The organism is Brevibacillus borstelensis, from assembly GCF_037834415.1.
Lineage (GTDB): Bacteria > Bacillota > Bacilli > Brevibacillales > Brevibacillaceae > Brevibacillus > Brevibacillus borstelensis_A.
The window spans coordinates 57672-115342 of record NZ_JAUMSJ010000009.1; the positions used below are offsets into that span (position 1 = coordinate 57672).

The 57671-nt window shown below is 53.1% G+C and carries 58 protein-coding genes and 1 other annotated feature (2 of these 59 cut by a window edge); of the genes, 7 read left to right on the forward strand and 51 right to left on the reverse strand.

Features of this window, described 5'->3' with window-relative positions; translation table 11 throughout:
• A protein-coding gene (locus Q3F21_RS10350; RefSeq protein ID WP_340252116.1) for an SH3 domain-containing protein crosses the window boundary here: on the forward strand, positions 1–1041 show its 3' portion. It extends 873 nt beyond the left edge of the window; 1041 of the gene's 1914 nt are visible here — the last part of the coding sequence; the start codon falls outside the window, past its left edge; its stop codon occupies positions 1039–1041.
• Positions 1042–1177: 136 nt separating this feature from the next.
• Here the strand turns inward: Q3F21_RS10350 and dtd are convergent, their stop codons facing one another.
• The 8 genes from dtd to Q3F21_RS10390 form a co-directional block, all read right to left on the reverse strand.
• The gene (gene dtd, locus Q3F21_RS10355) at positions 1178–1615 is read right to left on the reverse strand and encodes a D-aminoacyl-tRNA deacylase (protein WP_340252118.1); all 438 of its coding nucleotides are present in this window, start codon (positions 1613–1615) and stop codon (positions 1178–1180) included.
• 136 nt (positions 1616–1751) lie between these two features.
• Positions 1752–3923: a RelA/SpoT family protein gene (locus Q3F21_RS10360; RefSeq protein ID WP_340252120.1), complete on the reverse strand. Its 2172-nt coding sequence runs from the start codon at positions 3921–3923 to the stop codon at positions 1752–1754.
• 339 nt (positions 3924–4262) lie between these two features.
• On the reverse strand, positions 4263–4775 hold the full coding sequence (locus Q3F21_RS10365; RefSeq protein ID WP_340252122.1) for an adenine phosphoribosyltransferase: 513 nt from the start codon (positions 4773–4775) through the stop codon (positions 4263–4265).
• 13 nt (positions 4776–4788) lie between these two features.
• Complete coding sequence (gene recJ / locus Q3F21_RS10370) at positions 4789–7146, reverse strand: single-stranded-DNA-specific exonuclease RecJ (RefSeq protein ID WP_340252124.1); 2358 nt, start codon at positions 7144–7146, stop codon at positions 4789–4791.
• 67 nt (positions 7147–7213) lie between these two features.
• Positions 7214–8134: a cation diffusion facilitator family transporter gene (locus Q3F21_RS10375; RefSeq protein WP_340252126.1), complete on the reverse strand. Its 921-nt coding sequence runs from the start codon at positions 8132–8134 to the stop codon at positions 7214–7216.
• A gap of 76 nt (positions 8135–8210) precedes the next feature.
• Entirely contained in the window at positions 8211–9152 is a 942-nt protein-coding gene (gene secF / locus Q3F21_RS10380) for a protein translocase subunit SecF (protein ID WP_340252129.1), read from the reverse strand.
• A complete protein-coding gene (gene secD / locus Q3F21_RS10385) occupies positions 9142–10380 on the reverse strand; it encodes a protein translocase subunit SecD (RefSeq protein WP_340252131.1) in 1239 nt (412 codons plus the stop codon). Before secD ends, secF begins: the two co-directional genes overlap by 11 nt.
• 246 nt (positions 10381–10626) lie before the next feature.
• On the reverse strand, positions 10627–10854 hold the full coding sequence (locus Q3F21_RS10390) for a post-transcriptional regulator (RefSeq protein WP_425341240.1): 228 nt from the start codon (positions 10852–10854) through the stop codon (positions 10627–10629).
• Between the two features lie 97 nt (positions 10855–10951).
• Between Q3F21_RS10390 and spoVB the strand changes: the two genes are divergently transcribed.
• Complete coding sequence (gene spoVB / locus Q3F21_RS10395; RefSeq protein ID WP_340252133.1) at positions 10952–12538, forward strand: stage V sporulation protein B; 1587 nt, start codon at positions 10952–10954, stop codon at positions 12536–12538.
• Between the two features lie 16 nt (positions 12539–12554).
• On the opposite strand, the gene Q3F21_RS10400 is transcribed toward spoVB, so the two are convergent.
• On the reverse strand, positions 12555–13271 hold the full coding sequence (locus Q3F21_RS10400) for a DUF421 domain-containing protein (RefSeq protein WP_340252135.1): 717 nt from the start codon (positions 13269–13271) through the stop codon (positions 12555–12557).
• An 84-nt stretch (positions 13272–13355) separates the two neighbouring features.
• Positions 13356–14333, reverse strand: a complete 978-nt coding sequence (gene corA / locus Q3F21_RS10405; RefSeq protein ID WP_340252138.1) for a magnesium/cobalt transporter CorA — start codon at positions 14331–14333, stop codon at positions 13356–13358.
• A 130-nt stretch (positions 14334–14463) separates the two neighbouring features.
• Between corA and Q3F21_RS10410 the strand changes: the two genes are divergently transcribed.
• Positions 14464–14835 carry a TIGR04086 family membrane protein gene (locus Q3F21_RS10410; RefSeq protein ID WP_340252139.1) on the forward strand — a complete coding sequence of 124 codons (372 nt, stop codon included), beginning with the start codon at positions 14464–14466 and terminating at the stop codon, positions 14833–14835.
• A gap of 93 nt (positions 14836–14928) precedes the next feature.
• Here Q3F21_RS10410 and yajC read toward each other — a convergent pair whose 3' ends face one another.
• The 9 genes from yajC to Q3F21_RS10455 form a co-directional block, all read right to left on the reverse strand.
• Positions 14929–15243 (reverse strand): preprotein translocase subunit YajC, encoded by a 315-nt coding sequence (yajC, locus tag Q3F21_RS10415; protein WP_340252141.1) that lies wholly within the window; start codon positions 15241–15243, stop codon positions 14929–14931.
• Between the two features lie 11 nt (positions 15244–15254).
• The gene (gene tgt, locus Q3F21_RS10420) at positions 15255–16385 is read right to left on the reverse strand and encodes a tRNA guanosine(34) transglycosylase Tgt (RefSeq protein ID WP_340252143.1); all 1131 of its coding nucleotides are present in this window, start codon (positions 16383–16385) and stop codon (positions 15255–15257) included.
• Positions 16386–16472: 87 nt separating this feature from the next.
• Positions 16473–17501, reverse strand: coding sequence for a tRNA preQ1(34) S-adenosylmethionine ribosyltransferase-isomerase QueA (gene queA, locus Q3F21_RS10425; RefSeq protein WP_340252146.1), 1029 nt, complete (start codon positions 17499–17501; stop codon positions 16473–16475).
• Positions 17502–17539: 38 nt separating this feature from the next.
• A complete protein-coding gene (locus Q3F21_RS10430) occupies positions 17540–19621 on the reverse strand; it encodes a SpoIID/LytB domain-containing protein (protein ID WP_340252148.1) in 2082 nt (693 codons plus the stop codon).
• Between the two features lie 252 nt (positions 19622–19873).
• Positions 19874–20092 (reverse strand): DUF2905 domain-containing protein, encoded by a 219-nt coding sequence (locus tag Q3F21_RS10435; RefSeq protein WP_251871222.1) that lies wholly within the window; start codon positions 20090–20092, stop codon positions 19874–19876.
• On the reverse strand, positions 20089–21090 hold the full coding sequence (gene ruvB / locus Q3F21_RS10440) for a Holliday junction branch migration DNA helicase RuvB (protein ID WP_340252157.1): 1002 nt from the start codon (positions 21088–21090) through the stop codon (positions 20089–20091). Before ruvB ends, Q3F21_RS10435 begins: the two co-directional genes overlap by 4 nt.
• A 4-nt stretch (positions 21091–21094) precedes the next feature.
• Positions 21095–21712 (reverse strand): Holliday junction branch migration protein RuvA, encoded by a 618-nt coding sequence (ruvA, locus tag Q3F21_RS10445; protein ID WP_340252159.1) that lies wholly within the window; start codon positions 21710–21712, stop codon positions 21095–21097.
• Entirely contained in the window at positions 21709–22209 is a 501-nt protein-coding gene (gene ruvC / locus Q3F21_RS10450; protein ID WP_340252161.1) for a crossover junction endodeoxyribonuclease RuvC, read from the reverse strand. Before ruvC ends, ruvA begins: the two co-directional genes overlap by 4 nt.
• A 142-nt stretch (positions 22210–22351) precedes the next feature.
• Positions 22352–22543 (reverse strand): hypothetical protein, encoded by a 192-nt coding sequence (locus Q3F21_RS10455; protein WP_003387589.1) that lies wholly within the window; start codon positions 22541–22543, stop codon positions 22352–22354.
• A gap of 162 nt (positions 22544–22705) precedes the next feature.
• On the opposite strand from Q3F21_RS10455, the gene Q3F21_RS10460 reads away from it, so the two are divergent.
• Complete coding sequence (locus Q3F21_RS10460; RefSeq protein WP_340252310.1) at positions 22706–23800, forward strand: hypothetical protein; 1095 nt, start codon at positions 22706–22708, stop codon at positions 23798–23800.
• Positions 23801–23854: 54 nt separating this feature from the next.
• On the opposite strand, the gene Q3F21_RS10465 is transcribed toward Q3F21_RS10460, so the two are convergent.
• Positions 23855–24424 carry a BofC C-terminal domain-containing protein gene (locus tag Q3F21_RS10465; protein WP_340252164.1) on the reverse strand — a complete coding sequence of 190 codons (570 nt, stop codon included), beginning with the start codon at positions 24422–24424 and terminating at the stop codon, positions 23855–23857.
• 189 nt (positions 24425–24613) lie between these two features.
• Between Q3F21_RS10465 and Q3F21_RS10470 the strand changes: the two genes are divergently transcribed.
• Positions 24614–26602: a bifunctional 2',3'-cyclic-nucleotide 2'-phosphodiesterase/3'-nucleotidase gene (locus tag Q3F21_RS10470; protein WP_340252166.1), complete on the forward strand. Its 1989-nt coding sequence runs from the start codon at positions 24614–24616 to the stop codon at positions 26600–26602.
• A gap of 73 nt (positions 26603–26675) precedes the next feature.
• On the opposite strand, the gene Q3F21_RS10475 is transcribed toward Q3F21_RS10470, so the two are convergent.
• The 7 genes from Q3F21_RS10475 to Q3F21_RS10505 all read right to left on the reverse strand — a co-directional run bounded on the left by Q3F21_RS10475 (position 26676) and on the right by Q3F21_RS10505 (position 34360).
• The gene (locus tag Q3F21_RS10475) at positions 26676–27734 is read right to left on the reverse strand and encodes a phosphotransferase (RefSeq protein WP_340252168.1); all 1059 of its coding nucleotides are present in this window, start codon (positions 27732–27734) and stop codon (positions 26676–26678) included.
• Entirely contained in the window at positions 27715–29547 is a 1833-nt protein-coding gene (gene safA, locus Q3F21_RS10480; protein ID WP_340252171.1) for a SafA/ExsA family spore coat assembly protein, read from the reverse strand. The genes Q3F21_RS10475 and safA overlap by 20 nt, the downstream gene beginning before the upstream one ends.
• A gap of 128 nt (positions 29548–29675) precedes the next feature.
• Positions 29676–30536, reverse strand: coding sequence for a prephenate dehydratase (gene pheA, locus Q3F21_RS10485; RefSeq protein ID WP_340252174.1), 861 nt, complete (start codon positions 30534–30536; stop codon positions 29676–29678).
• 23 nt (positions 30537–30559) lie between these two features.
• Entirely contained in the window at positions 30560–31495 is a 936-nt protein-coding gene (gene thrB, locus Q3F21_RS10490; RefSeq protein ID WP_340252177.1) for a homoserine kinase, read from the reverse strand.
• On the reverse strand, positions 31492–32589 hold the full coding sequence (thrC, locus tag Q3F21_RS10495) for a threonine synthase (RefSeq protein WP_340252180.1): 1098 nt from the start codon (positions 32587–32589) through the stop codon (positions 31492–31494). Before thrC ends, thrB begins: the two co-directional genes overlap by 4 nt.
• A 3-nt stretch (positions 32590–32592) precedes the next feature.
• Positions 32593–33891, reverse strand: a complete 1299-nt coding sequence (locus Q3F21_RS10500; protein ID WP_340252183.1) for a homoserine dehydrogenase — start codon at positions 33889–33891, stop codon at positions 32593–32595.
• Between the two features lie 25 nt (positions 33892–33916).
• On the reverse strand, positions 33917–34360 hold the full coding sequence (locus Q3F21_RS10505; RefSeq protein ID WP_340252186.1) for an ACT domain-containing protein: 444 nt from the start codon (positions 34358–34360) through the stop codon (positions 33917–33919).
• Positions 34361–34550: 190 nt separating this feature from the next.
• Here Q3F21_RS10505 and Q3F21_RS10510 point away from each other — a divergent pair, with 190 nt between their 5' ends.
• Positions 34551–34703: a hypothetical protein gene (locus tag Q3F21_RS10510; RefSeq protein WP_340252189.1), complete on the forward strand. Its 153-nt coding sequence runs from the start codon at positions 34551–34553 to the stop codon at positions 34701–34703.
• A 140-nt stretch (positions 34704–34843) separates the two neighbouring features.
• Here Q3F21_RS10510 and Q3F21_RS10515 read toward each other — a convergent pair whose 3' ends face one another.
• From Q3F21_RS10515 to Q3F21_RS10545, 7 genes are all read right to left on the reverse strand, one after another.
• Positions 34844–35503, reverse strand: a complete 660-nt coding sequence (locus Q3F21_RS10515) for a PilZ domain-containing protein (protein ID WP_340252191.1) — start codon at positions 35501–35503, stop codon at positions 34844–34846.
• A gap of 8 nt (positions 35504–35511) precedes the next feature.
• On the reverse strand, positions 35512–36789 hold the full coding sequence (gene obgE, locus Q3F21_RS10520) for a GTPase ObgE (RefSeq protein ID WP_340252195.1): 1278 nt from the start codon (positions 36787–36789) through the stop codon (positions 35512–35514).
• Positions 36790–36799: 10 nt separating this feature from the next.
• Positions 36800–37387 (reverse strand): Spo0B domain-containing protein, encoded by a 588-nt coding sequence (locus Q3F21_RS10525; RefSeq protein WP_340252200.1) that lies wholly within the window; start codon positions 37385–37387, stop codon positions 36800–36802.
• A 107-nt stretch (positions 37388–37494) separates the two neighbouring features.
• A complete protein-coding gene (rpmA, locus tag Q3F21_RS10530; RefSeq protein ID WP_003387603.1) occupies positions 37495–37788 on the reverse strand; it encodes a 50S ribosomal protein L27 in 294 nt (97 codons plus the stop codon).
• A gap of 2 nt (positions 37789–37790) precedes the next feature.
• Complete coding sequence (locus Q3F21_RS10535; RefSeq protein ID WP_340252202.1) at positions 37791–38147, reverse strand: ribosomal-processing cysteine protease Prp; 357 nt, start codon at positions 38145–38147, stop codon at positions 37791–37793.
• Between the two features lie 10 nt (positions 38148–38157).
• Positions 38158–38469, reverse strand: coding sequence for a 50S ribosomal protein L21 (rplU, locus tag Q3F21_RS10540; protein WP_340252205.1), 312 nt, complete (start codon positions 38467–38469; stop codon positions 38158–38160).
• 10 nt (positions 38470–38479) lie between these two features.
• Positions 38480–38558, reverse strand: a sequence feature (ribosomal protein L21 leader region).
• Positions 38559–38615: 57 nt separating this feature from the next.
• The gene (locus tag Q3F21_RS10545) at positions 38616–40118 is read right to left on the reverse strand and encodes an Rne/Rng family ribonuclease (protein ID WP_340252210.1); all 1503 of its coding nucleotides are present in this window, start codon (positions 40116–40118) and stop codon (positions 38616–38618) included.
• A 203-nt stretch (positions 40119–40321) separates the two neighbouring features.
• Here Q3F21_RS10545 and Q3F21_RS10550 point away from each other — a divergent pair, with 203 nt between their 5' ends.
• Positions 40322–40894, forward strand: coding sequence for a GNAT family N-acetyltransferase (locus Q3F21_RS10550; protein ID WP_340252216.1), 573 nt, complete (start codon positions 40322–40324; stop codon positions 40892–40894).
• Between the two features lie 25 nt (positions 40895–40919).
• Here the strand turns inward: Q3F21_RS10550 and Q3F21_RS10555 are convergent, their stop codons facing one another.
• From Q3F21_RS10555 to Q3F21_RS10635, 17 genes are all read right to left on the reverse strand, one after another.
• Positions 40920–41756: a M50 family metallopeptidase gene (locus Q3F21_RS10555; protein ID WP_340252220.1), complete on the reverse strand. Its 837-nt coding sequence runs from the start codon at positions 41754–41756 to the stop codon at positions 40920–40922.
• Positions 41749–42540, reverse strand: coding sequence for a peptidoglycan DD-metalloendopeptidase family protein (locus Q3F21_RS10560; protein ID WP_340252225.1), 792 nt, complete (start codon positions 42538–42540; stop codon positions 41749–41751). Before Q3F21_RS10560 ends, Q3F21_RS10555 begins: the two co-directional genes overlap by 8 nt.
• Positions 42541–42676: 136 nt before the next feature.
• A complete protein-coding gene (locus Q3F21_RS10565; RefSeq protein WP_003387612.1) occupies positions 42677–42877 on the reverse strand; it encodes a cold-shock protein in 201 nt (66 codons plus the stop codon).
• 262 nt (positions 42878–43139) lie between these two features.
• The gene (rodA, locus tag Q3F21_RS10570; RefSeq protein WP_340252229.1) at positions 43140–44270 is read right to left on the reverse strand and encodes a rod shape-determining protein RodA; all 1131 of its coding nucleotides are present in this window, start codon (positions 44268–44270) and stop codon (positions 43140–43142) included.
• A 125-nt stretch (positions 44271–44395) separates the two neighbouring features.
• Positions 44396–45190 carry a septum site-determining protein MinD gene (gene minD, locus Q3F21_RS10575; RefSeq protein WP_340252232.1) on the reverse strand — a complete coding sequence of 265 codons (795 nt, stop codon included), beginning with the start codon at positions 45188–45190 and terminating at the stop codon, positions 44396–44398.
• 107 nt (positions 45191–45297) lie between these two features.
• Positions 45298–45993 carry a septum site-determining protein MinC gene (minC, locus tag Q3F21_RS10580; RefSeq protein ID WP_340252312.1) on the reverse strand — a complete coding sequence of 232 codons (696 nt, stop codon included), beginning with the start codon at positions 45991–45993 and terminating at the stop codon, positions 45298–45300.
• Between the two features lie 73 nt (positions 45994–46066).
• Entirely contained in the window at positions 46067–48577 is a 2511-nt protein-coding gene (locus Q3F21_RS10585) for a peptidoglycan D,D-transpeptidase FtsI family protein (RefSeq protein WP_340252236.1), read from the reverse strand.
• Between the two features lie 42 nt (positions 48578–48619).
• The gene (mreD, locus tag Q3F21_RS10590; RefSeq protein ID WP_340252314.1) at positions 48620–49144 is read right to left on the reverse strand and encodes a rod shape-determining protein MreD; all 525 of its coding nucleotides are present in this window, start codon (positions 49142–49144) and stop codon (positions 48620–48622) included.
• On the reverse strand, positions 49144–50088 hold the full coding sequence (gene mreC, locus Q3F21_RS10595) for a rod shape-determining protein MreC (protein ID WP_340252239.1): 945 nt from the start codon (positions 50086–50088) through the stop codon (positions 49144–49146). Before mreC ends, mreD begins: the two co-directional genes overlap by 1 nt.
• 14 nt (positions 50089–50102) lie before the next feature.
• Positions 50103–51146 (reverse strand): rod shape-determining protein MreB, encoded by a 1044-nt coding sequence (locus Q3F21_RS10600; RefSeq protein WP_340252243.1) that lies wholly within the window; start codon positions 51144–51146, stop codon positions 50103–50105.
• Between the two features lie 67 nt (positions 51147–51213).
• The gene (radC, locus tag Q3F21_RS10605) at positions 51214–51912 is read right to left on the reverse strand and encodes a RadC family protein (RefSeq protein ID WP_340252246.1); all 699 of its coding nucleotides are present in this window, start codon (positions 51910–51912) and stop codon (positions 51214–51216) included.
• A gap of 99 nt (positions 51913–52011) precedes the next feature.
• Positions 52012–52596: a Maf family protein gene (locus Q3F21_RS10610; protein WP_340252249.1), complete on the reverse strand. Its 585-nt coding sequence runs from the start codon at positions 52594–52596 to the stop codon at positions 52012–52014.
• A gap of 11 nt (positions 52597–52607) precedes the next feature.
• The gene (locus Q3F21_RS27425; protein WP_425341241.1) at positions 52608–53006 is read right to left on the reverse strand and encodes a DUF4321 domain-containing protein; all 399 of its coding nucleotides are present in this window, start codon (positions 53004–53006) and stop codon (positions 52608–52610) included.
• Between the two features lie 90 nt (positions 53007–53096).
• Complete coding sequence (locus Q3F21_RS10620; RefSeq protein ID WP_340252251.1) at positions 53097–54305, reverse strand: hypothetical protein; 1209 nt, start codon at positions 54303–54305, stop codon at positions 53097–53099.
• A gap of 84 nt (positions 54306–54389) precedes the next feature.
• Positions 54390–55382 carry a beta-ketoacyl-ACP synthase 3 gene (locus Q3F21_RS10625; RefSeq protein ID WP_340252253.1) on the reverse strand — a complete coding sequence of 331 codons (993 nt, stop codon included), beginning with the start codon at positions 55380–55382 and terminating at the stop codon, positions 54390–54392.
• A 136-nt stretch (positions 55383–55518) separates the two neighbouring features.
• On the reverse strand, positions 55519–56904 hold the full coding sequence (gene murC / locus Q3F21_RS10630) for a UDP-N-acetylmuramate--L-alanine ligase (protein WP_340252255.1): 1386 nt from the start codon (positions 56902–56904) through the stop codon (positions 55519–55521).
• 1 nt (position 56905) lies between these two features.
• On the reverse strand, positions 56906–57671 hold the 3' portion of the coding sequence (locus tag Q3F21_RS10635) for a bifunctional folylpolyglutamate synthase/dihydrofolate synthase (protein WP_340252257.1). Its footprint extends 605 nt past the window's final position; 766 of the gene's 1371 nt are visible here — the last part of the coding sequence; the start codon falls outside the window, past its right edge; the stop codon is at positions 56906–56908.

The window sequence follows — 57671 nt, forward strand, 5'->3', positions numbered from 1 at the left end:
ACCAACGGCGGTTCCACTGCCACACCTCCTGCGGATCAACAGCCTGCCAAGCAGACAGCAACCGTACAGACCGACGGGTTGAATCTCCGTGCGGAGTCGAACACGGCCAGCGCTGTCCTGGGAACGCTGAAGGCTGGCAGTACCCTGACGGTGCTGGAGAAAAAAGAAGACTGGTACCGGGTGCAAACGCCGGACGGCAAAACAGGATGGGTCGCAGGCTGGCTCGTCACTGTCCAGCAGCCTGTCATGCCCGCTCCCCCCGGGCCGCATATCACTGTCATCAACCCGGATACCAATGTCCGTTCCGGTCCAGGGACCAATCACCAGATCGTCAAACAGATACAGCCGGGTGAGAAGTACTCGATCGTCAAACGCGAGGGCGACTGGTTCCAGGTCCAATTCAGCGATGACTCGACAGGCTATGTAGCAGGATGGCTGGTCTCCGCAACGGGAACGCCGGCGGTTGTGAAGGCAAACGCGCTGGTCGGCAAAGTGATCGTGGTTGATCCGGGACACGGCGGCGGTGACAACGGAGCTACCGGCTCAAGCTTCTCCACTTTGGAAAAGACCGTGAACCTCCAGGTAGCCCTGCTCTTGCACCATAAATTAGAGGCTGCCGGAGCCAAAGTGATCATGACCCGCAGCGACGATCGCAAGCTAACGCTCCAGCAGCGGGTAGATGTGGCGGCTCAGAACAACGCGGATATTTTTGTCAGCATCCACCACAACACCCATCCGAATTCGACGACGAACGGAACGATCATTTTCCACTACAACAAAGGGAACTCCAGCAAGCTTGCCTCCCTGGTGCAAACGGAAGTCGTGAAAGCAACGACCTACAAAGACTTGCAAGCTCGCTTTGGAGACTACTACGTTCTCCGAGAAAATCCTGTAACCTCGATTTTGGCGGAGATCGGCTTCCTCTCCAACTACAACGAAGAGCTGCGGCTCCGCTCTGAAAAACAGCAGGATTTGGCTGCAGAAGGTCTCTTTAAGGGGATTTTGCAATACTTCTCCTCCCAGAGCGTACAGGAAGGGTAACCGTCACCCCCTTGTCTTTCAGCGTAAAGACAAGGGGTTTTTTTATTGCAAAGGACGAGAAAAGGAGCCGAGATGTCTCGACTCCTTTTTCCCCTGTCAAATCAATTGTACTTCTTATTAAAAAGCGGCCTGCCGCTTATGTTTCAACGATCAGCGTAACGGGACCGTCGTTTACGAGACGCACGTCCATCATCGCTCCGAATCGGCCTGTTTCTACTTGCAAGCCTTTTTCCCGCAGCTTGGCATTGAACAGATCGTACATAGGCTCGGCCTTTTCGGGACGGGCGGCAGCCATGAAATTGGGGCGTCTGCCCTTGCGGCAATCGCCGTACAGAGTGAACTGAGAGACGGACAGGATTTGACCGCCTGTATCCAGCACCGAATGGTTCATTTTCTCTTCGCTGTCTTCAAAAATGCGCAGGTTGGCAATCTTGTCGGCAATAAACTCCACGTCTTTCTCCGTATCCTCATGGGTAATCCCGACCAATAGAACAAGGCCGTGGTCAATCCGGCCGACAACTTCGCCCGCCACGGTGACACTTGCCTCGCGGGAACGTTGGACTACTACTCGCACAGCTGCAAAAACTCCTTCCAGATCATACACCTCGCGCTTTTGCAAAGGCTAGCGTCAATGGTGCCTTTTTCGGTTGCTCGAATCGCGTACAGGGAACATCCCTCTGCTCAAGCAACAACACCCGATCTTGCGGCGATCAGGTGCTGAGAATCCGTCGTACGGAATAAATGTCTTTGATGCGCTTGATGCGCTCGACCACTTTATGCAAATGGCCGATATTGCTAATAGAGATCGTCATGTGTATGGTGGCGACCCGATTCTTGTCTGCCTTGCCGCTGACTGCAGAGATATTCGTTTTCGTCTCTGCCACAACCTGCAGGACATCGTTCAACAAGCCGCTCCGATCCTGACCCGTAATTTCGATATCGACATGGTAATTATGCTTGAAGTCCGTATCCCATTCCACGTCGATCAAACGCTCCATGCTCTCATCCGTCAACACATTGGGACAGTCCCTGCGGTGAACGGAAACTCCTCTGCCCCTGGTGATAAACCCGATGATTTGATCCCCAGGGACCGGCGTACAGCAGCGGGAAATCCGTACCAGCAAATTGTCGACTCCCTTCACCTTCACACCGGACTCGCTGCGCCCTGTAGGCTGTGCGGGAGCAGGCTTGTATTCCGGTACAGGAGGATTTTGTTCCTCCCGCTCTTTGCGAAGCTTGTCGATTAGTCTGGTGACGATCTGGGATGCCGTGATCCCTCCATAGCCGACAGCGGCAAACATGTCCTCGTGACCCTGGAAGTTGAAGCGGGCCGCGGCTTCCTTCAGATTTACGTCGGTCATCGCATCCTTGAGATCGTAGCCCCTGGACTTGATTTCAGCCTCCACCATCTGCTGGCCTTTGGCGACATTCTCTTCCCGCTTTTCCTTCTTGAACCACTGCTTGATTTTGTTGCGCGCGTGCGCCGATTTGGCGATCTTCAGCCAGTCCTGGCTCGGACCGTACGAATGCTTGGACGTCAAAATTTCCACGATGTCGCCCGTTTTCAACGAATAATCGAGAGGCACGATTTTGCCGTTTACCTTTGCGCCGATCGTCCGGTTGCCGACGGCAGAGTGGATGCGGTAGGCGAAGTCAAGCGGCACTGAGCCTTTCGGAAGCTCCACCACGTCCCCTTTTGGCGTAAAGACAAACACCGTGTCGGAGAACAGATCCTGTTTCAAGGACTCCATAAACTCCTGTGCGTTTGGCGCCTCCTCAGAGCCCCCTTCAATAATCTCCCGGAGGTTCCCCAGCTTTTCGGCAAACGAGCCTTGCACGACGCTTCTGCCTTCCTTGTAGGCCCAGTGCGCTGCGATCCCGATTTCCGCCGTCTGGTGCATATCCCACGTGCGTATCTGCACTTCCAGCGGCTCGCCTTTCGGACCGATGACAGTCGTGTGCAGCGATTGATACATGTTGGCTTTCGGCATTGCGATATAATCCTTGAAACGGCCTGGCATCGGCTTCCACAGCGTGTGGACGATCCCCAGAACCGCGTAGCAGTCGCGAATATCATTGACGATGATGCGAAGCGCGAGAAGGTCGTAAATCTCGTTGAACTGCTTGTTTTGCTTCGTCATCTTCTTGTAAATGCTGTAAATGTGTTTGGGCCTGCCGGATATTTCGGCTTCGATGTTCAGTTCCTTCAGCTTTTCCTTGATCGTGTCGGCGGCTTCGTTGATGTAGGCTTCCCGTTCGGTCCGCTTTTTCTGCATCAAATTGACAATGCGGTAGTATTGCTGCGGATTAAGATAACGGAGCGATGTGTCTTCCAGCTCCCATTTTACGGAGGCGATCCCCAGGCGGTGAGCCAGAGGGGCGAAAATTTCCAGCGTTTCATCTGAAATTTCCCGCTGCTTCTCCTCCGACATGTGACGGAGGGTGCGCATGTTGTGCAGGCGGTCAGCCAGCTTGATCATAATCACACGGATGTCCTGGGCCATCGCGACCAGCATCTTCCGGTGATTCTCAGCGAGCTGCTCCTCCTTTGACTTGTATTTGATTTTATCGAGCTTGGTCACGCCGTCGACCAACAGAGCGACTTCCTGGCCAAACTCGCTCTGCAGTTGGTCGAGCGAAACCTCGGTGTCTTCCACTACATCGTGCAAAAAGCCGGCAGCAATCGTTACCGCATCCATGTGCAGCTCGGCCAAAATGCCAGCGACAGCGATCGGATGCATGATGTAAGGAACGCCCGATTTGCGCACCTGGCCTTCATGGGCTTTCTCAGCCAGCTGGTACGCGCGCGTAATCAGATCCAGGTCCGCTTTGGACAAGTAACTGCCTGCTTTTGTGAGTACTTCATTAATGCCGGTGCTCATAGTTCCTTCCCTTATCCTCTCATTAGAAAACCTGGCTGAGCCAAGCTTTTTTTGCGAAGCCTTAGCCTTATAAGCACGGGACGTGCGGGTGTCGGCATTCGACAGAAGTTTGTGTGTAGCCAACCACTCATGCCTGTGATCGTATAAAAAAAGCTTCATGGGAAGCTCTCGGAGAAGCTGACGTTATTTCGAGGTTGCTCGTTCTCCTTTCATCCAAACGCAAAGGAGGAAAATGAAAACTGTCTATTTATCCTATTATCTTGTATGTCCATTGTAATGTAAAGGTGATTCTTGCAGGACGCGGGAAAAACAAAAAAACGGGCATGAGCCCGTCTTTCTTTAGTACTGCACGAGTGATTTTACTGGAATGTCACCCAGTTTTTGACGCCCCTCCAAATAGGAGAGTTCAATAAAAAATGCCGCGCCCACGACAATTCCTCCCAGCTGCTCAATCAGCTGGATCGTCGAAGTGATCGTTCCCCCGGTTGCCAGCAAATCATCGGCAATCAGCACACGCTGACCGGGCTGGATCGCATCCACGTGAACGGCAAGCGCATCCTTTCCGTACTCCAGATTGTACTCGGCCTTGATCGATTCGTACGGCAATTTGCCCGATTTGCGGATCGGCACAAAGCCGACACCGAGTGCGTACGATAGCGGAGCCCCGACGACAAAACCGCGCGCTTCCGGGCCTGCGATCACCTCCGCGTTTACTTCGCGGGCAAAAGTGGTCAATTCCTCAATCGCCGCTTTATAGGCAGGGCCATCCTTTAACAATGTCGTAATATCCTTGAAGCGAATACCCGGTTGTGGAAAATCAGGAATCACGCGAATGTACGATTTAAAATCCATGAAAAAATTCCCCCTACGCGGTGGTCGCTGCCACCTGCTGTTGAAAATGTGTGACCAGAGAATCGTACGAAGAAAGCAGCAGTTCCGTTACCAATTCGCTTTCTTCTTTCCATTCCGTATACAAGCGGGAACTGTCAAGCGGACGCTTCGCAGCTTCGGGGTTGAGCCTGATGGACTCCGCATCCATTTGAATAAAGCCCAACTCCGCGAATACGGCAAGCATTCCTTCCAGAACATCCCGCTTCAGCTTCAACCTGCGTGCCATCGCATCCAGATGAATCCGTTGCACCAGGGGAACCTGCAGGAAAAATTGATACACCAGTTTAAATTGTTCCCGGCCCGGGCAAGAGATTCGCTCCAGTCCAAGGTCCGGATCTCCAAACAGACAGTAAATGCGTTCCGCCCGCTCCAGATACGCAACCGCCCTGGCGAGATCGCTTCGCGTCCTGGGCAGATCGTAGAGAATCACACTCGATCTGGCTACGGCATCGGCCATCTGGCCTGGCGAGAGGTACAACAAGCTGTCCGTGCTGCCCCCGAGCGCGGCTGCGGGAAACAGCTCCTCGTGGCTCTCCTGCCGAAACAGGATCGTCAAGCTTGACGTACTGTCCTGCAGCTTCCGCCATTTCGCAAGCTTATCCCTGCAGCCTCGCCAATCAAATATTTGCCGGTGAGGCACGGCGATGTCGCGAATCGTGATTTGCGGCTTTCGATTTCCGTTCCATTCATTTACCGACATCTCGCCAAGGACCTCGTAACGAGCTTTGGATGTCACCTCCGAGACGATGTGCGCCCAATGAAAGCCGATCGCGTCGATCTGGCAGGAGTCCTTTACCAGCGAGCATTTCAAGTGGGTATCGTCGCGACCGATCGTCCGCATACCCGACGCTTCTACGTCGTTTACCAGCACGAGCGGCGTCGGATTGCCCATCCCGAAAGGAGCGAGCTGCTCCAGCTGCTCGGCAGTCTCCAGCGTGATTTCCGTCATTTCCAAGGCCACGTCAGCCTTCGTCAGCGGAATAAAATCCTCGTCGTCCAGCCATTCGAACGCCAGTTTATTTAGCTGTTTGCGAAAAGGCTCCAGGTTATCCACAGGCATCGTCATCCCCGCAGCCATGGTGTGCCCGCCAAAATGAGGGAGCCATTCCTTGCAGGCGGTGAGGGCCTCATACATGTCGAACCCGGCAATGCTTCTTGCAGAGCCCTTTGCCGTCCCCTTTTCAGGATCGATCCCGAGAACGATGGTCGGCCGGTAAAATTTTTCTACCAGGCGCGACGCCACAATTCCCACTACGCCCACATTCCAGCCTTCCTTGGCGACGACGAGGACCCTGTTTTCGTCCAAAGGGTATTGTTCCAGCACCATGCTGACGGCTTCGTCGGTCATTTTCTGGACAAGCTCCTGCCGCTCTCGATTCAGTTCATCCAACTGCTGGGCAGCTTCCTCCGCTTCCTGTCCATCCTCGGTTGTCAAAAGCTTGACGGCTGCTGCTGCTGTCTCCAAGCGCCCTCCCGCATTCAGCCTAGGTCCGAGGGCAAATCCGACGTGGCCGGCAGTCAGCTTTTCGGCATCCGCCAAACCGCTTACTTTGATCAGCGCCTGCAAGCCCGGATTGCGGGTATGATTCAGGCGCTGCAGTCCGAGCTTCGCCAAAATCCGGTTCTCGTCGACCAGCGGCACCAGGTCGGCGATCGTGCCGAGCGCAGCCAGATCGGCCAGATCGAGCGGCGGCTCCTCCAGCAGCGCATGGGCCAGCTTGAAAGCGACGCCCACGCCTGCGAGCATGTCAAACGGATAGGAGCACGCGGGCTGCTTGGGATTGATCACGGCAAATGCCTCCGGGATAACCTCCGGAGGTTCATGGTGGTCCGTCACAATGACGTCCAGACCCAGTTGTTTGGCAAAGTCGACTTGCTCCACGGCGCTGATACCCGTATCGACGGTAACAACCAGCTTGAAGCCCCTCTCATGAATCTGAGATAAAGCATCCTTATGTAAGCCGTAGCCTTCCGTGAAGCGGTTGGGAATATAGTAATCAAACACGGCGCCCATCCGTCTCATCAAGTGAACCATGAGCGATGTCGAGCTCACCCCGTCGGCATCGTAATCCCCGTAAATACAGATCGGCTCTTTGCGCTCGATGGCCTGACGGATTCGATACACGCTGCTCTCCATTCCGTGCAGGGCAAACGGATCATGGAAGAGCTCCGGGCCCGCATGCAGAAATTCTTTTGCGCGCTGGGGAGAATCAATCCCGCGGATCGCGAGAAGCTTGGCTACCAACGGAGCCAAACCGCACTCACGGGCTATCGACTCTGCCAGCTCATTATCGTACGCAGCCAGTTGCCAGCGTGTTTTCGCTCTCAGCATAGGGCTTCCTCCAATCCTCATTCATTATAGAGGAAAGTAAGGGAGGCTGACAACAGGAGAAAGCGCTTTATTGGTCCAACCGGGCGGAGCGGTCGGCAGGCCCGGGATCGTACGGATTGACATGAACAAACACATCGCGCACATCGGGAAACTGGGACAGCAAAGCTTGCTTTACTTCTTTTCCGATTCTGTGCCCCTCTTCCACTGTCATGTGCGGGTCGACACCGATCTTCACATCGACAATCTGATAATGGCCGTGCTCTCTGGCACGCAGCGAGTCGATTCTGATCACGCCTGCGACTGCTTCGATGGCCTGGCGCAGCCCGACTGTCTGATCTTCGTGCAGAACGTGGTCCAACGCGTTGTGAATGGACTCGCGCATGATCTCGTAGGCCATTTTTAAAACGAGAATGGAAACGAAAATACCGGCAATCGGATCGAGGTACAGCAACCACGGAAGCTCGTAGCGCCCGCCCAGAATGGCCCCGCCAATCCCGAGCAATGCGGCAAAAGATGAAAACACATCGGACCTGTGTTCAAACGCATTGGCGATCAGGGAGGGACTGTTCAGTTCTTTTCCCAGCTTGTATTTGTAGCGAAACATCCATTCCTTGATCAGCATCGAGCCTACAGCTGCCCAGACAGCAATGAAGCCGGGGGGCTCCAGCGGTGTAAACAGCGACTTCACCGATGCAGACCCGATTTCGAAGCCGACGACCGCGAGCAGCACCGAGACGATAATCGCTGCAATCGATTCCGCTTTCCCGTGTCCGTATGGATGATCCTCGTCAGGCGGACGCTCTGCGGCCTTTAGGCCAATCAAAACAGCCACGGAACCGACGACATCGGAAGCGGAGTGCACCGCATCGGCAATGAGTGCTTGCGACTTGGCCGCCATGCCGATGATCAGTTTGGCAACAGCCAATGCGATATTTCCGATAATGCCGACCCATGCGCCAAACTGCGCTTTCGCCAAACGATTGTCCATTCACTGCTGCCTCCCTTCTGGGGATTTTGTGCTATAGAGTAAAAAACCGCGGGGGATTCCCCGCGGTATCGTTCAATCAGCTCTCAGTTGGAGCCGGAGAAAGACGTTTTTTTGCCAGTTCCCGTTTTTTCAAGGTAACCCATACCTGCGCAGCTACGAAGATCGAAGAGTACGTACCGCTCACCAGACCGAAGATCAAGGCCAGGGAGAAGTTGCGGATGCTCTCGCTGCCCAATACGGCAATCGCGACCGCAGTCAGGAAGACTGTCCCTACGGTAAATACGGAGCGGCGCATCGTCTGCCACAAGGAGACGTTGACCAGATGCTCCAGATCTTCGACCGTTTTGGACTTCATCGTTCTTAGGTTTTCCCGAATCCGGTCAAAAATTACGATCGTATCGTTAATCGAGTAACCGACGATCGTCAAAATCGCCGCGATAAACGTCAAGTCCACTTCCAGGCGGAAGACGGAAAACAGAGCGATCGGTATGAATACGTCGTGGATCAGACCGATGATGCAGGCAATCCCAAAGAGGAACTGGAACCGGATCGCGATGTAAATAATAATCCCGATCCCCGCGACGGCAACGGCAATCGCCGCTTTTTGCACCAGTTCTCTTGCGATGCTCGGGTCAACCGTAGCCTCTTGCTTGGATACTTGCTCGCCGTATTTCGCTTTCAAAGCGCCCTCCAGCTTCTGCAATTGATCGGCCGGAATCGTGTGGTCAAAACGCGTTTGCGCCTGATCCTGTTTGTCGCCGTATTTCGTTACTGGAGTGAATACCGTATCCGGAACGTTTTCTTTAATGATGTTTTCGATGTCAGCTGTCTGGAATTCCTTTCCTACGTAAATATCCAGGCGAGTACCGGATTTGAAATCAACGCCGAGGTTCAATCCCATAACCAGCATGCAAATCAAGCCGACGATCAAAATCGTTGCGGAAAGCATGTAAAATTTTCGTCTATTCTTTACGATGTCAAACTTGATGACATCCTCGTGTTGTCTTTTAGAGCTCACCGATTTCACTCTCCTTTACACCGAACCAGACAGGCTTTTTAATCAAGTTGGCTCGGACGAGCAGCCCCAGAAGCAAACGGGAGCCAAATACGTTGGTCAGCAAGCTGACGATGATCGTCATCGCAAGCACGACCGCGAAGCCCTGAATGGAGCTTGTCCCAAAGTAGAAAAGAACACCGGTAGCGATCAGCGTAGTGACGTGTCCATCCACAATCGTAATCAGCGAGCGGCGTTCACCCGCACGGAACGCGGACAAAATCGTCTTGCCGGAGCGAATTTCCTCTTGAATCCGCTCGTAGGTAATAATGTTGGCGTCGACCGCCATCCCCACGGACAAAATAAAGCCGGCAATACCAGGCAAGGTAAGCGTGGCATCCATCCAGTCGAGCACTACGATACTCAAATAGGTAAACGTCGCCAGCATGATATTGGCTACCAGGCCGGGAAGGCGATACACCACAAGCATAAAGACAAAGATCAAAGCCGCACCTACATAGCCGGCGTTAATAGTTTTTTGCAATGCAAGCTTACCGAGAGACGCGCCGACAGAGGTAACCTGCTTTTCAACCAGTTTGGCTGGCATCGCGCCGGAATTCAGCAGGTCTGCCATTTCTTGCGCCGATTCAACTGTATAGTCACCGGAGATTTGCGCATTTCCGCCTGTAATGACGTTTTGAATAACCGGATTGGTCATCATCGTTTCATCCAGGAAGATCGCCATATGTTTATGCAAATTCTCCCTTGTGATTTGTTCCAGCTTTTTCGGATCGGAGATTTTCAGGGTAACGACCGGCCGCTTCAGGTCGTCATAGCCAACCCCCGCACCGCCGGGCGCCAGGTCGCTCCCTTTCAAGATAATCTGGCCCTGCTCATCGCGGAACGTCAGCACTGCCGGTTTTCCGATCAATTCACGAAGCTTGTCCTGATCGGCAGCCTGTGACGCGATCTTTACGCGAAGGCGGTTGGGTAGCTCGGTTTCAATGACGGGTTCCGCCACTCCCCCGATGTTGATCCGCTTCTCGACCATGCGCGCGGTCGCTTTCAACAGCTCGATATCCACCTTCTGGTTAGCCTCCATCGGCTCTACCACGTAGAGGATCTCAAAGCCGCCCTGCAAGTCCAAGCCAAGTGTGATCTTGCCTGCCACCTGTGTAGTTGTCGTGGTCATCAATGTTGCCAGGACCCCCACGATAACCAGGAACAGGAGGAATCTTCCCCATTTAATCATCTAGTAATACCCCTCTTTCCTTCCAGGGTTCCGTCGGTTGACGCGAAACCAATAGACCCATTATAGCGAAGTAAGAAAAAACGTGTCAATTTTTGCAGGAAGGCGGAACCATGGTAACCAACTCCTCGTTTAGCAAATAGGTTCCTATTTGCACATCTGCAATGAAAGGCCCGCTGAAGGAAAAGCTGCTGCGAGCCTGTTACCCATTGCTTCCTCCCTTTACGAATAGACAGCAAAAAAGTTTCATTAGGAATTTTTGTACATTTGCAGCATCAAGTAATTCATGTATTTATTCGGCTTTAACGACAAGATATCGTTGACCAGCTGATGCAGCGGCGGCTCCTGCTTGTAGCTGCTGGCCACGCATTCCCAGATATCCTTCGGCCCTACGTTGTCATACCCCAAGAGGCAGAATTCCTCTGCCTTGCTCTCGCATAAGCCGGCTACCTGCGCATACCACTGATCCATCTCCATCTGTAATCCCCCTTTAAAATAGTCATGCTGTCGGCGGCACGTCCATATTCTTATAGTGCACACTGTTCTTGAAATTTCGGCGGTAAAGGAGCCTGCCATGAGACAGTCTTTCTTCTACGGAACCATAATTTTGATCATTGCCGGTGGCGTCACGAAATTGCTCGGTTTCGCCAACAGAATCGTGCTCTCCCGTATCATTGGCGCGGAAGGAATGGGACTTTACCAGATGGTCGTCCCGCTGCTTTACTTCCTGATAACGTTGACCACCTTTGGCATGCCGGTAGCAATCGCAAAGCATGTGGCGGAAACGGAAGCGGCCAGCGATACGCGCCAATCCAGACGCTTTCTGATGCTGGCGCTGGGCGTAACCGGGGCGATCAGCGTGGTGCTTTGTACCGTTTTGTTCGCCTTTTCCGGTCCGATTGCCCGTCTCTTTTTTGCCGACCCGCGAGCACATGTAGTCTTGCTGGCAGCCATACCGGTCATTCCCATCTCAAGTATCTCCATGGTTTTGCGCGGCTACTTTCAAGGAAAGCACAACATGACGCCTACAGCTGTCTCTCAACTGGTCGAACAAATTTGCCGGATAGCTCTGGTCGTCGTCATGACCATTTCGTTTATGCCGTTTGGGATTCAGTACGCAGCGGCTGGTGCGGTCGGAAGCATCATCGTTGGCGAAGCGGCAGGCTTTTTGTACATCCTGTGGCAGTATCGCCTGGCTACGCAGAAAACAGCCGCACAGGTATGGGACCGCCCGCTCCTGGCATCCATGATCAACAGCCGAAACAGTTTACGTCAATTGTTTCACGTTTCGCTTCCGGTAACGATGAGCAAGCTGATCGGCTCGATCGCCTATGTGATGGAACCGATGATCGTTCCTTTTGGGCTGACATTGGCCGGGCTGTCTACCGCAGCCGCGACGGGCTTGTACGGACAGTTTGCGGGCATGGCTGTGCCGCTATTGCTGTTCCCCACTTTTCTTACCTATTCCTTGTCCGTGTCGCTCGTTCCTGCTGTAGCCGAAGCCGCTTATCAAAAAAATGCTCCGCTCGTGCATCGGCGCATCTATCAAGCGATGCGGATAACACTCGTGATCGGAGCACCTTGTACCGTCCTGTTGTTTATTTTTGCCGAACCTCTTTCTGGACTGCTTTACGGCGATGGTCAATCGGAGGTCGGCATCCTGCTTAGGGAATTGGCCCCGTTCTCCGTCTTTCTCTTCTTCCAGGCGCCTCTGGCAGCCGCTCTGCAAGGACTTGATTTTGCTCATGTGGTGTTTCGCAATACGCTGATCGGAGCTGTGGTCAAAACAGTGGCGATGTTTGTCTTTACAGCCAGACCGGAGTTTGGCATTCACGGCGCTGTCATTGCGACTAACATCGGCATTACACTGGTGACATTCCTGCACATTGCCAGTCTGGTAAAGAAAATCGGGTTTACGGTAGATATTGTAGAAATGGGGAAAATCGTCGCGGCTATGTTTGCGATGGGCTATTCCGGTTCCTACATGGCTTCGCACTGGTTTGCTGACGTTTCGGTTGGCCGCTTGCTATTGATCTGTTCGTTGGCCAGCATGCTTTTGTATCTCTTGCTGCTCGTCGCTTTCCGTATTTTGGGGAAGCAGGACGTACGCCGCATTCCGTGGATCGGAGAACAGCTGGCCGTCTTTTTTCCACGCCGCTGATACTTGCGTTGGCGGCTTATTGCTTTTTCTTCCTGTCTTTTTTATCCAGGTAGATGATGCCGCGTTCGTCGATACTGCAAAATGAAACGTCACGAATATCCTTGATCCCGTATTTGCGAATCTCCCGCTTCAGCCATAGCTCGTTTTGTCCGATTTTGCGCAAAGCTTGAACCCGGACTTTGCCGTCCAATATCAGCGGGATCGGCAAGCCAGTGAAGGTTACCGGACCTTTCGGCGGCGGGTCCGGCATGTTCAGATCCTCGCGGGTCAACGGGGTTTTTGACTGCTTGGGGAAAACGCTCATCTGGCCGGTCGGCTCCATCACAGCAAACTCTACATCCGCCAGATTCTTTATATTTTTTTGCCGCAGATGAACCATCAGATCGTCATAGTTGAGCCGATTTCGCCGCATGGCGTCCTCGCGAATCTCTCCGTTCTCGATAATCAGATCGGCAGAGCCATCTATGACATCCCGTACTTTTTTACTCTTCAGTGAAAGCCAGGAGATTACGATCTCCATTAAGCAAATCAACAGCATCGGTATATAAAACAGGCTTGCTTGTTTGTCGATCTGCTCGATAGACAAGACGGCCATCTCCGCCAGCATGATGGAGATGACCACATCGAATACGGAGAGCTTCCCCAGTTCCCGTTTTCCCATCAAACGAAGCAGGACCAAAATGAAGAAATACGAGAACACCGTGCGCATGAGCGCCGTTGGCAAATCTTCCATGGAAGTCGACCCCCTCACGCAGAGATTTGTTTATAGTCTCCACGTGAGGTTCATCAACTATAAGCTCCAAATTTGGCTAAATTGTCACAGCCACTTCCGCTTTCGGAAAATGTGCAGCATGACAAAGGTCATCGTAATCATGACGGTCAAGGCCACGATCAGCATGTACGGCTCCGCTGCTTCGCCAAGCCAGCTGAAGGTGTTCATTCCGAACAGACCGGTAATAAAGGTCAAGGGCAGAATGATTGTCGAGATAATGGTCAACACCCGCATCGTTTCGGTCGTTTTGGCGCTGATGATCGTATAGTACGTATCGAGCGCACCGTTTACCAAATCGCGAAATGTCTCGGTGGAGTCTGCGATACGCTCCAGGTGGTCGGTCAGGTCAGTGTAGAACGGAACGTTTTCCTCGGAAATGTCAAAGGAATAGCGCCCATTGACATTTGCAAAAATTCGTTTCTGCGGCAGGATCACGCGGCGGATCAAAATAATCGTCCTTTTCAACGCCAGAAATTCTTCCGTGATCTCTTCCATCTGGTGATCAAAAATTTCGTCCTCCAGCTCGTCAATCCGCACGCTGATGCGATCCATGATCGGGAAATATTCATCGGTAATACCGTCGACGATGGCATAAAGCAGATAATCAGGTCCACGATTCAAATAGGAGATATTGCGGTGACAAATGGAGGCGATGCGTCCGATCGTATTCATCGGCGATTTGTGAATCGTGACGATATAGTTGGGCCCGAGAAACACGTTCAGTTCTACCGTAGTAATTTCGTCGTCGCTTTCTTCATTGTATCGCAAAGCGTGAAACACGAAGAAATAGTAATCATCGTATTTATCCACCTTTGCACGTGGGCTTACGTGCAAGCAATCCTCGATAGCCAGCGGGTGAAACTCAAAAATCTTGGCGATGTACTGCAGCTCGTTGTTTCCCACATCGTACAGATCAATCCAGAGAAGATCCTCCGGTGACTTCAGGAATTCGTCTTTCTTGCTGAGGTCCACATCATGAAACATTTTCTGTTCCGAGTGGTTGTAGAAATAAGTTTTGATCATGCTTTCTCACCCCCGTCTGGTTCCTCATCCATTCTACGAAAATTCTTCATGATGTTCAACGCGAAGATGAATACCGAGGTCAAGCCTCTCATATAGATGGTACAAACTTGACGTGTAAGGAGGGTTATCCTTGCGAAGTGCTTCCACCTCAGTCTTTGCCGGGCTTTTGTACACGCTTGGCCTTGTCCTTTTGGGCGCCTTGATGGCTGCCTTGCTTCTCTCTTTCACATCCATACGCGAGAGCTCCCTGCCCTATTTCACTTATGTGATCAATGTGATTGGACTGTTGGTTGGCGGATACGTCACCGGGCGGCGGTGCGGCGGCAAAGGCTGGTACTACGGCGGTCTGACAGGACTTTTCTACTTCCTGCTGGTCAGTCTGATCGGCTTTCTCGGTTTTGACGCACCGATGCAGTGGGTGACGTTTCTTTACCTGATCGGCGCTTTTCTGTTGGCATCCATCGGGGGAATCATGGGAGTAAACGCCGCCTCCAAACGGTAAGCTGTTATTTCCCGAAGGCGGAATCAAGCGACATAAAAAAAGGGGGAGCCGCAAAGTCTCGACACGACTTCGGGGTCCCCTTTTTTCTGGCATCTATGATTTAGACTCTTCCTTTGTTTCCTTGGAATCGGATGCGGCAGGCTCATTGCTGCTGGACACCACGTTGTTGATGGCGCCACGGTCAAAGGTGACGTGTACGTTGTGAGCGATACGCAGTGTGACCGTGTCATCGGAAAGATCCTGAATCGTCCCGTGTACACCGCCGATTGTTACAACCTTGTCCCCTTTTTTAATGGAAGACAGCATCGCGTTGCGCTGCTTTTGCCGCTTTTGCTGCGGGCGAATCAGCAGGAAATAAAAAATCACAAACATGATAATGATGGGTAGAAATTGTTGGTAACCTTCCATGGGAGTCCTCCTTAAAAAGATCTATCTTCACTCAATCCATATTGAGCGAAAAACTGGTCTCGAAAATCGCCGAGGCGGTCTTCGGCAATCGCCTGCCGCACTTCTTTCATCAGGTTGACCAGGAAGTGCAGATTGTGATACGTAGTCAATCTGATGCCAAATGTCTCTTCTGCCTTCACCAGGTGGCGAATATAGGCACGGGTGTAGTTCTTGCAGGTGTAACAGCTGCAGTTCGGGTCCAGCGGCCCGAAGTCCCGCGCATACTTGGCATTGCGGATGACCAGCCGTCCCTGGCTTGTCATGCATGTCCCATTTCGCGCAATTCGGGTAGGCAAAACGCAGTCAAACATGTCGATTCCCCGCATGGCCCCTTCAATCAGGGCGTCAGGAGAGCCTACGCCCATCAGATAGCGAGGCTTGCCGGACGGCAACAGCGGTACCGTATGTTCGAGAATTTCATACATCAGCGGGAACGGTTCACCGACGCTAAGCCCCCCGATCGCGTATCCGGGGAAGTCCATCGCGACGAGATCGCGCGCGCTTATTTCCCTCAGGTCCTTGTACATCCCGCCCTGCACAATTCCGAAAAGCGCCTGCTCATTTGGACGCGTATGCGCTTTCAGGCAGCGCTCGGCCCAGCGGCTCGTTCGTTCCATTGACTGTTTGACGTAATCGTACTCGGCTGGATACGGGGCACACTCGTCAAACGCCATAAAAATGTCTGCACCCAGCGCATTCTGAATCTGCGTAGCCTCCTCCGGTCCGATAAACAGCTTTTCCCCGTTCAAATGGGAGCGGAAGGAGACGCCTTCTTCTGTGATCTTGCGCAAATTGCTCAGACTAAAGACCTGAAAACCGCCAGAATCGGTCAAAATGGCGCGATCCCAGTTCATGAATCCGTGCAATCCTCCTGCTTCCCTGACGATTTCATGTCCGGGACGCAAAAAAAGATGGTATGTATTGCTGAGAATAATACCGGCCCCAAGCTCTTTCAATTCCTCGGGACTCATGGTTTTTACGGTCGCTTGTGTTCCCACCGGCATAAACACAGGAGTGTCGATGGTCCCATGCGGCGTATGCAGCTTCCCGAGGCGGGCCCCCGTTTGCTTGCAAGTTTTGATTAGTTCATAGCGGACAGCCAAATTATGTACACTCCTCAAGAATGTAATTCCTTCCTATTATATAGAAACTGGCTCCAGAGCACAAGAAAAACCGGGCTCTCCCCGGCTTTAAATCAACAGCATGGCATCGCCGAAGCTAAAGAAGCGATACTCTTCCTTGACAGCGACCCGGTAGGCGTTCATGATGTGTTCCCGTCCTGCCAGAGCGCTCACCAGCATGACCAGGCTTGACTTGGGCAAATGGAAGTTGGTCAACAGGCCGTCGATGATCCGGAAACGGTACCCGGGGTAGATAAAAATATCCGTCCATCCCGATTCCGCCGCAAGCCTGCCGTCATGAGCCTTGCCAACCGTCTCGAGTGTCCGGCAGGACGTGGTTCCAACCGCGACTACGCGTCTCCCCTCTGTTTTGGCGGCATTGACGATGTCAGCGGTCTTTTGAGGAATTTCATAGTACTCGCTGTGCATGACGTGCTCTTCCACCACATCGGCAGTCACTGGGCGAAATGTGCCTAAACCGACGTGCAGCGTAATGTATGCGATTTGTACCCCTTTTTCTTCGAGCCGCTTCAGGTACGCTTCCGTAAAATGCAGCCCGGCTGTCGGCGCTGCGGCCGATCCCCGCTCTTTTGCATAAACGGTCTGGTACCGCTCCTGGTCATCCAGCTGGGCGTGGATGTAAGGCGGGAGCGGCATCGAGCCGAGCTGATCCAAAATCTCGTAAAAGATTCCTTCGTAATGGAAACGGACAATTCTCCCGCCACTCTCTGTTACCTCTTCACATATGCAGCGCAATTGCCCATTCCCGAAGACCACCTCCGTGCCGGGTTTTACCCGCTTGCCGGGCTTGACCAAGGTTTCCCAGCGGTCTTCTCCCAATGCCTTCAACAGCAGCACCTCTATTTTTGCGCCTGTATCCGCTTTTTCCCCGATCAGACGTGCGGGGAGAACGCGACTGTCGTTTAAAACGAGCACATCCCCCGCATTCAAATAATCGATCAGGCTTGTAAACCCACGATGTGCCAGCGCTCCTGTCTGCTTGTCCATGACGAGCAGGCGCGAAGCAGTCCGATCTTCCAGCGGATGCTGGGCAATTAATCGCTCAGGCAATTCAAAATCAAATTGTTGTACGTCCACAAGTATTGCTCCTCACTGATCAGTCGACGCATCAAATTCTAGTACCGTTCGATCGATACGTCCTGGTAGTAGTGTTGCAAGATTTTCCGGTAGTCATACCCTTCCTCGGCCATCGCTTTGGCCCCGTATTGGGACACACCAAGTCCGTGACCGTAACCGGTTCCGCGGAACAGGAACATCTGCTGCTTTGTAGCGACCCGCCACTCATTGGAACCATTCCAGATGAGGAACTTGTCATTGTATCCATTGGCCTGCGACACGGCGCCATCGGCACCGACCGCCATGACGCTTCCGTATTTGGGATAGGCAGTGCTTTTGCCGCCAGCGCCCAGCACCGTAAATGTCCCAGTCTCTTCCACGTCGAACTTCGTGCTTCGCAATGCTGCTCCGCCTTGTTGGAAAATGGAACGGTGGGCATCTGGTGATGAAACCTTCAGCGGGCGGCCATTGGCCTCCATCTCCAGCACCCGGCCGGATGGTCCGCGTTTCGCAACACCAAGCGTCTGGACGACACCGCTCACTCGCGCACCCTTGTTTTTGTCCTGGCTTGCGTTAATCATCGCCGTCACCTCTTCAGCCGTGTACGGCCCTCTCGTCCAGCTGTAGGCGTTTTCCTCCGGCTCTTCTGTGATGATCGCAACCGTTGTTCCTGTGGAGAGCGAGGCCAGGACGCGATGATATGCGGTACTCGGTCCGGAGCGCAGGTTGGTCCCGTCGCCAGTCACCACGGCCTCTCTCAACCCAAGCGGGTTGACTCCGCCGTTTGGCGAAGCGAGATCGCTGCGGATAAAGCCGACTGTCCCGTCACCGAGCGCAACCTGATACCATAATGCCGCCTTTTCCAGCGGTTCCTTGTCATCGCTCGTAACGGAACGAATGTAAGGGACCGGATTGCCCCACACTTCCGTGCCGTCGGCGGTAACGCCTCCCGCATTGGAATAAAACAGCGATTCGACGGCTTTGCCTTTATATGTAATGACCTCTCCCTCAGTCTCGTCCACAGCCTTGCGGATGTCTTTCGATTCTTTGTCAAACCCGTAGTACGCCTGCTCAAAGACCGTATCGGAGAGATTGGCGATCCCGTACTTGCTGCCCTGTCCGACCGCTCTCGTCCGCGCGAGCACCGCCTGTGTTTTTAAAGCCTCAAGCGGCCAGCCTGGCGCCATCTCCGAGCCTACTACGCCGTATAGATATTGCTCCAGCGGCAGTTCGTTGATGACAGCCATATTTCCTTTGTATTCCGAGAGTTCAATTTTCCCGCGATACTGGCGGCCATCCCGTTCTTCTACCTGGACAAGCGGCTCCGAGCCTACTTTCTCCGGCTTTACAGTCAGTGTCGTCTGGGAAGAGAAAGCGTATTTCCATACCGGTTCGGAGCCGACCATGTCTTTTTTCAGCACGACGTAGGCTTTGCTGGCCGCTTCTTGATAGGCGAACCCCGGAAATGCCGAGGCAGCTTTGTTTGCCAGCTTTTGCACCGCATCCTTGCTGACCTCGTCCCCCAACCAGACTGCGTAGGAGAGCCTGCCTCCGTCGAGCAGCATGACAGGATAGGCAGATATGCCGGAGGATGAAAAGGCTGTTTGCCAATCCTGCGCTTCTTTCAAACTGCCAAAACGCCCTGCTTCGACACGCATCGGTCCCTTCACCACAGACTGTTGACCCGTGGCTTGGGCAATTGTTTTGACTTGGGCCGAGGCAGCCTGAAGCGTGTCGTAGGTACCGCTGACCACTTGATACACCCGTTTGCCGCCCTGCTCGCTTTGCTGTATGGAGGAGTCGATCTTTCGTTGACTCAGCTGCTGGGCCACCTGCTGAGCCCGGTTGAGATCGCTTGTCTCGAAGGCCTGTACATAGTATTCATCCACACGCGCCCTGACCGTATCTCCTGTCAAAGCGGGCAGCTGTGCAGCCCCGTCTCTTGTTCTCATGGATACTTCCAGTCCGCCGGCTGCTGTCAATGTTACCGAAGGAACCACTCCCCGGTAACCCTGTCCATTATCGATAAACAGTGCAACCCGTATCGTATCGCCGGCCGCCTGGGCCGGAATCTGCACCGCAAGTAGCGAAACCGATATCAGGCCCGCTGAAAGGACTTTTCCTATTTTCCGCTTCCACATGACGTCTGTCCTTCCTCTCACCTGAATTTTGGAAAGTCGAATTTTGGCATGAACTCCCATGTTTTTCGACAAAAGCGGGGGCGTTTCCTGCCCCGATCGAACAATTTGGGTCTCGAGTTGCAAGTCATGCGAAGTTTGCGCAGCTGGTACCCAACTTTCCTTCGAGAGGCGGCTGCCTGTTTTTCGCCGCCGCACTTGTCCATGAAAAAGAACCCGCGTCAATGAGACACGCGGGCTCTTCGCATCTATCCGTCATTTAAACAAGCGAAACAAATAGGAAGCCAATGACAACACGATACTGATTACGATGCAGGTGACGACCGGAAAGTAAAACTTCACGTTCTCTTTTTCGACAACAATGTCCCCAGGCAGACGGCCCAATGGAAGAAATCTTCCTCCCACCTGCCACAACAGGCCAATGACGATCAGAACAGCTCCTCCGATGATCAGCAGTTTGGCTACCGGATTCATGTTTTTTTCATCTCCCGACCGAAATGTTCATAAGCGGCAGGCGTGGCAACGCGGCCTCTCGGCGTTCGCTGCATAAAGCCGATCTGAAGCAGGTAGGGCTCGCAAACATCTTCGATCGTTTGGCTTTCCTCGCCGATCGTCGCGGCAATCGTATCCAGCCCGACCGGGCCGCCGTCAAACCTGTCGATGATCGCGAGCAGCAGCTTATGGTCAATATGATCCAAACCGCATGCGTCCACCTGAAGCCGCTCCAGGGCTTCCCTGGCGATTTCCGCGGTCACGACGCCGTCCCCCTGCACTTGCGCAAAGTCCCTCACCCGTTTCAACAGGCGATTGGCGACACGCGGTGTCCCGCGAGAACGTTTGGCAATTTCGGCAGCTCCTTCTTCGCGAATACCGATTTGCAAAATATCTGCGGCCCGGCTGACGATAAACGTCAACTCCGGGACTGTGTAAAATTCCAGGCGATTTACAACTCCGAAGCGGTCGCGCAGCGGCGAAGAGAGCATCCCGGCTCGGGTAGTCGCACCGACGAGCGTAAACGGGGGAAGATCCAGCCGGACACTGCGGGCACTCGGTCCTTTCCCGATAATGATATCGAGCGCAAAGTCCTCCATCGCCGGGTACAATACCTCTTCCACGCTCCTGTTCAGGCGGTGGATCTCATCGATAAACAGCACGTCGCCTTGCTGAAGATTGGTCAGAATGGCCGCCAAATCCCCAGGACGTTCAATTGCCGGCCCTGATGTTGTGCGGATGCTGACCCCCAATTCGTTGGCGATAATTTGGGACAAGGTAGTTTTCCCCAGCCCCGGCGGCCCGTAGAGCAGTACATGGTCAAGTGCTTCCTTGCGCATCTTGGCCGCTTCGATAAATACCTTCAGATTATCTTTAGCCTGTTGCTGTCCGATATATTCATGCAAATAACGGGGGCGAAGGCTGAGCTCTGCCGCATCCTCCTCCCAGTTCATTTGTGTCGTAATGATGCGCTGGTCCACTTCGCTACCCCCTCATAAACAAGGCAAGCCCCTGCTTGATTAATTGTTCGACCCCGGCGCCATTTTTTGCCGCTTCCGAAAGCGTTCCGCGTATTTTTTGAATCTCCAGGTCGGAATACCCCAACGCTTCAAGCGCATCCAATGACTCCTGGAGAGCGGAAGCCGCCGTTTCACCGGCCTTGAGCTCAGTCGCTGCGACCGACTGGAATGCGGAAGGGGTAAAGGCCGTGAGCTTATCCTTCAAATCGAGGATGAGCCGTTGTGCGGTTTTTTTCCCAATCCCCGGAAACTTCGTCAAATACGAGACATTCTCCTGTTGGACAGCCATGACGATTTGTTCAGGGGTCGCCGCAGCGAGAATCGCCAGACCCCCTTTCGGTCCGATCCCGGAGACGTCCAGCAGCTTGCGGAACAGGTCTCGCTCCTCCCGGGTGGGAAAGCCGTAGAGCAGGATCGCATCCTCGCGCACATGATGATGCGTAAACAGCTTTGTCTTGGCTCCCTCAAATCTAACAAAATGGTATGGGTTGGGACAAAACAGGCGGTAACCGATTCCTCCCGCCTCCACCACGACAAAATCAGAATCCAGATAGGCAAGGGTGCCCTCCACAAAATCAATCATTTCGGTACTCCTTCCGCGAGGGAAATAAATGTTCGAAATTGCGCATGGGTAATGGCAATTCCCAAGGCATCGGCCACATCGTCCGGCTTTGGCGTTTCCTTTAACCGAAGCAGCATCTTCGTCATCTCCTGAATCTGCTTTTTCTCCGCTCCGCCGTATCCGGTCACCGCCTGTTTTACCTGCATCGGCGTATATTCGTACACGGGAATCCCCGCCAGTTCGGCTGCGAGCAGGATAACGCCGCGCGCCTGGCCGACGGTAAAGGCAGTCGTGACATTTTTGTTGAAGAACAGCTTTTCTACCGCCATCTCATCCGGTTTGTATGTATCGAGCAGGGTTTGCATCGCTTCAAAGATCTGTTTTAATCTGAGCGGGACAGACAAACCCGCTTCCGTTTGGATGCTGCCGTATTGAACAGGCTTTAATTGATTGCCTTGTTTGTCTATCACGCCAAACCCGACAATCGCAATTCCGGGGTCAATCCCGATGATGTGCATGGCCCACAACTCCAAGTCGTTTGGTTTCTGTACTTAACTGTACCATAAAGGAAGAAAAAAGCGAACGTGCATTTCCATCTTGTCTGCCTCTCTCCCATGAAAAAATCCGCCCCTGCTTAGGGACGGACTTTTGCGGCGGCAGCTAGTGTTTGTTCATTCCAAGCGCATCAGCTTCGTCATGCTGCATGTGTGCATATTCATCCACATCATTTCGCATCTGTTCCTGGATCTGGTTGATCTGACGATAGTTCAGCTTGTTGTGCCCCTGGTTTAATTGAACGTACAAACGCTGATGGAACTGGTCTTTGTAGCTTCCTCTCGGCATCGAAGACATGCTCCAAGACTCCTCCTTGACCGCCGCTTGACATCAGTATGGGGAAAGATGTCTGTCGTTATAATGGAAAAAATTTTCCCTTCCCCCGCCCGCATTTGATGAACACTCTCGGCCATTCCGGCGCAAACTAGGACAAGAAAAGGAAGCGCTTCTCGTTTGGAGGTGGCAAACCTGCTTCGCATTCCGCTGTCTTTCCTTTTATCCATATCGCTGCTGTTTGCTCCCGTATCGGCAGCTACAGCTGCCAAGAAACGCGACGACATGACGATCAGCATCCGCGTCTCCCCCGGCGCGTCTTTCGTATCCCGGCTCACCGTCGAACAGGAGAGCGGATTGGTCCGCGCTATCACGCGCAGCCCGTTGGGAAGTCCGATCCAGGAGCCTCGTCCGGTGCGGGCTACGGTGCAAATCAGCGCAGATACGTATCTGTTGGGCTTCGACGGTCTGTTCTTTGATCAAAAGCGCAAACGGGTCGTGCGTCTTTCCCCGGAAACCTTCAGGCAGCTGGATGCCTATGTATCTTTGCTGGAGACCCGGCACTACGGAAAACCGATTCCCTGGAGCGAGGCTCGTCAGGAATTCAGGCGCATGAGCTATGCGACCGTGATTGACATCGAGACCGGAAAAAGCTTTCGCGTACAGCGGCGGGCTGGAAGCAGGCACGCCGACGTGCAGCCGCTTTCCCGCGAAGACACGTTCATCATGAAACAGATTTATCAGGGAAAGTGGAGCTGGAAGAGACGGGCCATCCTCGTTGAGGTGAAAGGAAAGCACTACGCGGCTTCCATGCATGGCATGCCTCACGGATCCGGAGCGATCCGGGGCAATCAGTTTCCGGGCCATTTCTGCATCCACTTTCAAGGAAGCTCCACCCATCGAAAAAAAGAGCCTGATCCCAGCCACAGCCTGATGATCCTGAAAGCTTCAGGGAAGCTGTACGAAGCCATTCAAACAGCTGATCCACAGCAATTGACCGACTATTTCCTTACCTCCTTGCACGAGCACGACTCCTTCTCGCTGGAGGTAGTTTACGGTACAAACCCGCTTCCACCCTTTCTGGAGAAAATCGATTCCGTCAAGCGGAAAACCGAGTTTAAGCCGTGGCATGACGATGCATCGCTTACTGTCGACATCTCTGTTCCCGTCTCTTTTTTTTACAAGCAAGGACGTGAGCAGAGAGAGCGGTGGACCTTTACGGTGGCTCGCTTGTCTCCGCTGGACCCTTGGCGAATTTGCACCGTAACAGCCGCCAAATAGGTGTTCCAGTTTCTTTTTGGGCAGAAAAAAAGGCTTCCCTTTTTGGGCAGCCTTCTATTCATTCCCTGCACCGATCTGAAATTCGCCAAAGGTGGACAGGACACTGTTGTACTCAGCCAGGTCTCGGACACGGATGCCTTTTTTCAAAGACTCCACTTGTTCTTTCGATAATCTCGCTTCCATCTTTTCCGTGTTGATCCGGTAAAAGGTCTGGACGACTTCCGCCTCTTCGGGCAGGCCGTTGAACAGCGTAAGCATTCCGTCTTTGGATATTCCGAAGTGTCCGTTCGCCTTGCACTGAGGCGCAATATCGTTCTCGCGCTTGAATAAAATCAGCTTGTCCGGCTCAGCCGACACGATTTCCCAGCCGTTGTGGGAGGCCAAGGTTTCCGCCAGCTCATTGCGCGGAATCTGGGACACTTCTTCGGATTTGACGCCGCAAAGATAGGTTTTGGCCAGGACGACCTGGTAGCCGTTGCTCATCGCCCCGACGCTGTCCGCCTTATTGAGAAAAAGCAGTCCTTCCTGCTGTTTGCCCATCATATTGTCAAGCAATATGCCGCCTGCCAAACCGACTGCCAGAGCAGCAGCCCACGCCATGTATATCATCCACTGCCGTCTCATTTGCTATACTACTCCTTCTACCTCGTTTTCTACCAGTCTGACCGAAATGGAAGGAAAGCATACATTCAGTCCCCCAACATTCCCATCTTTACGACAAATGAACAAAGGAACTTCTACCAATTCCATTCATTAGGTGATAAACTGGCTTTGACTGTCATATTTTTCTTTATAATGGAGGAATGCTATTTTATGAAAAAGGTGAGCACCAACAAGCTTGTCGGTTGTTTGCTGACTGCGACTCTTGCCGCGGGCGTATTGTCCTTCCCGTACCATACAGTCAGCGCAAACGCGGAAGCTACACTGAAGCTGCGACTCCTGGAAACGACTGACCTTCATACCAATATCGTCAATTACGACTATTACCAGGACAAGCAGACAGACGAGTTCGGCCTGGCAAAAACCGCAACGCTGATCAAAGCAGCCCGCGAGGAAGCGAAAAACTCCATGCTCTTTGACAACGGCGACCTGATTCAAGGAAATCCTCTGGGCGATTATGTAGCGAAGATTGAGCCGCTGAAAGACGGACAAACCCACCCTGTCTACAAGGCGATGAATCTGTTGAACTATGATGCGGGCAATATCGGCAACCACGAGTTCAACTTCGGCCTTGAACACCTCCAGCGCAGCCTGAAAGGCTCCAAATTTCCGTATGTAAATGCAAACGTTTACGTCGATGACAAAGACAAGAATCCTGACAACGATAAAAACTACTTTACGCCTTATCTGATCCTGGACCGCACCTTCAAGGACGAGGCAGGCAAGGACGTCAAGCTGAAGGTCGGCGTGATCGGCTTTGTTCCGCCACAAATCATGAACTGGGATAAAGAGAACCTGCAAGGCAAAGTCATTGCCAAGGACATCGTGGAGACTGCGAAGAAATTTGTGCCGGAAATGAAGAAACAGGGAGCAGACCTGATCGTCGCGATCCCTCACTCCGGTATCGGACCAGTGGAAGCAGGTCCTGATCTGGAGAACGCCAGCTACCAGTTGACCAAAGTAGAAGGCATTGACGCTGTTCTGTTCGGTCACTCCCACTCTGTTTTCCCGGGAGCCGGCTTCGAAAATATTCCCGGCGTAGACAACGAAAAAGGCCTGATCAACGGAAAACCGGCAGTCATGCCCGGATTCTGGGGCAGCCACCTCGGCGTGGTAGACCTCACGCTGAAAAAGGAAAACGGCAAATGGGTAGTGGCGGAAGCTGCTTCCAAGGCAGTCCCTATTTTTGACAAGACAGAGAAAAAACCGCTTGTCGACGCAGAACAGAAGATCTTCGAAGCCGTGAAGGAAGACCACGATCACACCGTCGCATGGGTACGCTCTGCGGTAGGAAAGACGACTTCTCCGATCTTCAGCTATTTCGCACTGGTTCAGGACGATCCGTCCATTCAGATCGTGACCAATGCACAGAAGTGGTTTGTCGAGAAGAATATTAAAGGAACGGAATACGAAAACATCCCCGTTCTGTCAGCGGGTGCACCGTTTAAAGCAGGCGGCCGCAACGGCCCCGCTTACTACACGAACATCCCTGCCGGAACGATCGCGATCAAGAACGTATCCGACCTGTACATTTATCCGAACACGCTGAAGGGCGTACTGGTCAACGGCTCCCAGTTGAAGGATTGGCTGGAGCGCTCCGCCGGTCAGTTCAACCAGATCGACGTGAAGAAAACAGATGAGCAGCCTCTCATCAATGAAGCATTCCCGACTTACAACTTCGATGTGATCGACGGGGTAACCTATCAAATCGACGTAACCCAGCCATCCAAGTTCGACCTGGACGGGAAAGTTGTGAATCCGAACGCAAACCGCATTAAAAACCTGCAATACGAAGGGAAGCCAGTCAAACCGGAAGACAAGTTCATCATCGCAACCAACAACTACCGCGCCAATAACGGCGGGAAATTCCCGGGCGCTGACGGCACTACCATCGTCATCGATTCTCCCGATGAGAACCGTCAAATCGTCATCGACTACATCCTCAGCCAAAAAGAAATCAACCCGGCTGCGGACAACAACTGGTCCTTTGCTCCGATAAAGGAAAAAGTAAATGTCACCTTTACCACCTCTCCGGACGCCAAACCGTTTGCTGAAAAAATGTCTCATCTCAAATTCGTGAACACCCTGGAAAACGGCTTTGCGAAATTCAGCATCGATCTTTCCAAAGCAGGCTCCAAATAAGCAGAGGCGCCCTTTTCGGCGCTGCCTCTGGCGAGAGAAAAAAGCTGATGGCTGAAACCATCAGCTTTTTTATTTACCCGACGAAATGATACTCTCCCCATGGTGAATGGCGGAAAAGAAGCTCGCCTGATTGCAGGAAGCTTTGACGGGCATCGTGCAGTCTCGCTTCCATTTGCGCCAGCTGCATCACTCCCCGGACGTGGTAACCGGGACGATTTGCGTAGACCCCCGTTACTTCGCGCAGCAAGTTGTCCGGGTAGCTGAGAAGCTGGTGAATCATCCAAATTTGCGTGTCGCTTAAATAGCGAATCCGGCTGTAGGCATCAATCGCATCGATGAAGGAAGACAAGCGATACTCCTGCAAAAGCAGCATTCTTCCCATGAATTGGACGATGTCGACAAGTTGCATGTCCTGCCCAACCGTATCCAGGTCGATCAGGTAGCAGGTACCGCGGGGAGTGAGCAAGAAGTTGTGGCTGGCCACGTCCCTGTGTGCAAGCGTTCCTTGTTCTAAAGACGTGTACAGCTCCGCAGTCAGCGGCAATTTGTAAGCTGCTTGAAGAATGCCCCGCCCTTCCCGTATCGCGTCCTCCGCCATCTCGGCAATCAGATGCTCGAGCCGATTTTGCGGCCCTTTCTGTTCGATATGCCAGGTGATCTTTTCGAAATGCTCCAGTCGGCTTTCCCATTTATCGATCAACGCCGGTTTTCCGTCAAACGGAAATGGCTCCATCATCGGAAAATCACGGGCAGCCTGATGAAATCTGGCCAGTGTCGCCGCCGCTTTTTTCACATCAGAGAGGGAAGCGTTATTCGATTCCCGTCCATCAATCATTTTCATGATCGTATAGTACTTCCCCTGAAAGGGAAAAATCTTTTCTCCCTGATAGTCAGATACGTACTGTACGGTATGGGTAAATCCTTTATCCCGCAATATCTCTGAAAGATGTGTCACCCACTCTGCTTTCTCTCTTTGTTTATACCCTTTCAAAATCCAATGGCCCCGATCCGTTTTCAGGTAATTCACGTTCCGACGAGGTTTTACCCCGTAAATACGGCAGCGGAATGCTTTTTCAAGAGACGGAACAATGGATTTGTTCATGCCTGGAGAATCAGGAAGAAGACTCGTCATATCCCGTTTCCCAATCAGGCCATACTTCCGGTGCGGGGAGAGCCGGCTGCTCTTCGGGAATTGGATATGACTCTTGATATTCTACATGCTGGTATCCGCGGCCGCAGTCATCGGGATCGGGCATCGTGAGATAGCTGTCCATCCTGTGTTTCCTGTGTCCAGACGAGCTGGAGGAGGATTCAATATACTCTCTTCTCTCTCTGCGAGTACGCTGACGTCTGCCGTACGGCTGCTTTGTGGAGTGATAGTACGGGTATGCTGGCGGCATCGCGTTCGGCATGAAGTCTGGCATCATGTTCGGCATGTAGTCCGGCATGTAATCTGGCATCATGTTCGGCATGTAGCCCGGCATGTAATCTGGCATCATGTTTGGCATGTAGTCTGGCATGTAATCTGGCATCATGTTCGGCATGTAGTCCGGCATAAATTCCGGCATCATATGTGGCATGTAGTCCGGCATCGCGACTGGCGGCATCATATTCGGATACGGCATCGGCGGACAAAACGGCATCGTCTGGGGGAGTGCCTCCGGCTGAACTTGCGGCATGGGTACAATCGGCGGGCGGCCGCACGGCGGACACGGTCTGATGAATTCGGGATAGGACTGCGGCGGCTGATACGGGCGGTATGGCTGCGAGGGAAGTGCTGGACTTACCCGCGTAGGCGGTTGTACAGTTATTCTCGGCCCCGGATGAAACGGCTGCGGCTGACCTTTCAATGACGGCGGCAAGGTTGGCGTTTGCCATGGACTCACTTGTGTATTGGGCGTTGGTGTTTGCCATGGGCCAACTTGTGTGTTGGGCGTTGGCGTTTGCAACGGACTGACTTGGCTCTTCGGAAGCGGCTGCTGCAGTGGACTGACTTGACTCCTCGGCTCCGGCTGCTGCAGCGGACTGACTTGACTCTTTGGTTCCGGCTGCTGCAGCGGACTGACTTGGCTCCTCGGCTGTGGCTCTTGCAGCGGACTCACTTGGCTCCTCGGCTTTGGCTCCTGCAGCGGACTGACTTGGCTCTTCGGCTTTGGCTCCTGCAATGGACTCACTTGGCCCTTCCCCTTTGGCAACGGGCTGGTCAGTTTCGGCGGCGAAGGCGGCATGATCGGACGCGGGAGAGTCGGAGCTTCAGCCCGCGGCGAGACCCGCTGCTGTATACGAGGCTGTGCCGGCGGAAGCGGCGGCAGGGCAGGCGGCAAATTATTATCGGGAATGAAGGGGAGCGCCTGCGGAGTTTCGATCTCCGATTCGATTTCTGCACTTTCTTCCATGTCCGGTTCCTCTTCCATTTCCATATCTTCTTCCTCCGGAATTTCCTCTTCCAACTCCGGTTCTTCTGTTTCCACTTCCTCCGGGGGTTCCATCGGACGCATCTCGATTCTCTCCGGTACTTCCGGCACCGGCTGCGGCGACTCCTTTGGCGGCTGAATCGGGCGTTCCTTTACCTGCTGGGACTCCACTTGCTCGCGAATGGGGCGTTCCCTTACCTGTTGGGACTCTACTTGCTCCCGGATCGGGCGCTCATTTTCCTGTAAGAACTCCACTTGTTCCCGGATCGGACGCTCTTTTACCAGAGGGGATTCCGTTTCCCCATAAATATGGCTTTCATTTGCCTGAGGAAAGTTGCTTGATGAAAATGGCTGCCTTTGCTGCGGCCGGACCGGAATCCCCATTGACGGAATTTTAACCCTCAGGCCAGGGTAGATGAGATCTGGATTTTTAATTTGACTGTTCAGGCGAAGCAGTTCCTTAAAGTCCACTCCATATTTTTTTGCGATATTCCACATGGTATCGCCTTTTTGAACTACATGGATTCTCACTGTTTCTCCTCCCTCTCGGAAACTCCCTATCATGGTATGCACCCATGGGCGTTTTGCTCACTTGGTTAAAAAAGGGTTGCGCCCATCTTTGTCACCCTTCCTTTGGGACAACGAAAAAAGCCACCCGTTCAGGTGGCTTTGTACATGTAAAACGGATACGTTCCAAGCTGTCTTACTTGACAGCCCAACGCCTCAATTTCGGCAAACGCTCCGGGAAGGAGCACATCATCCATTTTTTGTTCAATATCGATCACAAAATAGTAGCTTCCCAACCCTTTTTTCGTCGGTCGCGATTCGATCTTCGACAAGTTGATCTTGCGCCACGCAAAGGCAGCCAACACTTGATACAGGGCGCCCGGAAAATCTTCCGGCATGGTAACCAGAATCGTGGTCTTCTCTCTGGAGGACGAAGGTAGGTCCAACCGTTCTTTCCCGATGAGCAAAAAGCGGGTGTAGTTATTGGAATAGTCTTGAATCTCCTGCCAAGCAAAAGAGAGCGGGTAAATTTCCGGATTCAAGCGGGTTCCGATCGCAGCCCATGGCTCCTCCGGGTGCTCACTGACGATCTGTGCAGCTTTGGCGGTGCTGTTTGTGTACTCGATCGCCGCCTGGGGCAAGTGCTCCCGTATAAAATTATGGCATTGGGCGATTGCGTGGGGATGTGACAGGATTCGTTCAATGGCGGCGAGCTCCAGCTGTTCTCCCCGTCTGGCTACCAATAAATGCTGGGAAATAGGCAGCGCGAGCTCCCCCAAAATGGGCAGGTCCACCTCGTGAATCAACCAATCCAAAGCCGTATTCACCGTACCCTCAATCGTGTTTTCAATCGGGACGACACCGTAATCGACTTCATCTTTGTCAACGGCAGCGATCACGTCAATAATGCTTGGGTACGGCAGACGCTGAAGCCGCAGTCCCGCGGTCAGGGCCATCGCAGCTTCCTCGCTGAAGGTTCCGTGCGGCCCGAGAAAGGCCAGTTTCTTCTCCATGGCAGTACTCCTATCCGTTTTTTCTATCTCTCTTCGAATACCACCTGCGCCCCATGCTTATCCGGTTTCAGCTGCATCGCTTGATAAGAAACGCCATGCTTTTTCATAACTCTTTCGACAAATCCGCCGATTTGCTGCAGGTCCCCCTCTGTTTCAAAAAAGCAGAGAATGGTAGGTCCCGCACCACTGAGAGTAGTACCCAACGCCCCGTTTTCCGCGGCTCCCTCGAGTATTTCAGACAGGCCGGGTATCAGTTCGGCACGGTACGGCTGATGCAACCGATCCTTCATCGCCTGGCTCAGCAGGTCAAGTCTGCCATGCGCCAATGCGGCCACAAGCAGACTGCTATGACCAACATTATATATGACATCCTGCTTGCTGTACATCTTCGGAAGGACATTTCGGGCTTTTTCCGTGGACAGCGGAAATTCCGGAATGATTGCCAATATTCGCAGCTCATCGGGCGGATCAAACTGAACATACGGGATTGCCTGATGCTTTTCCTCAGGCATCGTGGCTACTACCACACCGCCAAAGAGAGATGCCCCGATATTGTCCGGGTGACCCTCGAGCAAGGTACCCATACGGAACAGCTCGTCACGTGTATAAGGCTCGCCGAGAAGGCGGTTGGCAGCCACCAGCGCACCGGCTATGGCGGCCGCACTGCTGCCCAGCCCTCTGGTCAACGGAGCATCGCTTGCGGCACGGATGTGCAGCTCCGGGACGGGCTGCCCGGCTTCGCGAAACAGCCCCGCAGCTACTTCGTACAGCAAATTGCTTTTATCGGTTGGCAGTCCTTGCATTTCGGGGCCGACCAGCTCGATTGCGGTCGTGCCGGCCACCGCCATTTCCACTGTAGAGTACAATTGAAAGGCCATTCCGATCGCATCAAAGCCGGGGCCCATATTGGCCGTGCTTGCGGGTACAATCACCCGTACTGCAGAGCGACTTTCCATCATGCTTCCCCTGCTTTCCCGGCGATGAACGACATCACCGCTTCACGGGTAGCCGGGATCGAACGCGGCTCTTCTCCGACCAGCTTCAATGCGATGTTGGGATCTTTCAAGCCATTTCCGGTCAAAACACAGGCAATCCGTGAGCCATCCGGCAGCTTTCCTTGCTTGCGCTGTTTAATCACCCCTGCGAGCGAGGCGGCTGATGCCGGTTCGCAGAAAATTCCTTCAAGCTTGGCCAGCATCTGGTACGCTTCCAAAATCTCATCGTCAGTCACGCTGTCGACCAGACCGTTTGACTCGGAAACGGCTCGCAACGCACCTTCCTTGCTCGCCGGGTTGCCAATGCGGATGGCCGTAGCGATGGTTTCCGGATCGGGCACTGTCTCTCCCAATACGAGCGGAGCGGCACCAGCCGCCTGAAACCCGTACATTTTCGGCAAGCTGTCGATCAAGCCGAAATCACGGTACTCCCTGAAGCCTTTCCAGTAAGCGGTAATATTCCCCGCATTTCCGACCGGTATCGCGAGAATGTCTGGGGCCGTTCCAAGCGCATCGCAGATTTCGAACGCCGAAGTCTTTTGCCCCTCGATCCGGTACGGATTGACCGAGTTCACCAGCGTAATCGGCTCAGAAGCCGTAATCTCGCGGACAATGTGCAGGGCTTCGTCAAAGTTGCCATCAATCGCGATGACCTCAGCCCCGTAAGCGATGGCTTGAGCCAGCTTTCCGAGCGCAATGTTGCCATTCGGAATCAATACGATGCAACGAAGCCCCGCACGGGCGGCATAAGCAGCTGCCGCGGCGGACGTATTTCCCGTCGATGCGCACATGATGGTGCGGCTGCCATCTTCCACAGCCTTGGCTACTGCCATGACCATGCCCCGATCCTTGAAGGAACCTGTCGGATTCAGCCCTTCGTATTTAAAGTGAAGCTCTACGCCCAGTTTCGCGCTCAGGTTTGGCGCGTGGATGAGCGGCGTGCTTCCTTCGTGAAGACTGATCAACGGCGTGTTTTCCGTTACCGGCAAAAAGCTGCGGTACCTCTCCAGGATGCCTGTGTGCCGTTTGACGATGTTTGACGATGGTGCAATGTCCATGGATTATTCTCCTCCCTCTACCCGGTAGCAGCTTTTGATTTCATGGACGATGTCCATTTCTTCCATGTAGCCAAGAACCGCGTCCATATCGCCTTTGGCCGCCGAGTGAGTCACCATGATGATTTCCGCTTGCTCTCCGTTGTTGTACGGCTGCTGAACGACTTGCTCGAGAGATATATTTTTCTCTGCCAAAAGCTGCGTGATCTGGGCAAGTACCCCCCGCTTGTCGGCAACTACCGTGCGAAGGAAGTACTTGGACAGCTTTTGACTGTCTTCCTTCAGAATTTTTTCCTTGTACGGAGCCACCATGCCGCGTCCGTTTACCCCCAGCTTCATGTTTTTCACAACTGTCACGAGATCCGATACGACCGCCGTAGCCGTCGGCAGCTCGCCCGCTCCCGGGCCGTAAAACATGGTTTCGCCGACAGCTTCCCCGTGCACATACACCGCGTTAAACACGCCGTTGACCGATGCCAGCGGATGATTTTTCGCCACCATGGTGGGCTGCACGCTTACTTCGATGGCATCCCCATCGCGGCGGGCCAGACCGAGCAGCTTCACCTCGTAGCCGAGTTTTTTCCCATAGGCGATATCCTCTTTTGATACCCGGCTAATCCCCTTTACATCCACGTCTTCGAGTTTCATCGGGACGCGGAAGCCAAGCGTCGCCAGGATCGCCATTTTGCGTGCGGCGTCGTACCCTTCCACATCGGAGGTCGGATCCGCTTCGGCATATCCCAAAGCTTGGGCCTCCTTGAGTACGTCAGCGTAATCGGCCCCTTCCTGACTCATTTTGCTCAGGATGTAATTCGTCGTTCCGTTGACAATTCCCATCATTTTGGTAATTCGATCGGACGAAAAGCCTTCTACCAGCGCGCGTAAAATCGGAATGCCGCCTGCAACGCTTGCCTCATAAAAAACATCGCAGCCTTTTTCTTGAGCCTTTTGCAGAATTTCCCCTCCGTGCAGTGCCATCAAATCTTTATTGGCAGTGACCACGTGCTTACCGCGGTCCAAGGCAGCCAATATGTACTCCTTTGCCTGCGAGATGCCGCCAATCACTTCCACCACAACGTCAATCCCATCGTCATCGAGAATGTCGTCTACATTCGTTGTAACGATTTTTTCCATCAAAGGGATGCTGCGGGACTTTTCCGCATTCTGCACGAGAATTTTGCTGATTTCGATTCCGAGTCCGGTCTGCTTTTGCAGGTCTTCCTGGTGGGCCTGGATGATCCGTACTACCCCTGTCCCCACAGTTCCAAACCCCATCAATCCTACGCGCACCGTTTGCTTCTCCATTTATATTCCTCCCCATTTCGGCGACTTAGCCACGACCTACAATCATCGCTTTCCGTACGCCGTTTATTTCTTGCAGCCCTTCCAAAAACTCTGTGCTTGGCACCTTCAGGTTCGCCATGTCTACCGACAAGGTGATGTTGGCAATCCCCTGCAGCGGGATCGTCTGGTTAATCGTCAATACATTGCCGCCCAAGTCAGCTACGAATTGCAGGACTTTCGACAACAAGCCGGATCGATGCTCCAACGCGAACGTGATCGTCATGATTTTTTCACTCATCATCGCGTTGAACGGAAAAATACTGTCCTTGTACTTGTAAAATGCGCTCCTGCTCAATCCGACCTGCTCTACGGCCTCGTTGACCGTATCCACTTCGCCAGACTCCAGCAATTTTTTCGCCTCAATCGTCTTGGCGATTGACTCGGGCAGGATATCCGACCGTATCAGATAGAACTTTTCTTCCCGCTTCACTCGCTATGTCCTCCTGAGAAAAACAGTTGTTTTTACATAGAGGACATTATAGCCCATATCTCTTGATCTGACAATCCTTCTCCGATATTTTTCTCATTCGTGTACGCTTCCGTTTTCACGTGTACATGCTGACTCTGCAGTTGGCACAGACTAAAACGGATCATCTACGAAGCGAGGTGAACACTCTACGATGGCAGGACGCGGCAAAACGGACAAGTCGGAACGCCGAAATAACCACCCCGCCGCCAAACCCAGCTCCCTGGATCAATTCGGAGATGAGCTTCGCGGCAAAAAGATGGCACAGTCTCCGCATATAACAGAAGATCCGAGTGGCAATGGCTAGGTCGGAACATGCTTGAGGAAAGTGATGGAAATGACAAAAAGTATGCCCTTGTCTTGTCGCGGGCATACTTTTTCCTTGTTTGAATATGTAGATATTCTGCTGGCACACGAATCCTTTGGTTTTAGTAAAAAAACCGCTCCTCATGAGGAAGCGGTTTGCGCTAGTTTGTGATAATAATCACGAATGACCTTGTGGCGCTTTTCATCGATATCGGTAAAGATCAGCTTCACGACGGCTTTCCCATCCTGAAACGTTTTTTCCACGACTTTGGCCATCGCCACGATCTCCTGCATGACCGAAGGGACTTGAAAGGAAAGATGCAGAAATTCTCCGACCGCGACATATCCCTCCGTGCTCATGACGAGCTTGGTAGGAGAAAACGACAGCAGGACACCCTCCGCCTTCTCTTCGATGGGACGGGCGCCCATCACTTTATACGGAATCTTTACCGGAATATTTGGCTGCAGTAATTTCGGTTCACCCTTAGTGGAAATTTCAATCCCGACTGGCTGGAGTCGAATCATGATGACAGGCCAGATCGTTTCTTCCTGGATCACTTCCAGATCCAGTGAAGTGACCGTTGCATCTGTTTCCCAGCGAAATCGAACCCGTGAGCCGACAAGCGGCGGGCGCTGTTCTTTTTCCTGTGTGTACGATACGATCAAATACCCTGGTTGAGCGTGCTCGACCATCACTGTCAGCGACCCTTGCGGCTGCTTGGCGAGGATCATCTGCAGGATGGCGCTGCGATGCAATCGATTGTCAGCGAGAAAAGACGACAGGGAAATTACTTCAGCCATACCATTCATCACTCCACGAATTCAAACTCAAAATCTCCGATCCGAACGGTATCTTTATCCCGTGCCCCATGCTGGCGCAAAGCGTCATCAACGCCCATATTCCGCATCATTCGGGCAAAACGCTGGACCGAATCATAGCTGTTCAGGTTGGTCATCCGCACCAGTTTTTCAATTTTTTCTCCACTGACGACAAAGACGTCATCTTCTTTGGTAATGAAGAACGGATCCGGCTCTTTCTCCGCCCGGAATACCACGCGCTCCTCGACCTCCGCCACCTCTTCGACTGCCAGCTTGTCCGGCAAGGTATCCAGCAAATCCGCAACGGCATACATCAATTCCCGGACCCCTTGACGAGTGGCTGCCGAGATTTCATAAATGGTCACACCCGGCAGCTTCTCCTTGAATCGCTGCAGATTTTCCTTTGCTTCAGGCAAATCCATTTTGTTCGCTGCGACGATCTGGTGACGCTCCTCCAGACGCAGGTTGTACAGTTTCAATTCCTTGTTGATCTGAATGAAATCCTCGTAAGGATCTCTGCCGTCCACGCCAGCCATGTCGATGACGTGAACGATCAATCGGGTGCGTTCCACATGGCGAAGAAATTGATGGCCAAGGCCAACCCCCTGATGGGCTCCTTCAATCAGACCGGGCAAATCAGCCATCACAAAGCTGCGTTCACCCAGGTCTACGACACCCAGATTTGGCGTAATCGTGGTAAAGTGATACTCGGCAATTTTCGGTTTCGCTGCCGTCACCGATGAAAGCAGTGTGGATTTCCCTACGCTTGGATAGCCAACCAGCCCGACATCGGCCATTACCTTCAACTCCAGCGTAATGTACCGTTCCTGCCCCGGTTCGCCGTTTTCGGAAATATGCGGCGCCGGATTGGCGGGCGTAGAGAAACGCATATTTCCGCGGCCACCACGTCCGCCCTTGGCGATTACGGCTTTTTGTCCGTGCTCCACCAGATCGGCGATGACTTCTCCCGTATCATCGTCCACCACTGTCGTCCCCGGCGGAACCCGGACGATCAAATCTTCGGCGCCAGCGCCATGCTGAGCCTTGTTGCGGCCGTGCTCGCCACGCGGTGCCTTGAAATGCCGCTGGTATTTAAAATCGACGAGCGTACGAAGTCCTTCATCCACGACAAAGACGACGTCGCCGCCTCTGCCTCCGTCACCGCCAGCCGGTCCGCCGAGCGGCACGTACTTTTCCCTGCGGAAAGAGACGGCTCCGTTCCCACCGTCTCCTCCTTTTACATACACTTTCGCTTGATCGACAAACATGGTGTCACCTCTATCCTTTTGCAAACGGAACTATCAATTCCAGTATCCATTCCTCGTCTGTATGTATCCACTCGGTGACAATCACCGGGCCCTCATTCCCGTCACGTACCAGTTTTTCCAGTTCTACTATTCCGGATGCACGGATTTTTCCCGCCAGATCAAAACGGAAGTGAATGCCCCGCTCGCCTTTAAACAAGGACACCTGCATGCTGGCTGGTTCGAACAGATTCTTTTCCAAATGCTTGTTCACTGTACATACGATACCTGACACGGTGTCAAACAAAGCCTTTTCATCCAGGGCCGTCAGCGCCAAATCTACGTGGCTGCACACGTCCACTTCTATGAGCATGTCTTTGTTCAGCGCGTTAAAGGTCAAGAAGAAGACGGACAACATCGAGCAGTTAAGCCGGGCCAGCATACTTTCCTGCATCGCGAGTTCAGACACGCGCTTCAGGTATGCTTCTCCCTCTTCCGGGCGGCCCAAACGCAGATAGCCAAGCAGTACCTGAACATGATTCAGCCAGTCATGACGCTGCCGATTCAAAACGGTCAGCAGCTCGTCTGTTTGCTCTGTAAACAGCTTCCGCTCGTCTATCATTTTTCCCACCCAAACCGATAAGAATTTCTTTCTCGTTCTATTGTATCACAAGGAACCGGAGACATAAAGAAAACCCAGCAACAAGGCTGGGTTTTTCGTTTCCGTATTTACGCTTGGGAAGCGACCGGTTCGATCACCACTTGTTTGCGATCGCGGCCCAGACGCTTGAAGCGAACAACACCGTCTGCTGTTGCAAACAAAGTGTCGTCGCCGCCTTTCATCACGTTTTCACCTGGGTAAATTTTCGTACCACGCTGGCGAACGAGGATGTTACCGGCTTTTACGAATTGACCGTCGCCGCGTTTCACGCCAAGGCGCTTGGAGATGGAATCGCGACCGTTCTTGGTAGAACCTACCCCTTTTTTGGAGGCGAAGAACTGAAGGTCTACAGTAAACAGCATTTTCATTGTGAGGCACCTCCTTGCCATTTGTCATCTTGTACCGAAACGTATGATCCGTACTGCTCTGCAACCGCCAGCAAGGAAATCACCATGCTCTCCGCCAGCAGCTGCTGTCTCTCGTGGAGCCCTGCATCCTCCAGGGATGGAATGCTCCAGCGGAGAAACCCGCCGTCCTTTGGAGCCTGCGAAACTTGAGGAACGATGCCGAGCAGAGGGTGAATTGCATTCAAAATGCCAAAACTGATCGCTGATACAGCGGAACATACAATGTCCGAGCCATAGGCAGCCGCATTGGCATGTCCGGAAATGCACACCTCTTTAATCCCGTACGGCGCTCGATTCACGATCACTTGAATCATGGCCGATCACTTACGCGTTGATCTTTTCGATCACAACTTTGGTGTACGGTTGACGGTGACCTTGCTTGCGACGGTAGTTTTTCTTGGATTTGTATTTGTACACGATAATTTTTTGTCCTTTACCGTGTTTTTCTACTTTACCCGTTACCGTTGCGCCAGCTACAGTAGGAACTCCTGCTGTAACCTTGCCGTCTTTGCTTACAAACAGAACCTTGTCGAAAGTAACAACGTCACCTTCGGAAGCGGCCAATTTCTCGATGAAGAGAATGGCTCCTTCTTCTACTTTGTACTGTTTTCCACCGGTTTCGATAATAGCGTACATTGTGTGCACCTCCTATACTCAGACTCGCCTGTGCAGGTGCGGCCGCGAAGGACGACTTGAAAACCTGATCCGAGCGGTTACAGTATGCCGAGGCATTACTGTATGACAACCATTAGGATACCATAATGCGACTTGCCAAGTCAAGATTATTTCGCATGGGAAAGCTGAAGCCGTTCCGCTTCCTTCCGGCTTCCCGCGTATAAAATCCGATAGCGCTCGCCGCCGGGCTCTTCAGCCTTGCAGACGTACAGGTCGAGGGGCCACTCCGATCCGCCCGCCTGTTCTCTTTTCCAGTATGCAAACAAGCGGTCGGACAGCTCCACGAGGGCGGCCTCCGCGTCCTGGACACGGGCAAGCGCGGCCAGGTCTTCCCTGAGGTATTGAAAGTGCTCCTCGATTTTAAGCGCGCGACCGCTTCCTTCACAGCAAGAGCACGGCTCCGTCAAACGCTCGGAAAGACTCGCTCTCGTCCGCTTCCGCGTCATCTCCACCAGGCCGAGAGACGTCATCCCCAGCACGGAAGCGGGCACCGGGTCGTCGCTGAGGGCATTCTCCAGGGCCTTGAGTACCCGTTCCCGATTCTTTTCCTCCCGCATGTTGATGAAATCGATGACGATCATTCCGCCGATGTCCCGCAGGCGTAGCTGACGGGCGATCTCGGCAGCCGCTTCCAGATTGGCGGCCGTCACTGCCTGCTCCCGCTGCTGCCCGCCTTTGCCCAAAAACGCTCCCGTATTGACATCGATCACCGTCAGCGCCTCGGTCCGCTCGATCACGATATTGCCGCCGCCCGCCAGCGGCACTTGCCTTTGAAGCGCTGCAGCGAGCTGTTCCCTTACTCCCCACTGATCAAACAGCGATTCCTTTTCCCGATGCCAGCGGAGCTTCGGCAGTTCTTCGGGAAACAGCACCTGCATCAGCTCGCCGATTTCCCGAAAAAGGGCCGCGTCTTCTACGACCACTTCATCCACGCCGGCAGACAAAAAGTCTCGCAGCGTTTCTTCGATCAGTGCATCCCCCGTCGATACGCGGAAGGGGGCTTTCCTTCCCTTTACCGCTTGCCAGGCATCCCGCCAGCGCCTTCTCAGGAACGCCCATTCCCGCATGAGCTGCTCTTCTTCGGCCTCAGCGGCTTCTGTCCGGACAATCGCACCTTCTCCCTGCTCCAAGAGCGAGGACATGAGCGCATACAGGCGATCCCGTTTAGGCTCGTTCCTGATTTTGCGGGAAATGGAGACCGGTTCATCTCCCGTGCCTCGTCCTTCCGGCGGCAGATAAACGAGCAGTCTTCCCTGCAGACTGACCCGTGTCGTCAACCGGGGAGCCTTGGTTTCCGTTCCCTCCTTGATCACCTGGACGAGCAGGGATTCGCCGACCCGTACACAAGCGCTGATCGAACGCTTTGCCGGCTTTCCTTTGCTGGGCGGAGGAGCGGCTTCGTCAACGTACAGATACGCCTGCTCATCGCGCCCGATGTCGACAAACGCTGATTGGATACCCGGAACCACGTTCGCCACTTTTCCGTAAAAAATGGCTCCTGAAAGCGCTTCGCTCGCTTCCGACTGGCTCCGCCATTCCGTCAGCTTCCGCTGATTCATCAGCGCTACCCGCAGCTGTCCGTCAGCTTTGCTGATCCCTAATCTCTTCACCAGACTTCCTCCTATCCGGACTCTTGGCTCTATCGGTGGCAGGTCTTTCTTGGTTGGCGGGAGGATTTCTTTTCCTGCCAGCAGGAGATCAACGCCGCCATCGAGTAATCTTTCATCATCCGTTCACGACTGTTCCATCAGAAGTAATCTAGCACAGCAAAGCGCAAATGAAAAGCGAAAGCAGGACGGCCCTGGAGGGAATCGTGCAACTTGAACTGAGAAGGGAGACCCTAATGATGGGAGAAGAGCTGCAGCTCAGCATTCGAGCGCTTCGCCGGGAGGACGCAGTCCATTTGCATGCCTGGCTGAATGACGAGCGCGTGCTGGCCTTTTACGAAGGGCGGGATCGGACGCACGACGAAGAGATGATTCTCGCCAATTTTTTCCCGGAGGATGACGAAGATGTCAGCCGTTTTCTCGTGCTGGTCGGAAGCGATCCGATCGGCTACGTTCAGTATTATCCGATCGATGACGAGGAGAAGGAGGACTACGGTTACGCTGCCGGTGAAATCATTTACGGAATGGACCAGTTTATCGGCGAGCCGTCTTATTGGAACAGAGGATTCGGCAGTCGCCTTGTCACAACTGTTGTGCAATCGCTCGCCTTTGAAAAACAGGCTGACCGGGTGATCATGGACCCGCAAGCGTGGAATGCGCGAGCGATACGCTGCTATGAGAAGTGCGGCTTTGAAAAGGTGAAGCTCCTTCCCCGCCATGAATGGCATGAGGGAGAGAAGCGGGATTGCTGGCTGATGGAGTGGCGGGCCAAACGCTGATTTTGCGGGCGGAACAGCCTTTTGATCAGAGCAGTTTACCGACAGCCGTATCGTGCTTTTTTTCAAACAGCATCGCATGGAGCAGCTGTTGCTCCGGCAGCAAACCCGCCCCCTTGACGTAGACGAGATGCGTATACCCGCGACTCAACAAATAGGATACTTCGATCACCGTCGCGGTCGGGGGAACCGTCAGGGCCCGCACGGCTTGCTCTTCGGAGGGGCGGACGTACTTTTCCATTAAAAATCGAATGAATTGATAGGGAAAACGCAAAAACGTCTGGATGTTGATCGCAAGCAGGTAGACCGCTACAATCGCAATATTCATTTGCAGAGAGAGGCTGGCCATCCCCAGCATGAATGCCGCGAGCAATGTGCTGGCCGCTATCGAGGAGACGGCGGCCTTTCTATACGGAAGATACCAGCATAGCAAAGCCTGGAGGATGCGGCCTCCGTCCAAAGGCCAAATCGGCAAAAGGTTGAAAGCTGCGATGATCAGATTGCTGGTCAGAAAAAAACGGGCCCATTCTTCCGTCCACAGTCCGAGATGCCAACAGGCCCAGGAAAACGCCATCATCACGACATTGAGAAAAGGACCTGCAAGGGCCACAACTATTTCATCCAAGGGATCGGTAGCGTACGCCTCTTCCATCGTTGCCACCCCGCCAAACGGCAGCAACTGCACCTCCGTAACCCTCCACCCCAGCTCTCTGGCGACAGCAACATGCCCCATCTCGTGAATGCAAACGATGATAAACAAGGTGATTACCTCTGTGAACAACCCCATGATCACGGAAAGACCGATCACGAGCCAAAAGAGCAGGTGAATGCGAATGCGGATGCCAAAGAGGCGCCAATCATTCAAAGGTGATCACTTCCAGCGGATTTCTTGGCTGTTCCTTGACTTGCATGCCTACGTACAGATGTCGGACAGCTTCATTGACCGCTCTCGGGACGCCCACCACCTGTCCTGGACCGAGAAAATCGTCAACCGCCACCTGAACGGTCTCCATATTCCCAAACCAAAGCTCTCTTCCTTTCGACAGCCGAACAACCACCGTCTTTCCGTATCCGGGCTTGTCGCCGACAAAAGTCACCCAGCCCGTTTCTCCCATGACAACCGCCCCGTCCCCTTCCGTACTTGTACTCAGGACGACTTTTGTGCTTTTTGGGTCGAACGGCTTTGCCACTTTCCAGTCAGCGGACCATTTCCAGACGGGCAACGTCTCCGGCGTGCTCGCCGGCACTGCCTTCGTCCCCGATAATGACGGCAAGAGCGTCGGCAAGGAGCCGAATCGGGCTTCATACCAGTTCGCCACACCGGTAAAATTAAAATCGCGCGTCATAACTTCACGCGCTTGGTTTTTCCAGGAGGATGGCACCAGCGATGATTGAAACAGCACATAGGCGAGACCGATCAAGAGCAGGGATGCGGCTATCTGCATGCTCCATTTTTCCTGGGGCGGCAGCGAGGGATAGCTGCCCTTTTCTCCGCGGGATGTCATCGGAAACAGCTCTGGATCGGTATCGGTATCGATCGGGTCCTTCCAGTCATCCACAAACGGAGCGAAGCTGTCCCTTGATTGGGTGCGAATCCTCTCTACCCGTTCTCGTCTTCTCTCCTTGATGCCATCTGTTTTATCGAACATGTACATCCCTCCGAAGGCCAAGCTTTGGTACATCTTATGACTTGTCTCTTCGCAATATTCTCGGCCCCAAAGGGAGCCCGTACATGCAAAAAAGCAGTCCCTCTAAAGAGAGACTGCTTTTCGTATCTGCCAATATTTACAGTTTTGCAACGTTGGCAGCTTGAGGACCACGGCTACCTTGAACGATTTCGAATTCTACTTTTTGGCCTTCTTCCAGGGTTTTGAAACCTTCTGTCTGGATTGCGCTGTAGTGTACGAATACGTCATCTCCGCCTTCTACTTGGATGAAGCCGTATCCTTTCTCCGCGTTGAACCATTTTACGATACCTTGTTGCATGAAACAAACCTCCCTAAACATTGCGCCCATGAGGCGAGAAAGTGTACCGTTAACCTGTTTTTACAGAGAAGTTTTCTTCAGTATGGAAAAAAGTCATACCCGAGTGAGATTTGACCACATGGTGGTGTCTTCTCTTTCGAAGGTACGACCCACAACCAATCCATCAAATCACTACAGCTAGTAAAAATGGTTAACTTAGGTTGAGTGTATCACACTCGGATTAAATTGTCACGCATTTTGAAATGCGCGTGAACCACTCTTTTTAATCAAACCTGAGTTTGTCTTTCCGCATCCCGATATTGAGGACGACTCCCATAATCAGGAAATTCGTGAGCAGCGAGCTGCCGCCGTAGCTGATAAACGGCAAGGGAATACCGGTAATCGGCATAAGCTGAATCGTCATTCCGATGTTTTCAAAAACCTGAAAGGTAAGCATGCCTACAACGCCGGCCACGACGTACGAACCAAAAGGATCTTTGGCCTCCATGGCGATCCGGATCATCCGGTAAATGAGAAAAAAGAACAAAATCATCAGCAGACCCGCTCCGACAAAGCCAAGCTTCTCGGCGATAACGGTGAAAATGAAGTCGCTTTCTCCTACCGGAACCCAGCCGAAACTAGCCTGCGTCGGCGCGTTTACCCCTTTGCCGAGCAATTGACCGGAGCCGATGGCAATCAAGGACTGTTTCAGATGAAACCCTTGTCCCATCGCTTCCAGATCAGGATCCATCCAAGAGACGACACGGTTCCACTGGTAAGGCTTGATGATCTTGAAGAAGAGCGGCTGTTTGTACATGTAGATAAGCACCATCGCTCCGAAAAAGCTTACGGCCAGCGTTCCCAAGTACAAGACGTGCTTCATCCGAATCCCCCCGACGATCAGCATGGTGACCAGGATTCCGCAGTAGACAAGGGAGCTTCCCAGGTCTGGCTGCAGGAGAATAAGCAGCAAAGGCACCGCAACAATCAAGCCTACGGGAATCAGCTGATAAAAGTAATAGAACCTGTTCTCGTCTTCCGCATGTTTGGCCAGGAGCCTGGCCACAACGAGAATAGTAAACAATTTCATCGGTTCTGAGGGCTGAAAGAGCACCACCTTCAAATTGTACCAGCTGGTCGTATTGTTGATAGGCTCCGCCCAAAAGACACCGATCAACAAGATAATGCCGATCGCATAAAACACGTATGCCAGAGAATGATACACCCGGTAATCAAACAGCAGTGTAACCGCCAGAATACCAAAGCCAAACGTGTACCAAAGCACCTGTTTCATGGCAGCATCTATGCCCTTTGCCGACCCGCTGATCCCGATGTAGCTAAATGCGCACAATGCAAGCAGAATGACGATAATAGCCCAGTCGATCTGTTTTATATGTCGTTTTTCCAGGTCCATGGTTATCCTCCTAGAAAACCTTTCTCCCCTGTCAACAGACGGGGCTTTTGCCTTTTGTTCACGATGCCTAGACGAAAGGAAAGAACAGGAGTGCTCCTGTTCTTTATCTAAGTGCCATCATCGGTTTATTTAAAACCAAAAAACTTCCGGACTTTTTGAAACATCCCCGCTTTTTGTTCCAAAGGCTGCAGCGGAACCGCTTCACCCAGCAGACGACGAGCGATATTGCGGTAGGCAATGGAAGCACGGGATTCGTGGTTCATCACTGCCGGTTCCCCCTGATTGGCAGATTTGATGACATGATCATCATCCGGTACAACGCCCACCAAGTCAATGGCTAACAAATCCAGGATATCTTCTACATCCAGCATATCGCCGTTTTTCACCATATGTGGGCGCACTCGGTTAATGACCAGCTTCGGCATCCCCATTTTTTCCCGCTCCAACAGCCCGATGATCCGATCGGCATCACGTACAGCGGCTTTTTCGGGAGTGGTTACCACAATCGCCTGATCAGCCCCTGCAACCGCATTGCGGAAGCCCTGTTCAATGCCTGCCGGACAATCAATGACCACATAGTCAAATTCACGCTTCAGCTGCGTCACAATTTCCTCCATCTGCTCGGGGGAAACTGCCGATTTGTCTTTTGTTTGTGCCGCCGGCAGCAGGGAAAGATTTTCAAACCGCTTGTCTTTGATCAAGGCTTGCTGGAGTCGGCAAGCGCCTTCCGCGACGTCAACCAAGTCGTAAATGATCCGGTTCTCAAGACCCATCACCACATCCAGGTTGCGCAGCCCGATATCCGTATCTACCATGCACACCTTTTGGCCCAGAAGTGCAAGAGCCGTTCCCAGATTGGCGGAGGTGGTCGTCTTTCCCACGCCGCCTTTTCCTGATGTTACGACAATTCCAATACCCACATCCGTTCCTCCTTCAACTACGTCGAGTACCACCATTCACAACCGCATCCCGATTCAGCGTGTTTTGTCCCGGATCGCTTGTCCCGGATCGCTTGTCCCGGATCGCCTCAATGCTTGCGTTCACCGAGCTCTGGACGAATCCGCGGCAAATAGTTCATTTTGGCTACGAGCATCGTCCCGTCATCCAGATAGGCAAACTCGGTGCCTCCTGAACTATTGGCCCACTCTTCCCCCGGCTTGCTGATGACATCCGCGATCCTCAGTTGGGTAGGCGACATGACTGCGGCAGCGATAATGACTTGTGTATCCCCTTTGATTCCCGCATGTGCATAGCCGCGCAGATTGCCCAAAACGTAAATATTACCGGTGGCACGAACGGTACCACCGGGATTGACGTCACCCAACAGCAGCAGATCCCCTTCAAACTCCAGCACCTGACCGGAGCGAACGGTGTGCACCTGAATGGCAAACGTGGATTTCAGGCGCTCGGCAAACGCCTCTTCTTTGCTAATCACGTCCGAATCGATCGTATGGATGACGAGATTGCCTTTTTGCCGAATAATATCCGTCAACTGGTCCTGCTGTTCGGGCGAACAGTATCGCTTCCCCAGCTTGAGAGTCACGCGAATCAGCGGGCCTGACAAGATTTGTTGATGGCTGTGCTCTATTTTTTCACGCAAGTCGGTCAGCAGTTCCTCAAAGGTGCAGGTATCGTCCATGAAAAAAACGAGTCCCTCTTTTGTCCCCTTGATCGTGACCATGCTTTTTGCAGTCGTCACCTGTTTCACCTCGACCGATACCATTCGCCATGATGACAAAAGATTCCTGCTCTGCGTGAAAAAAATGCCGAATCGGGTCGGCAACATGACAGCCGGACTACCGTGTAGTTGACTGTTGCGGAACGCTAGCTGTCGATGCCGTAGATTGTGAATTCTCCGTTGCAGTAGTTGTCGTGCCGGATGGCGGTGCCGGAGTCAGAACGCCCGGATTCAATTCGTTATAAGCTTCCAGCAAGCGACGGGCAACAGGACCGGTCGCATCGGAACTCGAAGTGCCGTCGCGCAAGCTGTTTGGCGCAACGACGACAAATACGACTTGCGGGTTTTCATATGGCGCATAACCGACGAGAACAGCGTTTTCCGCTCGCTGGCCCGTCTGCGCCGTACCTGTTTTGGCCGCGACCGTAAACGGCAGGCCTGCAAACGTACGGGAAGCCGTACCTCCTGGCTGAGTCACCAACCGCATCCCTTCCTGCACCACTTTGATGTATTTCGGGTCGATATCCACCCGGTTCAACACCTGCGGCTCAATGACAGCGAGCGTTTGTCCAGGCTGTTTGGGATCGGTCGAGCCGCTGCGGATTTCTTTCACCAAATGAGGACGGATCCGATAGCCGCCGTTGGCAATCGTCGAGATGTATTGTCCGATTTGCATCGGCGTGAACAGATCGTACTGGCCGATCATGGCGTCCGCCAGATTTCCGTAGTACAAATTGGAGTTCTCCAGCCCCTTCTTCTCTCCCGGAAGATCGATTCCCGTTTTCACGCCCAAGCCAAACTGGGCATTGTAGTAATCGAGAACGGAGAACTGCTCGGACCAGTGCGTCTTCGCCCGATTAGCCAAACGAACGCCCATCTCGTACATGTACGTGTTATTCGATACTTGCAGAGCTCGGCGAGCATTGACAATCCCATGCCCCCCTGGCTTCCAGTTTTTCTTGTACGATGTACTGTCCTTCGATTTACCGATCTTTAGTCCACCCCGGTCGTTTATCGTTTCGTATGGCGTGGTGAGCCCTTCCTGCAGCGCGATCATCACTGACAGCGGTTTATACGTAGATGCTGGCGGGTAGGCAGCATAAATGAAGCGGTTCGATTCGTTCGGGAGAATATCTGTCGCGTATTTCTCGTTGAACGCTTTCCGGTCGTAGTAAAGGTTCAAGTCGTAGTCAGGATAGCTCGCCATCGCCAGCACTTCGCCGGTATTTGGATTCATCACCAGCACGTGCGCATCCTTGAATTCCTTTGGCGTACTTGGCTTTTTCTTGAAGGCCTCGACTTCTTCCTTTAAAATCGCCTCTACCTTGCTCTGGAAACGCCAGTCCAGCGCGAGAACCAGATCGTCTCCCGGTTGTGCAGCGCGGCGCTGATTCCTCTGCACGGTTTCCGATTTGTGATTGACGTGAACCTCTTCAATGCCGTCTTTTCCCCGCAAGTAGCGTTCGTAGTAGCTTTCAAGGCCAATCACGCCGACCCGGTCGAAAGGGTTGTAGCCCTGTGCCAGGTATTCCTTTAGCAGTTCCGGCTTGATCGCGTTGGTATAGCCGAGAATGTGTGTAGCAAATGCAGACCCGTCGGGGTCCTTGAAAATCTCCCTGACCGGCTCGAGGACGACGGAGATTCCCGGCAACTCAGATAATCTCTCTTCAATTTGGAACCGCTCATTTTCATTAATGTTTACCTTTACGCGGCGGGGGATATAACTAGGCAGGTGGGCCGAGCGCATTTCTTTCAACAGCGACAGCTTGTGCCATTGAAACTTGCGTTGCTGCTCATTCAGCTTTAAATTGACCTCCAGACCAAACAGCGAAGCATACCGCAGCAAATCCATGTCTGATCTCTGGCTCAGCTCCGCCGGAGACGGCAGCTTTCCCAACTGGAATTTCGTCTGATTGATCAGATCGCTTCGGTCGTCTTTATCCAGCGTCAGCTTCAGCTCCACATTGGCGGCGATGGCACTCTTCAACAGTTCCGTATCCGACATTCCGTCAAACATCGCCGCTTGTCCAGGATCATTCATCTTTGCTTTCAGCGCGCTTTGAACCTTTTTTCGTCCTTGTTCGTCGAACGGGGAACGTACCCGCAAGCCTACGTAGAGCGCTGTTTTTACCAGATCGACGTCCGACATTGCTTCCACTTGGCTTACCTTGGGCAGCTTCTGCAGCTTGGGGATGAGCCTGTTGATCAGTTCTTCTGTTTCCTTCGGTCCGAAAGCGACCGGCAAAGTGGAATTCAGCTCAATCGTTTTCTTCAGCAGCTCCTCATCCGTTCCCATCTTTTCCCCGTCCATCGTCAGGATTCTGGCCAAACGGTCGGCTACCTGCTCCTCATCGATGTCCTTGCCTTCCTCTTCCACATAGGTAACCGTGTATACAGGCTTGTTGGAAACGAGCACCGCTCCGTTTTTGTCCAGAATTCGACCGCGAGGCGCAGGGATAGGCAGTTCCCGAATACTGTACTTCTCCAGTTGGTGCCGGTACTGCTCTCCTTCTACCAGTTGAACGTAGGCAAGTCGTAGAATGACGGCTGCAAAGAGCAGAAACACGATGATAAACAAGATGTTTAGCCGTACGGGAATATGCGACTTTTGTTCCTGGTTTTCACCCACTATCCCTCTCCTCCCTTCAGGGTGAATCTCGATTGCCGTGCGTTATTCCAGCGGTATTTCCCGTCTGGCGATGACAGCCGTACAGAGTCGTTTCATCGGAAGATAAATCAACAGTCCAAACAAAATATTGAGGACTGTCGTCGGTATGATTTGCCAATTCAGCATCCACCGAACATCGATCGGAGATGTGGCAAATAACCGATGGACACTGTACAAAAGCCATTCGTGCCCAAACAGGATCAAGCCGCAGGTTATGAAGACCATCGCGAAGCCGCGTTGAAACAAAACCACGATCAGCCCTGCGAAATAGCTGGCTACCATCATTGTCATCATATACAAGCCGACGACCTGTCCGTAAAGAACATCGTGGAGCAATCCGATGGCCAGGCCGTAGTACAAGCCTTCACGCCTTCCCAGAAACATGGATACGAGCAAGGTGCCTACAAGCGCAAAGCGGGGTACTGTCATCCACGACAGACCCCATGCGGAAGGCGACACAAACTGTATAACCGTTCCCTCTAGAACAAACAAGAGCAGCACCGTCAATGTCAACAGAAAGCGAGACATCATTTTCCACCCCCGGCAGCCGGCGGAGCGGATGGTGTTTGCGTCTGCTGATTGGGAACCAATTCGCCTGTTGATGTGAAGGTAAAGCTCCGTTCCACCACCATCACTTCATTCAGTTGGGAAAAGTCCGCGCTAGGCTGGATGTAGGCCGTCTGTGTCAAGCCGTAATCATCCGGCTCTACCCGGACAATATATCCGATCGGCAGATTTCGCGGGATCACTCCGCCCAAGCCCGATGAAACCACCTGCTGTTTTGCTTCAATTTTCTGTCCCCAAGGAATTTTTCGCATGATCAACAGGCGCTCCTGAGGAGCGTATTCTTCAATGACGCCGCTTACCGTTTGATACGCTGTACCGCCGTTAGGCGCTTGCACCTTTACCTGGATATAGGCAGATATGTGATTGCGCCGCTCGTAGCTGGTCAGCAGTTCGACTGTCGAGGAAAAATTGGCTACGCTTTGTACCCGTCCGATCAAGCCAGTGGCTGTCATTACTGCCATGTCTTTTTTGATCCCGTGCTTTAATCCCTTGTCAATCGTAATCGTATTGTTCCATGTGTCCGGATTTCGCGCAACCACCTCGGCAAAGCGGATGTCGTATGATTTTACCAAGTTCTCCTGAGCATTCAAGTAAGTCCGCAAACGGTCATTTTCCGCTTTCAGGTCATGCAATTCAGCCGTCATTCTCGCGTATTGATCCATTCCGGCTTTGAGTGCGCGATTTTCTTCGTAAACATTGTAAGCTTCGCCAATTCCCTGAAAAAAGCCGGAAACAGCCTGGGCAGGGCGGTAAAAAAAGCCCTGCACCACGCTGAATGTATCCTTCAAAAACATTTCCGGCCAGCTGAGATTAGACCGTTCCCGGGAGGTGAAGCCCACGATGGTAATGAGCAAAACCAGGCCCACAAGGACAATAATTAGTCGCTTATTCCCGAAAAACGACATGCCGCAACCTCCGTTTATCTACCGCGTTTTTGTCGGGAAGAGGTGATTCCGTGCTTTGACTTGAACAAATGCAGGTTCTCCAACGCACGTCCGGTTCCGATCGCAACACAATCCAGTGCGTTTTCCGCAACGTGAACCGGCATGCCGGTTTCTTTGCTCAGAAGACGGTCCAAATTGCGCAGCAAAGCGCCGCCACCGGTCAGTACAATTCCTCTGTCCATGATGTCCGCAGCCAGCTCAGGCGGACTTTTTTCTAGCGTGACTTTCACAGCTTCAACAATCGCCGCCACCGTTTCCGAAAGCGCCTCGGCGATTTCCGTACTGCTGACGCTCAAGGTTTTCGGCAATCCCGTAACAAGGTCGCGTCCACGGATTTCTACCGACTCTTCCACTTCTGGCGGAATCGCCGATCCGATCTCCAGCTTCAGTGTCTCGGAGCTGCGCTCCCCGATCATCAGATTGTACTTCCGTTTGATGTATTGAACGATCGCCTCGTCCATCTCGTCGCCTGCCACCCGAATGGAGCGAGCGGTGACAATGCCGCCCAGCGAAATGATGGCGACCTCGGTCGTACCTCCACCGATGTCTACAACCATGCTTCCTGTCGGTTCCCATACCGGCAGGTCGGCTCCGATGGCAGCCGCAAAAGGTTCTTCAATCGTGAATGCTGCCTTCGCTCCAGCCTGGGTAGTGGCATCCTCAACAGCGCGCTTTTCAACGGCTGTAATCCCGGACGGAACACAGACCATTACATTCGGGCGGCGGCTGAACAAGCCTTTATTCTTTTGCGCCTGGTTAATAAAGTAGCGCATCATGGTGGCAGTTGTTTCAAAATCGGCGATCACACCGTCCTTCATCGGACGAACGGCGACAATGTTCCCCGGAGTACGGCCGATCATGTTCTTGGCAGCGTTTCCGACAGCTTCAATTGTATTTGTATCGGTACGAATCGCCACGACAGACGGTTCGCGGACGACGATTCCTTTTCCTTTTGCATAAACGAGTGTATTGGCAGTGCCAAGGTCAATCCCCATGTCACGAGAAAATCCACCAAACATAGAAAAACTCCTTCCGCTAAATTCCAAATGCTAGTAAGTATCGTAAGTAATTAGCGAAACAGGGGGATTACAAATATCCCTGCTCCTTTAAGCTGACGAAGCTGCCGTCGCCGATGATGATATGATCAAGCAATGAGATGCCGATCAGCTCACCGGCCTCCTGCAGTGTCCGCGTAACGGCAATATCCTCCCTGCTCGGGGTGGGATCGCCGCTAGGATGATTATGCAAGCAGATGACCGAAGCACTGCTGCGCCTGATCGCTTCTTTGAAGACTTCTCTGGGGTGCACGATCGAAGCGTCGAGACTCCCGACAAAAATAGTCTGTTTTCCGATCACATGATTTTTTGTGTTAAGAAACAAGCAAACAAAATGCTCTTGAGTCAAATGCCTCATTTCCGGAAGCATCAGTTTGGCCACGTCACGCGGCAATCGAATGGTCGTGCGCCTTTCGCGGGAAGAATGGACAACCCTTCTGCCCAGCTCAAACGCAGCCTGCAATTCTACCGCCTTGACGGTGCCAATCCCCTTGATTCTCGTCAGCTCAGCATGAGAGGCCTGGGCCAATTCCCCGATGTCGCCGAAGTTGGCCAACAAGCGCTGCGCCAGTTGAAAAACCGTCTCTTGTTCTCTTCCCGTTCGGAGCATGATCGCAATCAGCTCGGCGTCCGACAGGTAAGCAGCTCCCTCCCGAAGCAGTCTTTCCCTTGGACGGTCATAGTTAGGGACGTTTTTCATGTGCATTTTGTTACACTCTTTTTGCGCCATTTTTTACCGCCTCCAGCCTCCATAGGAAGTATGTGCGATGAACGGCTGGCGATGAAGGCGTTTCAAGAGCTGCAGGGCCGTTGCCGCGCTTTCTTTCGTTTACAATAGGGAAATCCCGAAACGGGAAAGCATGTTGGCCGTCAGACAAAGAGGCAATCCGACTACGGTAAAGTAGTCGCCTGTAATGCTTTCAACCATCGTTGCGCCTATACCTTGAATGGCGTAGGAACCAGCCTTGTCCATCGGCTCTTTGGTACGAATGTACGCGTGAATCTCCTGATCGGTCAGCGCACGGATCCGCACCTGCGTCTTGCTGTGCCTTACTTCATAGCGTGCGATTTCCGCATCAATCAGGGCTACCCCGCTGTATACGACGTGCTCCCGTCCTCGAAGAGAAGAGAGCATCGCAAATGCCTCTTCCTCGTCAGCGGGCTTGCCCAGAATGATGTCGTCCAAAACCACAACCGTATCGGAGCCCAAGACAATACCTTTCTCCACTCTGTCTGCCACAGCCCTTGCTTTTCGATAAGCCAGTTGTTCTACCACTTCATGAGGGAGCAAGCCCTGCGCTGTGGACTCATCGACGTCACTGGTGATGACCGTAAAATCGAGTCCAATCGTCTGCAATAGCTCGCGACGGCGAGGAGATGAAGATGCCAAGATGAGGGATGTACTGGTTTTCATATCGTCTCTACCTACTTCATTCTGCGATATATCCAAAACGCGAGGGCAAGCCCTCCAATACTAGCCAGATTTAGTTTTACCTGAAGGTTCAAGTCGTACTTCAGAATTTCCAAATCGGCTGCAGGTGACCATGTTATCACTTTGCTCTTTGTCAGGAAAGGGACCCATGGCCCCAAAACTTCTCCCAGGATGCTTCCACATAACAACCCGGAAATGAAAAGAAATACAAGCGTAAGCGTTTCTTTCCCCTTCATCCATTCTCCACTCCCTTTTTGCAAGGGAATCTGTTTTTGCCAACCATAAGTGTAGCAAATGGGACCTCTTGAAACAATCCCTGATTGCTCTTGGTACTTACTGTATAAAAAGAAAAGACTTCCAGCAAGAATATGTGCCGCAAGTCCCGTGTCCATTTGTCTATCCGCATGTCTTGTATTTCAAAGCGCTTTTGTGCTGCAAAGCGGGGAGCAGGAGGGATGCCCGCCCAAAAGCAAGCGGTGAAGCTAGCTGTTTTGTTGAAGCTGGCCGACCCAGTCGGAGTAGGATTCCCAGAAAGAAAGTACACCAGCCTGTACTTGCCAGGCATATGATTCTGCACTGGCCTGTTTTTTCCCGGCGGCGGATTCCGCCATTTTCCCCCGTGCGGCCATCGCCTGGTTGATTCCGTTCACCATGCCGCCAATCATCGGCTGCCATTGCTCAGAAGTCTGGAGGATTCGACTCTCCTCCAAAAACTGGCGATGCTGCTCTTTCAGTTGGGCCTCTTCTTCTTTCGACAATGGCTGCCGAGCCGCGCTGACAACCGCGCCGGATTGAAGAGCCAAGGTTTTGGCGATCTTCCAGCCGTTCTGTAAAAATTCGCCCACATCCGGCAGCTTTTCGCCTGTTGTTGCCGCTTGTAGGGCTACCTCCCTACTGCCCCCTGGGATGGTCATTTCTTTGACATACACATCGATGCCTTTTTGCTTCAGTATGCTGGCAAAGCCGAGAACAACGTCCCTGTCGGGAGAACCGGCTGCAAACAAGTACTGCTTGTCGCTTCCCCTGTAGAGGAAATGCGGAAGGCCTGCGTCCTGGAGCGGCTTAACCACAGCCTCTCTCGACACATCAGGCTGAAACGCCCCGGCCTGCGCGACAAACAGCCTTTCATCAGGCAACTTCAATTTCAATTTTTGCCCCGGTGCCTGAGGCTGGGATAAAGCCGACTGCGTCAGCGCCGTCCCCTGGTCCGGCGCTGTCTCTGAACCCTGAGCAGTCAGCGTATGAACGGTATCGCTTAAAACGGCTTGGTAGGATTGCGTGACCCGCTCCTGGTTGAATACAGTCAGTACAAGCAGGCCGAACAACAGTCCGATCGCTACTGCTCCCCCTGTGGTCAGCAAGCTTTTCGCCCATCCTTGCTCCCGCACCCAATCCGGGAAAACGACAGGCTTTCTGCTCCCGGGAGAATAGTGCCCGTTTTCCCCTTCATCCGCTGACAAAATCGCATTCAGCTGCTGCTCTCTCGTCTCCGTCTCCGCCGTGCCGCGAAGCTGGGCCAAACGCGACCAGGCATCCTCGTTTCGAACCGGCTTTGTTGCGGGCGCTTGACCAGGAGCATCATTCCAGCGGATCGGCTGCTCTGCCGTTTTTCCCCTCTCCGCCCGCTTTTCGCTCCACCGCTCCCCGTTCAGCCTCACCGTAACCTTGCTTTTCTCCCTTTCCCCGTTCACGTATAACGCCTCCTCCACCCAGGCTACTTTACTATCAGCATACGTGTCGGAGGGACAGGTTATGACTACGGGAAGGGACGGGTTTTACGGATTCCAGGAAAGCAGCAGCCCGGCGTGCACCAGTCCGCCGCCGAAGCCGTACAGCAAAAGCGTATCCCCCGGCTTTACCCGTCCTTCCTGGATGCCCATATTCAGCGCGAGCGGGATGGTTGCGGCAGAGGTATTGCCGAAGTACTTCAGGCTGTAGAGCGTCTTTTCCAGCGGAAAGCCGCTCTTTTCGCAAATCGATTCAATCATCCGCAAATTGGCGCTGTGCGGAACAAACCAGTCCACTTCATCCAAGCCTTTGCCGGCCTTCTCGACAACAGCCTGCATTCCTTTGGGAACGGTAGTCACAGCCCATTTGTACACCTCTCTGCCGTTTTGGACGATCAGGCCGTTCCCGGCAAGCTCCTGGTCGCCCATTCGGCTGGACAGACCTGACCGGTAGACGTGAATGCCCCCTTCTCCTTTTGACCCTGTGTGCGCTGAGATGAACGAAGGGTGCTCTGGGTCCGCTTCCACAAGGACGGCACCCGCTCCATCGCCAAACAGAATGCAGGTGGTTCGGTCCGTGTAATCCGTTACCTTGGACATCGTTTCCGCTGCCACGACGAGTATGCGGCGGTGCAAACCGGCGCTGATCATGCCATCGGCCAGATGCAGGCCATACGTAAGCCCGGCGCATGTGGCGTTCAGGTCAAGCGCCCCCGCTTTCGTCATCCCGAAGTGAGCCTGCAGCTTGCTCGCTACACTGGGGAACGGGTAATCCGGTGTCGTCGTCGCTACCAGGATCAGATCGACATCAGCCACGTCCTTGCCCCAGGCTTGGATCAGGTTTTCCACCGCCGCAATCGCGAGATCGCTCGTGTATTGATCATCCGCCGCAATTCTCCGCTCATGGATTCCCGTTCGCTGCACAATCCATTCATCGGATGTATCCACCATCTGCTCCAGGTCTGCATTGGTCAAAATCCGCTCAGGCACATGCGTACCGATTGCCGTTATTCTCGCGGAGGACTTTCTCTCCATAGACATTTCGCAGCCTCCTTTTTATAACTAGATATTAGTACTTGGTGCTAATTATATTGATTTTTTTCCGTTTTGACAAGAAAAAAAGCCCGGACTCGTGTCCAGGCTCTCATTCAGATCTGTATTTTTTCGTTTTCCTGCCTTATTTCACCAGTTTCTCCGCCAACCAGTGCGCTGATTTCCAAATGTCCCCGGCTCCCATTGTCAGTACGAGATCGCCCGGCTTGAGCGATTGTACGAGGTGGGCCTGCACGAGTTCCTTCGTCGGAATGTACTGCGCACGCGGGTGACTGTTGCTTCGTATCTTCTCGACCAGCACCTCGGCTGTAACCCCTTCTATCCGGGCTTCTCCTGCCGGAGAATAGATGTCTGTAATGATGACTTCATCCGCTTCTCCAAAAGCCTTGCTGAATTCCTCCATCAAAAAGTAGGTCCGGGTATAGCGCTGCGGCTGGAACACCGCAATTACGCGACGTCCGGAAGCCCGCGCGCCGTTCAAGGTCGCCATAATTTCCGTCGGGTGGTGGGCATAGTCGTCAACCACCAAAATATCCTGCGCATCCCCGATGATTTGGAAACGCCGCTTGGCTCCGCTAAAGGTGGTCAAGGCCGCCGCGATCTCCTCAAACGTAAGTCCAGTCTCCAGACAGACGGCAACTGCCGCCAATGCATTGGCGATATTGTGTTTGCCCGGCACCAAGAGAACAAGCTCTCCAAGAAGGACATCCTTTTGATAAATGTTGCAGCTGGTCCGCCTGTCCCCGCAAACGATCTCCCTGGCGCTGAAATCCGCCTGCTCCACATATGCGGGCGAAATGGCGAACGTGACGACCGTCTCCTGCGTCATGTCCGCCATCAATTCCCGAACATGAGCGTCATCCAGACAGAGAACAGCCTTTCCGCCCGGCTTCAAGTGACTCAGGAATTTGGCATAGGCGCGCTTTAAATTGGCAAAATCACCGTCAAAATGCTCCAGATGATCCGGTTCAATATTGGTTACAACCTCATAAACAGGCCGATATTCCAAAAATGAGCCATCGCTTTCATCCGCTTCGGCAATGACGAGATCGCTTTTGCCCGCTTTCGCATTGGTTCCCGCGCTCATCAGCTCTCCGCCGATAATGAAGGTGGGATCGACGCCGCATACCTCCAGTACATGGGCGATCATCGAAGTCGTCGTCGTTTTTCCATGAGCGCCGGCTACAGCTACACCGGTACGCTCATTCAAAATGCTTGCCAGCATTTGGGATCGGTGCAAGACCGGAATGCCTCTCTCTGTCGCCGCTACAACCTCTGGATTGTCTGGGGAAATGCTCGTGGAATATACGACCTTGTCGCATTCCGCAACGTGCTTGGCATCGTGTCCAATATGCACGACTGCCCCACGCTGTTCCAGTTTTTTGGCCAAGTCGTTCATTGCGACATCAGAGCCGGTTACCTTGTATCCAAGGTCGATCAAGACGCGGGCGATGGCACTCATGCCATATCCGCCGATGCCCACAAAGTGGACGTGTTGGGCCTGATCCACCCTATTCACCTGCCTCTTCTACTGTAGTGGGAAAGAATGTGCGCACTTGGGCGATGAAATAGAGCGAACCGCAGACAACCAACCAGTCGTCGCCGTTTGCCGTTCGGTTGTCCTTCACCCAAGAAGCGAGAAACTGGCGCCAATCGGAGACAAGATCCAAGCGTGCAGCTTCCCAGCCACCCGCAAGAAACGCCTCTTGCAATTGACCAGTCACCGCTGCGCGGGGGAAGTCAAACGTCGTCAGTCGAACGGTTTCTACGTTTGTCTGCAATCCTCTCAGCGCTTCTGCCATGCTTTTTAGCGGCTTATCCGCCAACCCGGAAAACAGCACGTGCAGCCGTGTTTGTGGCGTCGTCAGCCGGTTCAAGCTGGCGACCAGCGCCTCGATTCCTTCCTGATTGTGTGCCCCGTCCAACATGACCATTGGTCTTGGCGAGACTACCTCTAGACGCCCAGGCCAGCGAGTTTGTTGCAGTCCGCGAACAATTTCTTCTTCCTCCAGAAGATAAGACAGATAATTTCGCAGCACGTCGATAGTCATCAGCGATACGGCGGCATTTTCTGCCTGATGAGGGCCGTTCATTGCCAGCCGGTACTCCGCTTCATGCCGCCTGAATATACTCCGGTAGCGGATATGTTGTTCGCCGATACGCTCCTCCAATTGCTCTGCATCAAAATGCGATCCAATGCGATACAGGGTACTTCGGGACCTGTCAGCCGCCTCCTGCAGGACAGCGAGCACTTCAGCCCGCCTTTCTCCGGTGACG

Coding starts and splice junctions, on each gene's coding strand:
- secD (WP_340252131.1), bottom strand. CDS start 10,380: ATGATTAAATGGGGAAGATTCCTCCTGTTCCTGGTTATCGTGGGGGTC.
- Q3F21_RS10560 (WP_340252225.1), bottom strand. CDS start 42,540: ATGTTCGATAAAACAGATGGCATCAAGGAGAGAAGACGAGAACGGGTA.
- mreD (WP_340252314.1), bottom strand. CDS start 49,144: ATGTCTCGCTTTCTGTTGACATTGACGGTGCTGCTCTTGTTTGTTCTA.
- pheA (WP_340252174.1), bottom strand. CDS start 30,536: ATGGAGAAGAAACTGGCCTTTCTCGGGCCGCACGGAACCTTCAGCGAG.
- ruvA (WP_340252159.1), bottom strand. CDS start 21,712: ATGATTGATTTTGTGGAGGGCACCCTTGCCTATCTGGATTCTGATTTT.
- rplU (WP_340252205.1), bottom strand. CDS start 38,469: ATGTACGCTATTATCGAAACCGGTGGAAAACAGTACAAAGTAGAAGAA.
- thrB (WP_340252177.1), bottom strand. CDS start 31,495: ATGATGGAAAGTCGCTCTGCAGTACGGGTGATTGTACCCGCAAGCACG.
- Q3F21_RS10390 (WP_425341240.1), bottom strand. CDS start 10,854: ATGGAGATGGATCAGTGGTATGCGCAGGTAGCCGGCTTATGCGAGAGC.
- Q3F21_RS10465 (WP_340252164.1), bottom strand. CDS start 24,424: ATGAGACGGCAGTGGATGATATACATGGCGTGGGCTGCTGCTCTGGCA.
- yajC (WP_340252141.1), bottom strand. CDS start 15,243: ATGGAAGGTTACCAACAATTTCTACCCATCATTATCATGTTTGTGATT.
- Q3F21_RS10625 (WP_340252253.1), bottom strand. CDS start 55,382: ATGTCTATGGAGAGAAAGTCCTCCGCGAGAATAACGGCAATCGGTACG.
- Q3F21_RS10360 (WP_340252120.1), bottom strand. CDS start 3,923: ATGAGCACCGGCATTAATGAAGTACTCACAAAAGCAGGCAGTTACTTG.
- Q3F21_RS10565 (WP_003387612.1), bottom strand. CDS start 42,877: ATGCAACAAGGTATCGTAAAATGGTTCAACGCGGAGAAAGGATACGGC.
- Q3F21_RS10500 (WP_340252183.1), bottom strand. CDS start 33,891: ATGGAGAAGCAAACGGTGCGCGTAGGATTGATGGGGTTTGGAACTGTG.
- Q3F21_RS10400 (WP_340252135.1), bottom strand. CDS start 13,271: ATGGAAGATTTGCCAACGGCGCTCATGCGCACGGTGTTCTCGTATTTC.
- spoVB (WP_340252133.1), top strand. CDS start 10,952: ATGAGACAGTCTTTCTTCTACGGAACCATAATTTTGATCATTGCCGGT.
- ruvC (WP_340252161.1), bottom strand. CDS start 22,209: ATGCACATCATCGGGATTGACCCCGGAATTGCGATTGTCGGGTTTGGC.
- Q3F21_RS10375 (WP_340252126.1), bottom strand. CDS start 8,134: ATGGACAATCGTTTGGCGAAAGCGCAGTTTGGCGCATGGGTCGGCATT.
- Q3F21_RS10455 (WP_003387589.1), bottom strand. CDS start 22,543: ATGTCTTCGATGCCGAGAGGAAGCTACAAAGACCAGTTCCATCAGCGT.
- Q3F21_RS27425 (WP_425341241.1), bottom strand. CDS start 53,006: ATGGACACGGGACTTGCGGCACATATTCTTGCTGGAAGTCTTTTCTTT.
- obgE (WP_340252195.1), bottom strand. CDS start 36,789: ATGTTTGTCGATCAAGCGAAAGTGTATGTAAAAGGAGGAGACGGTGGG.
- rpmA (WP_003387603.1), bottom strand. CDS start 37,788: ATGCTGTTTACTGTAGACCTTCAGTTCTTCGCCTCCAAAAAAGGGGTA.
- Q3F21_RS10365 (WP_340252122.1), bottom strand. CDS start 4,775: ATGGATTTTAAATCGTACATTCGCGTGATTCCTGATTTTCCACAACCG.
- Q3F21_RS10610 (WP_340252249.1), bottom strand. CDS start 52,596: ATGAAAACCAGTACATCCCTCATCTTGGCATCTTCATCTCCTCGCCGT.
- Q3F21_RS10600 (WP_340252243.1), bottom strand. CDS start 51,146: ATGTTTGGTGGATTTTCTCGTGACATGGGGATTGACCTTGGCACTGCC.
- Q3F21_RS10475 (WP_340252168.1), bottom strand. CDS start 27,734: ATGACGAGTCTTCTTCCTGATTCTCCAGGCATGAACAAATCCATTGTT.
- Q3F21_RS10470 (WP_340252166.1), top strand. CDS start 24,614: ATGAAAAAGGTGAGCACCAACAAGCTTGTCGGTTGTTTGCTGACTGCG.
- Q3F21_RS10435 (WP_251871222.1), bottom strand. CDS start 20,092: ATGAATCCGGTAGCCAAACTGCTGATCATCGGAGGAGCTGTTCTGATC.
- radC (WP_340252246.1), bottom strand. CDS start 51,912: ATGGCGCAAAAAGAGTGTAACAAAATGCACATGAAAAACGTCCCTAAC.
- Q3F21_RS10515 (WP_340252191.1), bottom strand. CDS start 35,503: ATGGCTGAAGTAATTTCCCTGTCGTCTTTTCTCGCTGACAATCGATTG.
- thrC (WP_340252180.1), bottom strand. CDS start 32,589: ATGGACATTGCACCATCGTCAAACATCGTCAAACGGCACACAGGCATC.
- recJ (WP_340252124.1), bottom strand. CDS start 7,146: ATGCTGAGAGCGAAAACACGCTGGCAACTGGCTGCGTACGATAATGAG.
- mreC (WP_340252239.1), bottom strand. CDS start 50,088: ATGTCGTTTTTCGGGAATAAGCGACTAATTATTGTCCTTGTGGGCCTG.
- Q3F21_RS10430 (WP_340252148.1), bottom strand. CDS start 19,621: ATGTGGAAGCGGAAAATAGGAAAAGTCCTTTCAGCGGGCCTGATATCG.
- rodA (WP_340252229.1), bottom strand. CDS start 44,270: ATGGACCTGGAAAAACGACATATAAAACAGATCGACTGGGCTATTATC.
- Q3F21_RS10535 (WP_340252202.1), bottom strand. CDS start 38,147: ATGATTCAAGTGATCGTGAATCGAGCGCCGTACGGGATTAAAGAGGTG.
- minC (WP_340252312.1), bottom strand. CDS start 45,993: ATGGTATCGGTCGAGGTGAAACAGGTGACGACTGCAAAAAGCATGGTC.
- Q3F21_RS10525 (WP_340252200.1), bottom strand. CDS start 37,387: ATGATAGACGAGCGGAAGCTGTTTACAGAGCAAACAGACGAGCTGCTG.
- corA (WP_340252138.1), bottom strand. CDS start 14,333: ATGATCAAAACTTATTTCTACAACCACTCGGAACAGAAAATGTTTCAT.
- Q3F21_RS10510 (WP_340252189.1), top strand. CDS start 34,551: ATGGCAGGACGCGGCAAAACGGACAAGTCGGAACGCCGAAATAACCAC.